Origin of the sequence: Amycolatopsis melonis, assembly GCF_040064235.1 — a bacterium.
GTDB lineage: Bacteria > Actinomycetota > Actinomycetes > Mycobacteriales > Pseudonocardiaceae > Amycolatopsis > Amycolatopsis melonis.
In genome coordinates, this window is record NZ_JBDZYD010000012.1 from 133,161 (window position 1) to 188,784 (window position 55,624).

Annotated in this window: 52 protein-coding genes and 2 pseudogenes (1 of these 54 running past the window's edge); 31 read left to right on the plus strand and 23 right to left on the minus strand. The window is 72.9% G+C overall.

Annotation, left to right across the window (positions count from 1 at the left end; translation table 11 throughout):
* Window positions 1-116: 116 nt before the first annotated feature.
* Window positions 117-1,139 (plus strand): WD40/YVTN/BNR-like repeat-containing protein, encoded by a 1,023-nt coding sequence (locus ABJI51_RS30375; RefSeq protein WP_348954471.1) that lies wholly within the window; start codon window positions 117-119, stop codon window positions 1,137-1,139.
* Here ABJI51_RS30375 and ABJI51_RS30380 read toward each other — a convergent pair.
* Together ABJI51_RS30380 and ABJI51_RS30385 are read right to left on the minus strand one after the other, a co-directional pair.
* A complete protein-coding gene (locus ABJI51_RS30380; protein ID WP_348954472.1) occupies window positions 1,136-1,834 on the minus strand; it encodes an SDR family oxidoreductase in 699 nt (232 codons plus the stop codon). The genes ABJI51_RS30375 and ABJI51_RS30380 overlap by 4 nt on opposite strands.
* Before the next feature lie 216 nt (window positions 1,835-2,050).
* Window positions 2,051-2,964, minus strand: a pseudogene (locus ABJI51_RS30385) (NADP-dependent oxidoreductase).
* A gap of 108 nt (window positions 2,965-3,072) precedes the next feature.
* Here ABJI51_RS30385 and ABJI51_RS30390 point away from each other — a divergent pair.
* From ABJI51_RS30390 to ABJI51_RS30420, 7 genes are all read left to right on the plus strand, one after another.
* Window positions 3,073-3,504, plus strand: coding sequence for a winged helix-turn-helix transcriptional regulator (locus ABJI51_RS30390; protein WP_348954473.1), 432 nt, complete (start codon window positions 3,073-3,075; stop codon window positions 3,502-3,504).
* A gap of 10 nt (window positions 3,505-3,514) precedes the next feature.
* On the plus strand, window positions 3,515-4,498 hold the full coding sequence (locus tag ABJI51_RS30395; protein WP_348954474.1) for a helix-turn-helix transcriptional regulator: 984 nt from the start codon (window positions 3,515-3,517) through the stop codon (window positions 4,496-4,498).
* Complete coding sequence (locus tag ABJI51_RS30400; RefSeq protein ID WP_348954475.1) at window positions 4,495-5,475, plus strand: helix-turn-helix transcriptional regulator; 981 nt, start codon at window positions 4,495-4,497, stop codon at window positions 5,473-5,475. The genes ABJI51_RS30395 and ABJI51_RS30400 overlap by 4 nt, the downstream gene beginning before the upstream one ends.
* A 10-nt stretch (window positions 5,476-5,485) precedes the next feature.
* Window positions 5,486-5,698: a bacteriophage holin gene (locus ABJI51_RS30405; RefSeq protein ID WP_348954476.1), complete on the plus strand. Its 213-nt coding sequence runs from the start codon at window positions 5,486-5,488 to the stop codon at window positions 5,696-5,698.
* A 31-nt stretch (window positions 5,699-5,729) separates the two neighbouring features.
* Window positions 5,730-6,041, plus strand: a complete 312-nt coding sequence (tatA, locus tag ABJI51_RS30410; RefSeq protein WP_348954477.1) for a Sec-independent protein translocase subunit TatA — start codon at window positions 5,730-5,732, stop codon at window positions 6,039-6,041.
* A gap of 79 nt (window positions 6,042-6,120) precedes the next feature.
* Complete coding sequence (gene tatC / locus ABJI51_RS30415; protein WP_348954478.1) at window positions 6,121-7,092, plus strand: twin-arginine translocase subunit TatC; 972 nt, start codon at window positions 6,121-6,123, stop codon at window positions 7,090-7,092.
* Entirely contained in the window at window positions 7,092-7,973 is an 882-nt protein-coding gene (locus ABJI51_RS30420; RefSeq protein WP_348954479.1) for a diacylglycerol/lipid kinase family protein, read from the plus strand. The genes tatC and ABJI51_RS30420 overlap by 1 nt, the downstream gene beginning before the upstream one ends.
* Here ABJI51_RS30420 and ABJI51_RS30425 read toward each other — a convergent pair.
* Window positions 7,970-8,413, minus strand: a complete 444-nt coding sequence (locus ABJI51_RS30425; RefSeq protein WP_348954480.1) for a hypothetical protein — start codon at window positions 8,411-8,413, stop codon at window positions 7,970-7,972. The genes ABJI51_RS30420 and ABJI51_RS30425 overlap by 4 nt on opposite strands.
* A gap of 321 nt (window positions 8,414-8,734) precedes the next feature.
* Between ABJI51_RS30425 and ABJI51_RS30430 the strand changes: the two genes are divergently transcribed.
* The 4 genes from ABJI51_RS30430 (at window position 8,735) to ABJI51_RS30445 (ending at window position 14,963) form a co-directional block, all read left to right on the plus strand.
* Window positions 8,735-11,503 carry a DEAD/DEAH box helicase gene (locus ABJI51_RS30430; RefSeq protein WP_348954481.1) on the plus strand — a complete coding sequence of 923 codons (2,769 nt, stop codon included), beginning with the start codon at window positions 8,735-8,737 and terminating at the stop codon, window positions 11,501-11,503.
* A 151-nt stretch (window positions 11,504-11,654) separates the two neighbouring features.
* The gene (locus ABJI51_RS30435; protein ID WP_348954482.1) at window positions 11,655-12,419 is read left to right on the plus strand and encodes a DUF4333 domain-containing protein; all 765 of its coding nucleotides are present in this window, start codon (window positions 11,655-11,657) and stop codon (window positions 12,417-12,419) included.
* 68 nt (window positions 12,420-12,487) lie between these two features.
* Complete coding sequence (locus ABJI51_RS30440) at window positions 12,488-13,690, plus strand: GNAT family N-acetyltransferase (protein WP_348954483.1); 1,203 nt, start codon at window positions 12,488-12,490, stop codon at window positions 13,688-13,690.
* Window positions 13,691-13,745: 55 nt separating this feature from the next.
* A complete protein-coding gene (locus ABJI51_RS30445) occupies window positions 13,746-14,963 on the plus strand; it encodes a GNAT family N-acetyltransferase (RefSeq protein WP_348954484.1) in 1,218 nt (405 codons plus the stop codon).
* Here the strand turns inward: ABJI51_RS30445 and ABJI51_RS30450 are convergent.
* Window positions 14,960-15,907 (minus strand): 5'-3' exonuclease, encoded by a 948-nt coding sequence (locus ABJI51_RS30450; protein ID WP_348954485.1) that lies wholly within the window; start codon window positions 15,905-15,907, stop codon window positions 14,960-14,962. The genes ABJI51_RS30445 and ABJI51_RS30450 overlap by 4 nt on opposite strands.
* Window positions 15,908-16,163: 256 nt before the next feature.
* On the opposite strand from ABJI51_RS30450, the gene ABJI51_RS30455 reads away from it, so the two are divergent.
* Genes ABJI51_RS30455 through ABJI51_RS30470 form a run of 4 tightly spaced genes read left to right on the plus strand, consistent with a single transcriptional unit; the run spans window position 16,164 to window position 18,314 of the window.
* Complete coding sequence (locus ABJI51_RS30455; protein ID WP_348954486.1) at window positions 16,164-17,306, plus strand: M24 family metallopeptidase; 1,143 nt, start codon at window positions 16,164-16,166, stop codon at window positions 17,304-17,306.
* A complete protein-coding gene (locus ABJI51_RS30460) occupies window positions 17,303-17,758 on the plus strand; it encodes an Lrp/AsnC family transcriptional regulator (RefSeq protein WP_072478851.1) in 456 nt (151 codons plus the stop codon). The genes ABJI51_RS30455 and ABJI51_RS30460 overlap by 4 nt, the downstream gene beginning before the upstream one ends.
* Window positions 17,759-17,803: 45 nt before the next feature.
* A complete protein-coding gene (locus ABJI51_RS30465) occupies window positions 17,804-18,028 on the plus strand; it encodes a hypothetical protein (RefSeq protein ID WP_348954487.1) in 225 nt (74 codons plus the stop codon).
* A complete protein-coding gene (locus ABJI51_RS30470; protein ID WP_020638237.1) occupies window positions 18,015-18,314 on the plus strand; it encodes a hypothetical protein in 300 nt (99 codons plus the stop codon). The genes ABJI51_RS30465 and ABJI51_RS30470 overlap by 14 nt, the downstream gene beginning before the upstream one ends.
* Here the strand turns inward: ABJI51_RS30470 and ABJI51_RS30475 are convergent.
* Window positions 18,211-19,416 carry an MFS transporter gene (locus ABJI51_RS30475; protein WP_348954488.1) on the minus strand — a complete coding sequence of 402 codons (1,206 nt, stop codon included), beginning with the start codon at window positions 19,414-19,416 and terminating at the stop codon, window positions 18,211-18,213. The two genes, ABJI51_RS30470 and ABJI51_RS30475, sit on opposite strands and share 104 nt — an antisense overlap.
* A gap of 48 nt (window positions 19,417-19,464) precedes the next feature.
* On the opposite strand from ABJI51_RS30475, the gene ABJI51_RS30480 reads away from it, so the two are divergent.
* Window positions 19,465-19,932 carry a winged helix-turn-helix transcriptional regulator gene (locus ABJI51_RS30480; protein ID WP_348954489.1) on the plus strand — a complete coding sequence of 156 codons (468 nt, stop codon included), beginning with the start codon at window positions 19,465-19,467 and terminating at the stop codon, window positions 19,930-19,932.
* 105 nt (window positions 19,933-20,037) lie between these two features.
* Here ABJI51_RS30480 and ABJI51_RS30485 read toward each other — a convergent pair whose 3' ends face one another.
* Together ABJI51_RS30485 and ABJI51_RS30490 are read right to left on the minus strand one after the other, a co-directional pair.
* Window positions 20,038-21,117 carry a GDSL-type esterase/lipase family protein gene (locus ABJI51_RS30485; protein ID WP_348954490.1) on the minus strand — a complete coding sequence of 360 codons (1,080 nt, stop codon included), beginning with the start codon at window positions 21,115-21,117 and terminating at the stop codon, window positions 20,038-20,040.
* Between the two features lie 48 nt (window positions 21,118-21,165).
* Entirely contained in the window at window positions 21,166-21,795 is a 630-nt protein-coding gene (locus tag ABJI51_RS30490) for a TetR/AcrR family transcriptional regulator (protein ID WP_348954491.1), read from the minus strand.
* A 62-nt stretch (window positions 21,796-21,857) separates the two neighbouring features.
* Between ABJI51_RS30490 and ABJI51_RS30495 the strand changes: the two genes are divergently transcribed.
* Together ABJI51_RS30495 and ABJI51_RS30500 are read left to right on the plus strand one after the other, a co-directional pair.
* Window positions 21,858-22,481, plus strand: coding sequence for an FMN-dependent NADH-azoreductase (locus tag ABJI51_RS30495; RefSeq protein ID WP_348954492.1), 624 nt, complete (start codon window positions 21,858-21,860; stop codon window positions 22,479-22,481).
* A gap of 13 nt (window positions 22,482-22,494) precedes the next feature.
* Window positions 22,495-22,830 carry a rhodanese-like domain-containing protein gene (locus tag ABJI51_RS30500; RefSeq protein ID WP_348954493.1) on the plus strand — a complete coding sequence of 112 codons (336 nt, stop codon included), beginning with the start codon at window positions 22,495-22,497 and terminating at the stop codon, window positions 22,828-22,830.
* On the opposite strand, the gene ABJI51_RS30505 is transcribed toward ABJI51_RS30500, so the two are convergent.
* The gene (locus ABJI51_RS30505; protein WP_348954494.1) at window positions 22,818-23,720 is read right to left on the minus strand and encodes a LysR family transcriptional regulator; all 903 of its coding nucleotides are present in this window, start codon (window positions 23,718-23,720) and stop codon (window positions 22,818-22,820) included. The genes ABJI51_RS30500 and ABJI51_RS30505 overlap by 13 nt on opposite strands.
* Before the next feature lie 97 nt (window positions 23,721-23,817).
* Between ABJI51_RS30505 and ABJI51_RS30510 the strand changes: the two genes are divergently transcribed.
* The gene (locus tag ABJI51_RS30510) at window positions 23,818-24,657 is read left to right on the plus strand and encodes an oxidoreductase (protein WP_348954495.1); all 840 of its coding nucleotides are present in this window, start codon (window positions 23,818-23,820) and stop codon (window positions 24,655-24,657) included.
* Window positions 24,658-24,808: 151 nt separating this feature from the next.
* On the opposite strand, the gene ABJI51_RS30515 is transcribed toward ABJI51_RS30510, so the two are convergent.
* The 4 genes from ABJI51_RS30515 to ABJI51_RS30530 form a co-directional block, all read right to left on the minus strand.
* Window positions 24,809-25,150, minus strand: coding sequence for a VOC family protein (locus tag ABJI51_RS30515; protein ID WP_348954496.1), 342 nt, complete (start codon window positions 25,148-25,150; stop codon window positions 24,809-24,811).
* An 85-nt stretch (window positions 25,151-25,235) separates the two neighbouring features.
* Window positions 25,236-25,904: an ABC transporter ATP-binding protein gene (locus ABJI51_RS30520; RefSeq protein ID WP_348954497.1), complete on the minus strand. Its 669-nt coding sequence runs from the start codon at window positions 25,902-25,904 to the stop codon at window positions 25,236-25,238.
* Window positions 25,901-26,590: an ABC transporter ATP-binding protein gene (locus tag ABJI51_RS30525; protein ID WP_348954498.1), complete on the minus strand. Its 690-nt coding sequence runs from the start codon at window positions 26,588-26,590 to the stop codon at window positions 25,901-25,903. Before ABJI51_RS30525 ends, ABJI51_RS30520 begins: the two co-directional genes overlap by 4 nt.
* Window positions 26,583-29,165 carry an FtsX-like permease family protein gene (locus tag ABJI51_RS30530; protein WP_348954663.1) on the minus strand — a complete coding sequence of 861 codons (2,583 nt, stop codon included), beginning with the start codon at window positions 29,163-29,165 and terminating at the stop codon, window positions 26,583-26,585. The genes ABJI51_RS30525 and ABJI51_RS30530 overlap by 8 nt, the downstream gene beginning before the upstream one ends.
* A gap of 274 nt (window positions 29,166-29,439) precedes the next feature.
* Between ABJI51_RS30530 and ABJI51_RS30535 the strand changes: the two genes are divergently transcribed.
* Window positions 29,440-31,173 carry a glycosyl hydrolase family 18 protein gene (locus tag ABJI51_RS30535; RefSeq protein ID WP_348954499.1) on the plus strand — a complete coding sequence of 578 codons (1,734 nt, stop codon included), beginning with the start codon at window positions 29,440-29,442 and terminating at the stop codon, window positions 31,171-31,173.
* A gap of 101 nt (window positions 31,174-31,274) precedes the next feature.
* Entirely contained in the window at window positions 31,275-31,808 is a 534-nt protein-coding gene (locus ABJI51_RS30540) for a carboxymuconolactone decarboxylase family protein (RefSeq protein ID WP_348954500.1), read from the plus strand.
* Between the two features lie 14 nt (window positions 31,809-31,822).
* Here ABJI51_RS30540 and ABJI51_RS30545 read toward each other — a convergent pair whose 3' ends face one another.
* The 5 genes from ABJI51_RS30545 to ABJI51_RS30565 all read right to left on the minus strand — a co-directional run bounded on the left by ABJI51_RS30545 (window position 31,823) and on the right by ABJI51_RS30565 (window position 36,456).
* Complete coding sequence (locus tag ABJI51_RS30545) at window positions 31,823-32,737, minus strand: quinone oxidoreductase family protein (RefSeq protein WP_348954501.1); 915 nt, start codon at window positions 32,735-32,737, stop codon at window positions 31,823-31,825.
* A gap of 26 nt (window positions 32,738-32,763) precedes the next feature.
* Complete coding sequence (locus ABJI51_RS30550) at window positions 32,764-33,624, minus strand: dioxygenase family protein (RefSeq protein WP_348954502.1); 861 nt, start codon at window positions 33,622-33,624, stop codon at window positions 32,764-32,766.
* An 11-nt stretch (window positions 33,625-33,635) separates the two neighbouring features.
* Window positions 33,636-34,427 (minus strand): citryl-CoA lyase, encoded by a 792-nt coding sequence (locus ABJI51_RS30555; RefSeq protein ID WP_348954503.1) that lies wholly within the window; start codon window positions 34,425-34,427, stop codon window positions 33,636-33,638.
* Window positions 34,420-35,577, minus strand: coding sequence for a CaiB/BaiF CoA transferase family protein (locus tag ABJI51_RS30560; protein ID WP_348954504.1), 1,158 nt, complete (start codon window positions 35,575-35,577; stop codon window positions 34,420-34,422). The genes ABJI51_RS30555 and ABJI51_RS30560 overlap by 8 nt, the downstream gene beginning before the upstream one ends.
* A gap of 69 nt (window positions 35,578-35,646) precedes the next feature.
* Complete coding sequence (locus ABJI51_RS30565) at window positions 35,647-36,456, minus strand: IclR family transcriptional regulator domain-containing protein (RefSeq protein ID WP_348954505.1); 810 nt, start codon at window positions 36,454-36,456, stop codon at window positions 35,647-35,649.
* A gap of 179 nt (window positions 36,457-36,635) precedes the next feature.
* On the opposite strand from ABJI51_RS30565, the gene ABJI51_RS30570 reads away from it, so the two are divergent.
* Window positions 36,636-38,069: an amidohydrolase family protein gene (locus tag ABJI51_RS30570; RefSeq protein ID WP_348954506.1), complete on the plus strand. Its 1,434-nt coding sequence runs from the start codon at window positions 36,636-36,638 to the stop codon at window positions 38,067-38,069.
* Between the two features lie 3 nt (window positions 38,070-38,072).
* Here ABJI51_RS30570 and ABJI51_RS30575 read toward each other — a convergent pair whose 3' ends face one another.
* Window positions 38,073-39,887: a glycoside hydrolase family 15 protein gene (locus tag ABJI51_RS30575; protein WP_348954507.1), complete on the minus strand. Its 1,815-nt coding sequence runs from the start codon at window positions 39,885-39,887 to the stop codon at window positions 38,073-38,075.
* A gap of 137 nt (window positions 39,888-40,024) precedes the next feature.
* On the opposite strand from ABJI51_RS30575, the gene ABJI51_RS30580 reads away from it, so the two are divergent.
* Window positions 40,025-41,434 (plus strand): MFS transporter, encoded by a 1,410-nt coding sequence (locus ABJI51_RS30580; protein ID WP_348954508.1) that lies wholly within the window; start codon window positions 40,025-40,027, stop codon window positions 41,432-41,434.
* Window positions 41,435-41,455: 21 nt separating this feature from the next.
* On the opposite strand, the pseudogene ABJI51_RS30585 reads toward ABJI51_RS30580, so the two are convergent.
* The 3 genes and pseudogenes from ABJI51_RS30585 to ABJI51_RS30595 all read right to left on the minus strand — a co-directional run.
* A pseudogene (locus ABJI51_RS30585) lies at window positions 41,456-41,743 on the minus strand (potassium channel family protein); the annotation flags it as partial.
* Between the two features lie 167 nt (window positions 41,744-41,910).
* On the minus strand, window positions 41,911-42,315 hold the full coding sequence (locus tag ABJI51_RS30590) for an SHOCT domain-containing protein (RefSeq protein ID WP_348954509.1): 405 nt from the start codon (window positions 42,313-42,315) through the stop codon (window positions 41,911-41,913).
* Between the two features lie 91 nt (window positions 42,316-42,406).
* Window positions 42,407-45,070, minus strand: a complete 2,664-nt coding sequence (locus ABJI51_RS30595; RefSeq protein WP_348954510.1) for a LuxR C-terminal-related transcriptional regulator — start codon at window positions 45,068-45,070, stop codon at window positions 42,407-42,409.
* 76 nt (window positions 45,071-45,146) lie between these two features.
* On the opposite strand from ABJI51_RS30595, the gene ABJI51_RS30600 reads away from it, so the two are divergent.
* The 4 genes from ABJI51_RS30600 (at window position 45,147) to ABJI51_RS30615 (ending at window position 49,488) form a co-directional block, all read left to right on the plus strand.
* Window positions 45,147-45,488 (plus strand): hypothetical protein, encoded by a 342-nt coding sequence (locus ABJI51_RS30600; RefSeq protein WP_348954511.1) that lies wholly within the window; start codon window positions 45,147-45,149, stop codon window positions 45,486-45,488.
* Entirely contained in the window at window positions 45,485-45,715 is a 231-nt protein-coding gene (locus ABJI51_RS30605) for a hypothetical protein (RefSeq protein WP_348954512.1), read from the plus strand. Before ABJI51_RS30600 ends, ABJI51_RS30605 begins: the two co-directional genes overlap by 4 nt.
* Window positions 45,716-46,368: 653 nt before the next feature.
* The gene (locus tag ABJI51_RS30610; protein WP_348954513.1) at window positions 46,369-46,830 is read left to right on the plus strand and encodes a DUF7144 family membrane protein; all 462 of its coding nucleotides are present in this window, start codon (window positions 46,369-46,371) and stop codon (window positions 46,828-46,830) included.
* Between the two features lie 99 nt (window positions 46,831-46,929).
* Complete coding sequence (locus ABJI51_RS30615; RefSeq protein ID WP_431605674.1) at window positions 46,930-49,488, plus strand: winged helix-turn-helix domain-containing protein; 2,559 nt, start codon at window positions 46,930-46,932, stop codon at window positions 49,486-49,488.
* Between the two features lie 3 nt (window positions 49,489-49,491).
* On the opposite strand, the gene ABJI51_RS30620 is transcribed toward ABJI51_RS30615, so the two are convergent.
* Window positions 49,492-50,706: an AI-2E family transporter gene (locus tag ABJI51_RS30620; RefSeq protein ID WP_348954515.1), complete on the minus strand. Its 1,215-nt coding sequence runs from the start codon at window positions 50,704-50,706 to the stop codon at window positions 49,492-49,494.
* 105 nt (window positions 50,707-50,811) lie between these two features.
* Here ABJI51_RS30620 and ABJI51_RS30625 point away from each other — a divergent pair, with 105 nt between their 5' ends.
* Window positions 50,812-51,297, plus strand: coding sequence for a hypothetical protein (locus ABJI51_RS30625; RefSeq protein WP_348954516.1), 486 nt, complete (start codon window positions 50,812-50,814; stop codon window positions 51,295-51,297).
* A gap of 171 nt (window positions 51,298-51,468) precedes the next feature.
* On the opposite strand, the gene ABJI51_RS30630 is transcribed toward ABJI51_RS30625, so the two are convergent.
* A complete protein-coding gene (locus ABJI51_RS30630; RefSeq protein WP_348954517.1) occupies window positions 51,469-53,427 on the minus strand; it encodes a hypothetical protein in 1,959 nt (652 codons plus the stop codon).
* A gap of 209 nt (window positions 53,428-53,636) precedes the next feature.
* On the opposite strand from ABJI51_RS30630, the gene ABJI51_RS30635 reads away from it, so the two are divergent.
* Window positions 53,637-54,797, plus strand: a complete 1,161-nt coding sequence (locus ABJI51_RS30635) for an ROK family protein (RefSeq protein WP_348954518.1) — start codon at window positions 53,637-53,639, stop codon at window positions 54,795-54,797.
* A 155-nt stretch (window positions 54,798-54,952) separates the two neighbouring features.
* Window positions 54,953-55,624, plus strand: partial view of a carbohydrate ABC transporter permease gene (locus ABJI51_RS30640; RefSeq protein ID WP_348954519.1) — the 5' portion only. 306 nt of this gene lie beyond the right edge of the window; only the first 672 of its 978 coding nucleotides appear in the window; it begins with the start codon at window positions 54,953-54,955; its stop codon lies beyond the right edge, outside the window.

Sequence of the window (55,624 nt, forward strand, 5' to 3'; positions counted from 1 at the left end):
GCCCCCGGGGCGGGGGCCGGGGGTGCGGGATTATATGGACACCCTCCTGTACCCCCCCCCCCCCCCCGGGCCGGGATGCGACGAAAGTCGGGCGGGGACTGCGGCAGGATCGGCTCATGCGTGTGGTGCTGCTCGTGCTCGCCCTGGTGTTGTCGGTTGCGGCGCCCGCGTCGGCGGGGGAGCGGCTGCCGACGTGGGAGCTGAAGCCCACCGGCGTCACCGCCCAGTTCCGCGGCCTGTCCGCGGTCAGCGCGCGCGTGGCGTGGGTCAGCGGCACGCAGGGCACCGTCCTGCGCACGGTCGACGGCGGGCCCACCTGGGCCTCGGTCGGGCCGCCGGGGACCGAGACGCTGCAGTTCCGCGACGTCGAGGCGTTCGACGCCGACCACGCCGTGATCCTCTCGATCGGGCCGGGCACCGACTCCCGCGTCTACCGGACCGACGACGGCGGCGCGCACTGGCGCCAGACGTTCCAGAACACCGACGCCGCCGCGTTCTACGACTGCCTTGCCTTCTTCGACCCGTGGCGCGGCCTGGCGATGAGCGACCCGGTCGACGGCCGGTTCCGCGTGCAGGCCACCTTCGACGGCGGCCGCAGCTGGCAGCCGGTGCCCGACAGCGGGTTCCCGCCCGCCCTGCCCGGCGAGGCCGGGTTCGCGGCCAGCGGGCAGTGCCTCACGACGTCGGGGCCGTTCGACGCGTGGATCGCCACCGGCGGCGGCGCGACGGCCCGCGTCCTGCACTCCGGCGACGGCGGCCGCCACTGGACGGCGTCGGACACGCTGTTGCCCAGCAGCCCGTCGGCGGGGGTGTTCGCGCTGGCGTTCCGGACCCCGTTCCAGGGCGTGGCGATCGGCGGCGACTTCGCGAACCCGGACGCGCCCGGCCCGGCGGTGGCGCTGACCCGCGACGGCGGCCGCACCTGGACGACGCCGGGGCAGTACCCGGCGGGCTACCGCTCGGGCCTGGCCTGGCACGGCGGAACGGTACTGGCGGTGGGGCCGGGCGGCAGCGACCTCAGCCGGGACGGCGGCCGCCTCTGGACCCGCTTCGACACGGGCAGCTTCGACAGCGTCGACTGCGCCCCGCCGGCGTGCTGGGCCAGCGGCCCGGGCGGCCGCGTCGCCCGGCTGCGCTAGAGGACCTGCCCGGTCGGGCGGATCATGATCTCGTTGACATCCACCGACGGCGGCTGCTGCAGGGCGTAGAGCACGGCGCGGGCGACGTCGTCCGGGGCGAGCTTGGGCTTCTGCCGCTGGGCGTCGGTGAGGATGTCGGTGTCGGTGATCCCGGGGTTGACCAGCGTGACACGCACTCCGGTGCCGACGGCCTCCTCCCGGATGCCGGCGGCCATCCCGGTCACGGCCCACTTCGTGGCGGAGTAGAGGCTCCCGTTGCGGACGTAGCGCCCGGCGACCGAGCCGGTGATGATCAGGTGCCCGGCGGTGTCTTTGAGGGCGGGCAGCGCGGCCCGTGCGGTGTAGGCGGCCCCGAGGACGTTGGTGCGGACCATGTCGGCCCACTGGGCGGGATCGTCGCCGTCGGCGCCGAAGAAGGCGGTCCCGACGCCGATCCCGGCGTTGGCGAAGGCGGCATCCAGGCGCCCGAACCGCTCGACGGTGGCCGCGACGGCGCCGGAGATGGCAGGCCAGTCCCCGACATCGGCACCGAGGGCAAGGGCCCGGTCTTCGCCTAGCTCGGCGGCCAGGGGCTGGGCGGCTTCGGCCGTCCGCGAGACGAGGGCGACCTTGAACCCGGAGGCGGCGGCCAGCCGCGCGGTCGCGGCGCCGAGGCCACGGGAGGCACCGGTGATGAGGAGAACGCGATCATCCATGCGCTCCAGGCTAGGGCGACGCCGACGGCGGCGGGGCGGGCTTGGCTGGGCGGAGCGCCCCAAGGTGGCCTTGGGTGCGTTGAACGCAGCCAAGGTGGCCTTCGGTGCATGAGGCGTGGCCGAGACGAGGCTGGGTCGAGCGCCCCAAGGTGGCCTTCGGTGCGTTGAACGCAACCAAGGCCACCTTCGGGCGCCCCAGCCGCCCGCATGGCCACTTCAGGGCGTCAGCACCACACGGCCCCGCAGTCCTCCCGCCGCCAGCCGTTCGTGCGCTGCCGCCGCCTCCGTCAGCGGCAGCACCTCCGCCACGCGCAGCGGGAGCGTCCCGTTCTCCACCAGCCCGGCCAGCTCCGCCAGCCGCGGGCCGTCCGCGCGGATCCACTCCGTACCCGGATCCCGCGCAGCGGAATCGGCGCCGCCCCCGCCGCGAACGCCACGAACTCGCCACCACCCCGGACCGCGTCGAGAGCGTCCAGTCCCAGCAACGCCGTGTCCAGTGCCGCGTCCACGCCGCCCGGGACCACCTCGCGGACCCGGTCGCCCAATGCGGGCCCGCGCGGGACGAACTCGTCCGCGCCGAACTCCCGGACCGCCGCCTCGTCGGCCTCCGACGCCACCGCCACCACCCGCAGCTTCCGGGCATGGGCCAGCGCCACCGCGTACCCGCCGACCGCGCCCGCCGCGCCGGTCACCAGCACTGTCCCGGTCGTCTCCACCAGGTCGAGTGCCTGGGCCGCGGTCAGCGCGTTGAGCGGCAGCGTCGCAGCCGAAACCAGGGGGACACCCGCCGGTGCCGGTGTCACCGCGGAGGCGTCCAGCACGATCTGGTCGGCGTACGCCCCGAGCGGCGTGGCGATCCGGTCGCGCAGGCCGATCACCGCCGTGCCCGCCTCGAAACCCTCGCCCGCCTCGACCGTGCCCGCGACGTCCCAGCCCAGGCCCAGTACCTCGCGGGGCGGGATCACCCCCGCTTCGGTCAGGATCCCGGCGCGGGTCGCGACGTCGACCGGGTTGACCGCGGCCGCCGCCACCCGGATCCGGACCTGGCCCGGCCCCGGCTCCGGCACGGGCACCTCCCGCAGCTCCATGACCTCCGGGCCACCGAACCGGCGGACCACCATCGCACGCATTGCACCCTCCTCGGCGCCACGGAAACCCTTCCCCGCGAACGTAAGGGGAGCTACTCTCCATCGGGAAGTACGCACCTGCAGGTGCCTACCGCACGAGGAGGTGAGCCGGTGCCCACGCGCACGGCCGAACAGCGGCGGCAAGCCGAAAAGGCCGCCTACGACGCCTATCTCGCCGCGTGCCCGACCCGGAAGCTGCTCGACGAGATCGCCGGGAAGTGGGTCAGCCTGATCCTGGTCGCGCTCGGTGACGGCCCGCAGCGCTACAGCGACCTTTCGCGGCGCATCGCCGGGGTCAGCCAGAAGATGCTCACCCAGACCCTGCGGGTACTGGAACGCGACGGACTGGTCCGCCGCGAGGTGACCCCGTCGGTGCCCGTCCGCGTCGACTATTCCCTTACGCCACTGGGGGAATCGCTGCGCGCACTGGTCGCCGGGTTCAAGGAGTGGGCCGAGGCCAACTTCGACGCCGTCGACGCCGCCCGCGCCGATTACGACGCGCGCACCCCGGACCTCACGATCGGGCCGGACGGCGCGGGCTAGGCTCTACCGGGTGTCCACCGCACGCGCCGAACGGCTGGTCAATCTGGTGCTGGCCCTCCTGTCCACCCGGCAGTACCTCACTGCCGAGCGGATCCGCGGCATCGTGCCCGGCTACGCCGACGCGGCCAGCGACGAAGCGTTCTTCCGGACCTTCGAGCGGGACAAGACCGAGCTGCGCGAGCTGGGCATCCCGCTGGAAACCGGCCGCAACTCCGCCTTCGACGCCATCGAGGGCTACCGCATCGCCCGCCGCGACTACGAACTCGGCGAGATCGACCTCGCCCCCGACGAAGCCGCCGCCGTCGCGCTGGCCGCCCGGCTGTGGGACTCCCCGGAGCTGACCGGGCAGGCCCACGGCGCGCTCGTGAAGCTGCGTGCCGCCGGCCTGGAGGTCGACGACCAGGCACCCACGGTCGTGGAGCCGCGCGTACGCGCCGAGCCGGCGTTCGGGCCGCTGCTGGCCGCGGTCCAGAACGGCCAGGCCGTGCGCTTCGAATACCGCCGCAGCGGCTCGCCGGAACGCCGGATGCGGACGCTCGAGCCGTGGGGCGTGGTGTCGTGGCGGGCCCGCTGGTACGTCGTCGGGCACGACCGCGACCGCGGCGCCACCCGCTGCTTCCGGCTCTCCCGCGTCACCGGCCAGGTCCGCACCGTCGGCAAGCCCGGCGAGGTGCGCCGCCCCGAGGGCGTCAACCTGCTCAAGCTCGTCACGGCCACCGGCGACAGCGAGCCGGCCCCGGTCACCCAGGCCCGCGTCTGGGTCGCCGACGGCCGTGCGGCGGGCGTGCGCCGCCGCGGCACCGTGGTCGGCCGGTACACCGTCGACGGCGAAGAAGGCGACCTCGTCGAGATCGGCCTGCTCTACCCGGAGTCGGCCGCCGACTGGATCGCCGCGCACGGCCCGGACGTCCTGGTGCTCGAACCCGACGTGCTCGCCAAGAGCGTCCAGGACCGGCTCGAAGCCGTCGTCGCACGGCAGGGGAGTGCCCGGTGAGCGCCTCGACCGACCGGATGCCGCGGCTGCTGGCGCTGGTGCCCTACCTGCTCGCGCGCCCGGGCATCCGCGTCGACGAGGCGGCGCAGGACTTCGACGTCACGCCCAAGCAGCTGCGCAAGGACCTCGAGCTGCTGTGGATGTGCGGGCTGCCCGGTTACGGGCCCGGCGACCTGATCGACCTGTCCTTCGAGGGCGACACGATCGTCGTCACCCACGACGCGGGGATGAGCCGCCCGCTGCGGCTCACCGGCGGCGAGGCGACCGCCCTGCTGGTGGCGCTGCGCGCACTGGCCGAGACGCCGGGCGTGGTCGACGCGGACGCCGTCCGCCGCTCGATCGCCAAGATCGAGGCCGCCGCCGGGCAGGCCCAGCCGGCAGGCGTGGTCGTCGGCGGGGGAGTGCGCGAGGGCAAGAAGACCGCACGGACCCGCGAAGAGGTCGCCCGTGCCCTGCAGGCCGGGCGGGCACTGCGCCTCCGCTACTACACCGCGTCGAAGGACCAGATCACCGAGCGCACGGTCGACCCGATGCGGCTGCTGATCGTCCAGGCGGTCGGCTACCTCGAAGCCTGGTGCCGCCGCGCCGAGGGCGTCCGGCTGTTCCGCCTCGACCGGATCGACGAGCTGACCGTGCTCGACGAGCCGTCGCGGCCACCCGCGCACGCCCACCCGACCGACATTTCCGACGGTGTCTTCCGGGAACGTCCCGATCAGCGGGAAGCGGTGCTCGTCCTCGACCCGGACGCACGCTGGGTAGCCGAGTACTACCCCTGCGAGGAGCTCGACGAGCTCGACGGCGGCCGCCTGCGGATCCGGATGCGCTACGCCGACCAGTCGTGGATGGTGCGCCTGGTGCTGGGGCTGGGCGGGGAAGCGCTGGTGGAGAGCCCGGCCGACCTCGCGTCCGACGTCGGTCGCCGGGCCGCCGACGCCGTGGCCCGAGCCCGTCACCTTCCGTCAACCTGCCACCACTAGGCTGGGGCGCGTGCCGTACCTGCCCACCATCGTGCTCGCCGCGATCGGCCTGCTGCTGCTCGCCGTCCTGCTGGTCCGGACCGTGAAGGTCTTGCGTGCCTTCCGGCAGACCGCAAGCATGGTGGCTACGAACACCCAAGACCGGACGGGGATGATCCGTGCCCGTTCCGCCGCGCTGCGCGTCGCCTTCGCGGAGCGCCGCCGGAAGCCCGAAAACCAGTAACATCCCTACCAGACGCAGATAGGAGGCCACCATGCTGAACGGATTGCAGCCGTGGCATTTGATCATCCTGGTGCTCGTCGTCGTGCTGCTGTTCGGGGCCAAGAGGCTTCCCGACGCGGCCCGGTCCATCGGCAAGTCCATGAAGATCTTCAAGGCCGAGACCAAGGACCTCACCGGCGACAAGCCCGCGGCGCACGAAGACGCCGAGCCCGCCGAGACCAAGCAGATCCCGGCCAAGCCCGCCACGACGTCGACCGACCAGCAGGTCGCCGAACTGCAGCGTCAGCTCGACGAGCTGAAGAAGCAGCAGGCCGCCGACCAGCCGCAGAAGAACGCGAGCTGATCGGCCGGCGACCCACCCCGGTCCCCTGGTCCGCCGGAGCGGTGCGCTCCGGCGGACTCCGACGAGAACGGAACAACCCGTGGCGGAACCCGCCTCCGGAAACGGTGAAAGCCGCCGGTCGAAGCGGCGCAAGCGCAGCCGTCGCGCCAACCCCGACGGCACGATGACGCTCATCGAGCACATCTACGAGTTCCGCCGCCGTCTCGGCTTCGCGCTGCTCGCCGTCGTCATCGGCGGCATCTTCGGGTTCATCTGGTTCAGCACGAAGCTGGGGCCGATCCCGTCGCTCGGCGAGATCATGAAGGCCCCGTACTGTGCCATCCCGGCCGAGCGGCGGCTCAACGGCGCGATGGGCTGCCAGCTGATCCAGACCCAGCCGTTCGAAGCGTTCATGATCGAGCTGAAGGTCGGCGTCGCCGCGGGTGCGGTGCTGCTGTCCCCGGCGTGGCTCTACCAGTTCTGGGCGTTCATCGCCCCCGGTCTGTACTCGAAGGAACGCAAGTACGCGCTGACCTTCGTCGGGTTCGCCTCGGTGCTCTTCGCCATCGGTGCTGTGCTCGCCTACATGCTGTTCCCGCACGCACTACAGCTGCTCATGGGCTTCGGCCAGGGCGAGTTCATCACCGCGCTGTCCGCGGACAAGTACATCTCGTTCATGCTGTCGTTGCTGGTCATCTTCGGGATCAGCTTCGAGCTGCCACTGCTGGTGGTCATGCTCAACCGCGTCGGCGTCGTCAAGTACGTCCAGCTGAAGAAGTGGCGCCGCGGCATCGTGTTCGCGCTCTTCGTCTTCGCCGCCTTCGCCACCCCCGGCTCCGACCCGTTCTCGATGCTCGGCCTGGCCGGCGCGCTCACGGTGCTGTTCGAGATCGCCGTCCAGATGGCGCGCTTCCACGACCGCAAGCTCGACAAGGTCCGCGAGGACGAGGGCTGGGACAAGCTCGCCGACGACGAAGCCGCGCCGTTCAACTACACGCCGAGCACCATCGACGACGAGCCGTCCACCCCGACCGCGTCCGGCGGCCGGTCGAGCACCGACGACGTCACGTAGTGGGCCTGCACGCCGCGCTCGCCGTCCACCCGGCGTCGGGCCACGGCGCGGCCGCCCGGATCGCCGGCACCGTCGCCGAGCGGCTGCGCACGGCGGTCGACCGGCTCGACGTGCTGGTCGCGAACTCCGTCGAGGAGTCCCGCGCCCTGATGCGCAGCTCGCACGCCGCGGGCCTCGACGTCCTGATCGTGCTCGGCGGCGACGGCGCCGCCCACCAGGGCGTCCAGTTCTGCGCGAACCACGGCGTCGCGCTCGGGCTCGTCCCGGCGGGCACGGGCAACGACTTCGCCCGCGCCCTCGGCGTCCCGGGCGAGCCGCTCCCGGCGGTCGACGCGCTGGTGGCGTCCCTGCGATCGGGTGCCCGGCGGCGGCTGGACCTCGGCCGGGTGGGGGACACCTGGTTCGCGACGGTGCTGTGCGCGGGCTTCGACGCGAGCGTCAACGAACGCGCCAACCGGATGCGCTGGCCGTCCGGGCCACGCCGCTACGACCTGGCGATCCTCGCGGAACTGGCGGCGTTCCGGTCCCGCCCGGTGGTCGTCGACACGGGAACCGGCCGTCTCGAACTCGACGCGACCCTGGTGGCGATCGGCAACACCCGCTTCTACGGCGGCGGCGTCCCGATCTGCCCGACCGCCGACCCCGAGGACGGCGTCTTCGACGTGACGATCATCGGCCACGCCACCCGCCGCGGCCTCATCCGCATGCTGCCCGGCCTGCGCACCGGCAAGCACCTGACCCACCCGGCGGTCCGCACCTTCCGCGCCAGCTCGGTCACGGTGACGGGCAACTCCTGGCCCGCGTACGCCGACGGCGAGCCGCAGGGGAGTGTCCCGGTCACGGCCACCTGCGTCCCGGGCGCACTGACGGTCCTGGCCTAGCGGTCGTAACCCCCGGCCCGCGCCACCAGCTGCCGGAAGTGCTCCGGCGTCAGCAGCCGCCCGCCGTCGGCGAAGTACACGCCGCCGCAGCGGTGACAGAACCAGCCCTGCTCCCACACCTGCTGCGCCGCCGGCACCCCACGCTGCTGCCGCCGATACGCCCGCAACCGCCGCACGTACAGCCACGCCAGCACGCCGACCGCGCCGTACACGCACACCGCCGGCAGCGAGAACACCGCGATCCCCAGCACCTTCGACCCCGCGCCACCCGGCGGCGGATCACCGGACACCCAGAACGGCAACACCAGGAAACAACTCCCGACGAGAGCCAGCCCGATCACCGCCGCCAGCAGCCCGCCACCGCGCCGCGGGGGAGGGAAGGGGTCCAGCGCCCGCGCCACCGCCGACACTGAAACCCCGCTGACCTGCGCATTCGCCACCACCACACCGTCACCGGACGGCACCGCCACCGCCGGGCCGTGCCCACGGAAGAACGAATGACCCCCGTGATACACCGCCGGCACCCGCTGCACCTGATCCAGCAACCCGCACCCGGGACACGGCTCCGTCATGCCCGCTCCGACGCCCGCCACACCCCACCGGTTCCCGCCACTGCAAAGTGTATAACGACCTATACGGCGGGCCGATTTTCATAATCAACGCCGTGGTCGCGACCCGCAAAAAGACAGCAGAGAGCGAGGACAGCGCGCCATCGGTCACGCGGCGTGCAAACTGTCGGGGGTATGTGGAACCCTGACGAGGTGGCCAATAGCCCTTCTTCGTCCCCGGCCGAGGCCTATGCGGCCTCCGCGTACCGCGGCAAGTACCCCCAGCTGACCCGCTTCGCCGGCGAGGCGTCCTTCGAGTTCGACGATTTCCAGATCCGCGGGTGCGAAGCCCTCGAGGACGGCCACGGCGTGCTCGTGTGCGCGCCCACCGGGGCGGGCAAGACGGTCGTCGGCGAGTTCGCCGTGCACCTCGCGCTGGCCGAGGGTCGCAAGTGCTTCTACACGACGCCGATCAAGGCGTTGTCGAACCAGAAGTTCGGCGACCTGGTGGCCCGGTACGGCGCCGACGCGGTGGGCCTGCTGACCGGGGACACGTCGATCAACGGGAACGCCCAGGTGGTCGTGATGACGACCGAGGTGCTGCGGAACATGCTCTATGCGGGTTCCTCGACGATCACCGATCTCGGGTACGTGGTGATGGACGAGGTGCACTACCTCGCCGACCGGTTCCGGGGCGCGGTGTGGGAGGAGGTGATCCTGCACCTGCCCGAGCACGTCCGGGTGGTGGGGTTGTCGGCCACGGTGAGCAACGCCGAGGAGTTCGGCGAGTGGCTGGTCGAGGTGCGCGGGGACACGACGGTCGTGGTCGACGAGCACCGGCCGGTGCCGTTGTGGCAGCACATGCTGGTGGGGAACCGGCTGCTGGACCTGTTCGCGGGTGAGGACACCCATCTGCCGGGTGCGGAGCTGCGGATCAACCCGACGTTGCTGCGCCGCACCGAGGAGGTGGGCAGGCTGCATGCGCCGGCGGGGTTCCGGGGGCCGCGGGGGCGGCGGAGTGCGCCGCCGCGGATGCCGCGGTACCGGCCGCCGTCGCGGGTGGACGTGGTGGAGCAGCTGGACCGGGCGGGGTTGCTGCCGGCGATCGTGTTCATCTTTTCGCGGGCGGGGTGTGATGCCGCGGTCGGTCAGTGTGTGCGGGCGGGGTTGCGGCTGAACGGGCCGGGTGAGGTCGAGGAGATCCGCCGGGTGATCGAGGAGCGGACCGCGGATCTGCCCGAGGGTGATCTGGGTGTGCTGGGTTACTGGGAGTGGCGGGAGGCGCTGGAGCGGGGGATCGCGGGGCATCACGCGGGGTTGCTGCCGGCGTTCAAGGAGACCGTGGAGGAGTTGTTCGTCCGGGGTCTGGTGAAGGTCGTGTTCGCGACGGAGACGCTGGCGCTGGGGATCAACATGCCGGCGCGGACGGTCGTGCTGGAACGGCTGGTGAAGTACAACGGCGAGGCGCATGTCGATCTGACGCCGGGGGAGTACACGCAGCTGACCGGGCGGGCGGGGCGGCGCGGGATCGACGTCGAGGGTCATGCGGTGGTGGCGTGGCAGCCGGGGGTGGATCCGAAGCAGGTGGCGGGGCTGGCGTCGACGCGGACGTATCCGCTGCGGTCGTCGTTCCGGCCGGGGTACAACATGGCGGTCAACCTGGTGGCGCAGGTGGGGGCGGCGGAGGCGCGTGAGCTGCTGGAGCAGTCGTTCGCGCAGTTCCAGGCGGACCGGTCGGTGGTGGGGACGGCGCGGCGGATCGAGCGGAACAAGGAGGCCCTGAAGGGGTATGCGGCCGCGGTGACCGGGGACTTCGACGAGATGCTGGAGTACGTCGAGCTGCGGGCGAAGATTTCGGCGCGGGAGAAGGCGTTGTCGCGGCAGAACACGGCGGCGCGGCGGGCGGGGACGGCGGAGTCGCTGGAGAAGCTGCGCAAGGGTGACGTGATCGCGGTGCCGGCGGGGCGGCGGGCGGGGCTGGCGGTGGTGGTGGATCCGGGGCTGGATCCGATCCGGGAGCCGCGGCCGGTGGTGGTGACCGAGGATCGGTGGTCGGGGCCGTTGTCGGTGGCGGATTTTCCGGCGCCGGCGGAGGTGCTGGGGCGGATCAAGCTGCCGCGGCACATCGAGCTGCGGTCGCCGAAGACGCGGCGGGACATTGCGTCGAGTTTGCGGAATGCGGGGATTTCGCTGCCGGGGCGGCAGAAGCGGCGGTCGGGGGCGAACGAGGACGGGGAGCTGGCGGCGTTGCGGCGGGCGTTGCGGGCGCATCCGTGTCACGGGCTGGCCGAGCGTGAGGCGAATCTGCGGTGGGTGGAGCGGTATCAGCGGCTGGCGGCGGAGACGCAGCAGCTGGAGCGGAAGGTGGCGGCGACGACGCATTCGCTGGCGCGGGCGTTCGACCGGATTCTGGCGTTGCTGGGTGAGCGGGGTTATCTGGGCCGGGGTGAGGGTGCGGAGCGGATCACCGAGCACGGGAAGCGGCTGACGCGGTTGTACAGCGAGTCGGATCTGCTGGCGGCGGAGTGCATCCGGCACGGGGTGTGGCGGAAGCTGGGTCCGGCGGAGCTGGCGGCGGTGGTGTCGACGTTGGTGTTCGAGGCTCGGCGGGACACGGCGGGTGAGCCGCGGTTGCCGGGTGGGGCGGTGCCGGAGGCGTGGCAGGAGACGGCGCGGTTGTGGGTGGAGCTGACCGAGGACGAGCGGCGGCATCGGCTGGATCGGACGCGGGAGCCGGATGCGGGGTTTGCGTGGCCGGTGTACCGGTGGGCGCGGGGTGAGTCGCTGGAGAAGGTGCTGACGGCGGCGGAGGCGAACGGGCAGGAGTTGTCGGCGGGTGATTTCGTGCGGTGGTCGCGGCAGGTGATCGATCTGCTGGACCAGATCCGGGATGTGCTGGGCAAGGGTGATCCGGTGGGTGCGGCGGCGGCGGAGGCGGTGAAGGCGCTGCGTCGTGGTGTGGTGGCTGCGGGGGCGGCGTGAACTTCGTGTCAGCCCTGCTCCGGACGGCCGAAGGGGTGAGCGTGGACACGTGTGCTCGGGTGCGACCTGTGGTTGGATCGCGGGCGACACCGTGCGTGCGCGGCGGTTCCGGGGTGGACGTCGAGATGAGCGAAGCAGGCGGAGGCAGACGATGAGCACGCCGTATGGCGGCAACGACCCACAGCAGCCCCAGTACGGGCAGCAGCCGGGCGGCGCGTACCCGCCGAGCGGTCCGCACGAGCAGCCGCAGTGGGGTCAGCAGCCGCCTTCGTATGACCCGAACCAGCAGCAGTGGGGTCAGCCGCAGCAACCGCAGCAGCCTCAGCAGTGGGGGCAGCAGCCGGGTGGGTACAGCCCGGCGCAGCAGCCGCAGTGGGGTCAGCAGCCGCCGCCGTATGGGCAGCAGCCGGGTGGCGGGTATCCGCAGAGCGGGCCGCAGGCGCAGCCGCAGTACGGGCAGCAGCCGGGTGGGGCGTATCCGCAGAGTGGGCCGCAGCAGCAGCAGCAGTACGGTCAGCAGCAGCCGGGTCAGTACGACTACGGGCAGCAGCAGTTCCCGGGGCAGGGGGCGCCGGAGGGTGAGAAGCCTTCGGGGTCGAAGAAGGGCCTGCTGATCGGGGTCGTGGCGCTGGTGGTGGTGCTGGCGGTCGTGGGCATCCTCGGGTTCGTGGCGCCGGGGTTCTTCAAGACGCAGGTGTTCAACAACACGCAGATGCAGACCGATGTGCAGAAGCTGCTGACAGACACGTACAAGATCGACGGTGTGACGGCGGTGACGTGCCCGGCGGACCAGAAGGTCGAGGACGGGGCGAAGTTCGAGTGCACGGCGACGATCGCGGGCAAGCCGCAGAAGGTGCCGATCACGGTGAAGGGTGACGGCGGGAACTACGAGGTGTCTCCGCCGGTTTCGCAGTAGTCGTGGCGGGAGTCCGGTCGCCGGTTTTTCGGTGGCCGGACTTCGTCGTGTGCGGGAATGATCCGGGGATGAGCGATTTCGAGATCCGGACGCTGGACGCGGATGAGTTGCGGGCGGCGAGCGACCTGTTCCGGGACACGGTGCACTTCCGTCCGGCTGATGACACCGAGTGGGAGCGGTTGTCGCGGGCGTATCAGGCGGGTGGCTCGATCGGGGCGTTCGGGCCGGAGCTGATCGGAACGGCGCGGTTCTTCGATGCGGAGCTGACGGTGCCGGGTGGGGCGCGGGTGCCGATGGCGGGGGTGACGTCGGTGGGGGTCCGGGCGGATCGGACGCGCCAGGGTGTGCTGCGGGCGTTGATGACGGTGCAGCTGGAGCAGCTGGCGGCGCGGGGTGTGGTGTGTGCGAACCTGCTGGCTTCGGAGGCGGGGATCTACGGGCGGTTCGGGTACGGCCTGGCGACGCGGAGCCGGACCTACGGTGTGGATCGGCATCGGGCGGCGGTGCGGGCGGAGGTGCCCTCGGGTGGTGAGGTGGAGCTGCTCGATCTGGACCGGGCGTTCGAGGTGTGTCCTGTGGTGTACGAGCGGCTGGAGCACCGGGCGGGGATGATGACCCGGCCGGAGGTGCTGTGGCGGTTCTACGAGAGTCAGGCGCGGCGGCACACGCAGCCGACGAAGGCGCTGGTGCATCACGGTTCCGAGGGGCCGGACGGGTTTGCTCTCTACCGTGTCGAGGGTTCGGCGGGGCATCCGTGGACGAAGACGCTGGAGGTTTCGCATCTGTTCACGGGGTCGCCGTCGGCGTTCGCGGGGTTGTGGCGGTTCCTGCTGGGGATCGATCTGGTGGATCGGATCGTGGCCGAGGAGCGGCCGCTGGACGAGCCGATCGAGCTGATCCTGGCGGATCATCGCCGGGGGAACGTGGACCGGGTCGAGGACGAGCACTGGGTGCGGCTGGTCGACGTCCCGAGGGCGCTGGCGGCGCGGGAGTACGGGCATGCCGCGCCGGTCGTGGTGGAGGTGGTCGATCCGCTGTTGCCGGGCAACAGTGGCGGTTACCGGATCACGCCGGAGGGTGCGGAGCGGACGGACGAGGCGGCGGGGCTGCGGCTGGACGTCGCGACGCTCGGGATGGTGTACCTCGGTACGTGGCGGCCGTCGGCGCTGGCGGAGGCGGGGCGGGTCGAGGTGCGTGATCCGGCGGCGGTGGTGGCGGCGGATGTGCTGTTCGGGACGCGGGTGGCGTCCTGGAGCGGGACGTACTTCTGACGCGCTGCCGGAAAACGGGATGCCGTGGCCGGCAGGGGGCGGCAGGATCGGCGGTATGACCGTTTTCGACGTCCGTTTGATCACCGAGGAAGAGCGTCGTGCGACGTTCGACGTGCTGAACCGTTCGCTGCACGGCAAGCGCGTTGCCGACGACCTGTGGTCCCGGATGGGGGTGTCCTGGCCTGCCGCGCACAAGTTCGGGGCGTTCGAGGGGGACGCGGCGATCGGGATCGCCAGTTCGTTCGACACCGAGGTCGCCGTGCCGGGCGGGCGGGTGCTGCCGGTGGCGGCGGTCGATGGGGTCGGGGTGCGGGCCGACCGCACGCGGCGCGGGGTGCTGACGGCGTTGATGGCGGCGCAGCTGGCGGAGGTGGCGGAGCGGGGGTTGCCGCTGGCGATGCTGCATGCGAGTGAGCCGACGATCTACGGCCGGTTCGGCTACGGCTCGGCGGCGCTGGGCAAGACGGTGCGGGTGTCGCGGCCGGCGGCGCGGCTGCACGAGCGGGTCCCGGTCGCGGGTGAGGTGCGGTTGCTGGGCCCGGAGGAGGCGGTGAAGGAGATTCCGGCGGTGTACCGGCGGATCGGGCTGCACCGGCCGGGGATGATGGCGCGGCCGGAGGCGTGGTGGCCGGCGGGGCACGAGCGGCATCTCGTGCCGGAGGAGCGGTACACGGTGGCGGTCCACAGTGGACCGGACGGGGTCGACGGCTTCGTCACGTACGAGACGATCGGCCGCCGTTCCCTGGATTCGCCGGACGAGGGTGCGGTGCTGAACGTGTACGACCTGCATGCGGCCGGGCCCGCGGCGCTGGCGGGGTTGTGGCGGTTCCTGCTGTCGGTCGACCTGGTTTCGGCGGTGCACGCGCGGCACCGTCCGGTGGACGAGCCGCTCGCGGTGATGCTGACCGACCACCGGCACGCGAGCACGCTGTCGGTGGAGGACGACCTGTGGCTGCGGCTGGTGGACGTCGAGGCGGCGCTGGCGGCCCGCGGTTACCGTGCGGCGGAGCCGGTGGTGGTGGCGGTGGCCGACCGGCAGCTGGCGTCGAACTCGGGGCAGTACGAGGTCGGCCCGGACGGTGCCCGGCGCACGTCGGCCGAGCCGGACCTGGTGCTGGAGGTCGACACGCTGGGGATGCTGTACCTCGGGCAGTGGAGTGCGACGGCGCTGGCGCAGGCGGGGCGGATCGAGGTCCGCGACCCGGCTGCGCTGACGCGGGCGGACGAGCTGTTCACCACGGTGACCGCGCCGTGGAACGGCACGCACTTCTAGCCGCCGGGCAGGGCCTTGAGCAGGCGTTCGACGGAGTTGCCGAGGTTCCAGCGTTCGGCCAGTTCGGCGACGCGCTGCGGGTCGGCGGGGGTGGCGGGGACGGTGTCGGGGCGGGACTGCTCGACCGGGGCGTCGACCGCGACGCGGACGACGGTGGGGGCGACGGCGAGGTAGCCGGCCGCTTCCTTGAGCCGTAGCCGGGTTTTGAGGGGGAGGCGGGCGTCGCCGGTTTCGGCGGCGGCGAGGAGGCCTTCGAGTGAGCCGAACTGGGTGATGAGCTTGGCGGCGGTCTTCTCGCCGATGCCGGCGACGCCGGGCAGCCCGTCGGACGGGTCGCCGCGCAGGGCGGCCATGTCGGCGTAGGCGGGGCCGGCGGTCTCGCGCGGGAGGCTGTAGCGTTCGGCGATCTCGGCCGGGCCGAGGACTTCGGCTTTAGCCCAGCCCTTGCCGACGTAGATGACCGACGTGAGTGTCGGTGCGGCGCGGACGAGCTGGAACAGGTCCCGGTCGCCGGTGATGACCTCGACGGGGTCGGCCTGCTCGCGGGTGGCCAGTGCGCCGATGACGTCGTCGGCTTCGTAGCCGCCGGCTTCGGCGGTGGCGAAGCCGAACGCTTCGAGCAGGTCGAGGATGATCGGGACCTGCGGGGTGAGGGTGTCGGGCACCTCTTCGACGTCGGGGCTGCCGCTGCCGGTCTCCTCGGCGACGCGGTGGGCCTTGTAGCTGGGCAGCAGGTCGGTGCGGAACTTCGGGCGCCAGTCGGCGTCGAGGCAGCAGACCAGCCGCGCCGGACGCCGGTCGGTGAGGATCCGCGCGATCGTGTCGGCGAACCCGCGCACGGCGTTGACCTGTGTCCCGTCCGCGGCGCGCATCGAGTCGGGCAGGGCGAAGAAGGAGCGGAAGTACAGGCTCGCGGAGTCGAGCAGGGCAAGGGATCCGGTCACCCGCACAGCCTGCCACGCCCGCCCGTTCCCGGACGGTGCGCCACGCGCCGGAGGGCAAGGGAGGACAACACGCGCCGGACGCGGCCAGGACGTCATGAACGAGTCGTTCACCTCGTCTGACGTCATGAACGAGTCGTTCATGTCGTGGGGGCAGGCTCGCCGGGGCCGGTCTACAGGGCTGCCGGCGTCACCCGGCCCGGCATGTCGCGGGCCCGGGCGGCTGCTGCGCTCCCGGTGCCCTACTAGGCTCGCGGTCATGTCGCGTCGTTCCCTCCACACGCCTGCCCCCGATGCCGCCGCGCTGCGTGCCCGCCTCGACCGTGCCCGTGCTGCCGCGGCTGCCGCGCACACCGATGCCCTGCTGATTGCGCCCGGTTCCGATCTGCGGTACCTGCTCGGGCAGGCCGGTGGCTCGTTCGAGCGGCTGACCACGCTCGTCGTTCCGGCCGAGGGGACGCCCGCGCTGGTCGTGCCGAAGCTGGAGGCGCCCGGGTACGCCGACGTCCCGACCGACGACCTCGGGGTGGAGCTGCTGACCTGGGTGGACGGGGACGATCCGTACAAGCTGGTCGCCGACCGGCTGGGCAAGCCCGGCCGGGTCGCGGTCAGTGACTTCACTCCGGCGCTGCACGTGCTGGCGTTGCGGGCCGCGCTGGGGGAGGCCGAGCAGACGCTGGCCGGGCCGGTGGTGCGGGAGCTGCGGATGCGCAAGGACGCCGCGGAGATCGCGTCGCTGCGGGAGGCCGGGGCGGCGATCGACCGGGTGCACGCGCGGGTCCACGAGTGGCTGCGGCCGGGCCGGACGGAGGCCGAGGTCGGTGCCGACATCGCCGCGGCGATCGTCGAGGAGGGGCACGTGCAGGCCGACTTCGTGATCGTCGGCTCGGGCCCCAACGGGGCGAGCCCGCACCACGACGTCTCCGACCGGGTCATCGAGAAGGGTGACGTCGTGGTCGTGGACATCGGAGGTCCGCTGCCCGCGGGGTACAACTCCGATTCCACCCGGACGTACGCGGTCGGTGAGCCGCGGGACGCCGATGTGGCCGAGACCTACGCGGTGCTGCAGCGGGCGCAGGCGGCCGCGGTGGCCGCGGTGCGGCCGGGGGTGACGGCCGAGCAGGTCGACGCGGCCGCGCGGGAGGTCATCGCGGCGGCCGGGTTCGGGGAGTTCTTCATCCACCGGACCGGGCACGGCATCGGGCTGGACGTGCACGAGGAGCCGTACATCATTGCCGGGAACGCGCTGCCGCTGGAGCCGGGGATGGCCTTCAGTGTCGAGCCGGGGATCTACCAGCCGGGCCGGTGGGGTGCCCGGATCGAGGACATCGTGATCGTCACCGAGGACGGCGTGGAGCCGGTCAACAACCAGCCGCACGAGCTCGTCGTGCTGGACGCATGACGGCCGGCGGCCTGGAGCCGCTGGACCAGGCGATCGTCCAGGAGCTCGCGGCGGACGGGCGGCGCAGTTTCACCGATCTCGCCGAGCGGGTCGGGTTGTCGGTGTCGGCGGTGCACCAGCGGGTGCGGCGCCTGGAGCAGCGCGGGGTGATCCTCGGGTACACCGCGCGGCTCGACGGCGAGCAGATCGGGCTGCCGTTGACGGCGCTGATCTCGCTGACGCCGAACGACCCGGCCGCGCCGGACGACTATCCGCAGCGGATCCAGCACATCAAGGAGATCGAGTCGTGCTACTCGGTGGCCGGCGACGAGTCCTACATCCTGCTGGTGCGGGTGGCGTCGCCGCTGGCGCTGGAGGACCTGCTGCGGCGGATCCGGGAGGCGGCGAAGGTGTCGACCCGCACGACGGTGGTGCTCTCTACGCCGTTCGAGGGACGTTCGCCGACGTTCTGACCGCGATCGCCGGTCCGGGACCGGGGCGCTGGTACGGTAAAAGGTATGGCAACACGTAAGGTGACTCTTTCGCTGGACAGCGGCGCACTGGAATTCGCCGAACGCGCCGCGAAAGCCCACGGAATCTCGGTCTCGTCCTGGCTGTCGAAGGCAGCCCGGCGCGAGGCGGTCCGCACCGGCTACACCCCGCAGAAGCCGGAACCGGGCGCCGCGGAATCGGACGAGGCCGAACGCGCCGCGGCGGAGAAGGATCTGCGTGCGCAGGGGTGAAGTCTGGACGTACCACCCCCCGACCGAACCGGCCCGGCAGCGCACGGTCGTGCTGCTGTCCTCGGACGGGGTGAACGAGTCCGAGCGGCCGTGGCTGCTCGGCACCGAACTGCTCGACCGCGACCCGATGGACATCCTCGGCGTGGCGATCGACGCCCGGTACTGGGTGTCGACGCTGAACCTCACCCGGCTGTACCGCCCGTGGTTCGACGAGCGGGTCGCCGAGATCGACCAGGACGTCCAGGAACGGATCGACATCGCCCTGCGGGCCGCCCTCGACCTGTGAGGTCCAGAGCCCAGACGGCGAACGCGCAGGCGGCGAATCCCGCGCCGAGCAGGCTCGAACCCGCCCAGCCCGCGACGGCGTACACCGTGGTCGTGGCGGTGGCGCCGAGGGCGGAGCCGAGCGAGTAGAAGATCATGTAGCCGCCGATGACGCTGCTGGTGCGGTCCGGGTGGGCGGTGGCCAGCAGGTGCTGGTTGCTGACGTGCACGGCCTGCACGGCGAAGTCGAGCACGACCACGCCGAGGATCACCGGCCACAGTGACCACGACGCCTGCCCGATAGCCGCCCACGAGACGGCCAGCAGCACGAGCGCGCCGCCGGTGACCCGGCTTGCCAGGCCCGCGTCGGCCCAGCGTCCCGCGCGGGCGGCGCCGAGCGCGCCGACCAGCCCGGCAAGCCCGAACAGGCCGATCTGCGCCGTGCTCAGGTCGGCGAGCGGGAGGGCCAGGCCGCTCCAGAGCGTGCCGAACGAGGCGAACAGGAAGAACGCGATCAGCCCGCGCGTGCGGAACAGGCGTTCGCGCAGCAGCGCACCCGGCGCCTGGCGGACAGAGCCGATGCGCGGGTCAGGCGGCAGGGTCTTCCAGACCGCGCCGGCCAGGACCACCAGCAGCGCGGCGAGCACGGCGTACACGCTGCGCCAGCCCCAGGCCGTGGCCAGGACGCCGGAGGCGACGCGGGCGCCGAGGATGCCGACGACGACGCCGGAGGTCACCGCGCCGAGGGTGCGGCCACGCTCCTGCGGGGCGGCCGTGGCCGTGGCGTAGGCGACGGTCGTCTGGACCACGACCGCGAACAGTCCCGCGATCGCCAGTCCCGCCAGCGCCATCCAGGGCCGTGTCGCTGCCGCCGTCAGTGCCGCGCCGGTCGCGGTCAGCAGCAGGTGGGCCGCGATGAGCTTGCGCCGGTCCAGCCGGTCGCCCAGGGGGACCAGTGCCGCGAGACCGGCCAGATAGCCGAGCTGCCCGGCCGCGACGATCCACCCCAGCTGTGCCTCCGGCAGGCCCAGGTCCGCGCCGATCCGCGCGAGCACCGGCTGCGCGGCGTAGATGCTCGCGACGGCGACCGCGCACACCGCCGCCAGGAGCGTCCTCTGCCTCATCCCACCCCAATCGGTAGCATTTTGCAACTGATTCGACCGTACGGCAGAATGGTTTCAAAGAGCAACTCTTCCGGAGGTGCGGTGCCCGAGATCTGGACCGACCCGCAGTGCCCGGTGGCGCGCACCCTCGACCTGGTCGGCGACCGCTGGAGCCTGCTGATCGTCCGCGACGCGATGGACGGCGCGCGGGCGTTCACCGACTTCCAGCAGCGCACCGGGATCGCTCGCAACATCCTCACCGACCGGCTGCGCCGCCTGGTCGACCGCGGCGTCCTCGACCGGCAGACCGGCCCGTCGGGCAAACGGCAGCTCTACACCCTCACCCCGGCCGGGCGTGACCTGTTCACCGTCATCGTCGCCCTGCGGCAGTGGGGCGAACGCAACGCCTTCGCCGACGGCGAACCGCACTCGGTGCTCGTCGACGAACACGGCGTCCCGCTGCCACCCCTGCAACCGACCGGATCCGGCGGCGCACCCGCGGACGTGGACACCACGTCGGTGCGCAAAGCCGGCTGAGGCGCGTACCTGGGCGGTCGGCCTGCGTACCTGGAGGGTCGGTTCGTGAGCCGACCCTCCAGGTACGCGAGCCGACTGTCTGGGTACGCCGGCCGACCCTCCAGGTCAGCGGGCCACGACCTCCGGGGCCGCGTGGAGCTTGCCGTCCGCGCCCGCCAGGCAGGAGGCGTTGCCGTCGCGGGCGGCGATGAACTCCGACAGGCAGTTGGCGATCGCCAGATGGCCTGCCGCGTTGGGGTGGAACGACTCCTGCAGCGCGTGCCCGGCCCGCTCGGCCTGGCCCAGGTCGGACAGCTGCAGCGTTAGCCGGGTGAACCACTCCGTCGCCGGGTTCGCACCGCCGCTGCACGCCTCGTGCTTGACGCCGGCCTTCGCCAGATCCAGGAACCGCGCACCGGTCTGCTGGGCGGCCGCCTTCAGGCCCGCCGACAGCACACCGATGCCGGTCTGGGAAATCCAGCGCAGGTCCTCGGTGCGGAACGGGCAGCCGTTGAGGTTGCGCAGGTCCTCCGGCAGGTCCGGGCCGATCGGCGCGGCGTAGGACTGCAGGATCAGCTGGTAGTCCGCCGGCACGTACCCCGCGTCCGCCAGCACCTTCTTCACGTCGGAGACGGCGGCGGCCACCTTCGGCACCATTGCGTCCACTTTGGACTGCCAGGTCTGCTTCAGTACCGTGCTGCACGGCGGGCCGCCGGCGTTGAACCACGCCTTGAAGCAGTCGTTGACCTGGTTGGAGAACTTCGGCTCGTCGTTCGCGCCGACCGCGATCACCACCGCCGCGACGCGGTGGTCCTTCACCAGCGCGGCCAGCTGCCGGGCCTGCGACGGCTCGGTCCACTGCTTGACGTCGCCGAGCCCGACCTGCTCGGCGGGCGCGCCGGAACAGCCGAGGTTGACGCGCGCGGAGATGCCCGGGACGGCGATCTTCTCCACGAACGCGTTGGGGGAGCGGTGACACCAGTTGCCGCCCTGCCCGTTGGTGGCCGGGATGTACTGCCCGGCACCCTCCCCGGAGACCGTGCTGTCGCCCATCGCGACGACGGTGAGCGGGCCGGTGCCCGGCGGTCCCTGCCGCGGCTGCGGCTGTCCCGGTCTGCTTTCCGAGCCGAAGAAGACGAAGAACCCGGCCAGCAGGGCCACGCACGCGAGGACCAGTGCCCCCCAGTACCACCGAAGACGTCGCATCGCCGTCGATTCTACGGACGCCCCGCCGCGATCACCGTGCGTTGGTGATCACTCCGGCAGCCACGTCCGCACCAGCCGGACGAGTGACTCCGCCAGCGCGGCCGGGGCCAGTTCGCGGTCGCGCAGCCAGTGCCGGACCTGCTCGGCCGCCAGCGCCGCGAGCAGGACGTCCGCGGCGATCTCGGCGTCCGCCACGCCGCCGGCGGCGAACAGGTGACGGCAGTGCTGCCGCCACAGCGCGTGCGCGCCGGTGCGGAAGCGTGCCCCGGTCGTGGCGGTCTCCGACAGCAGGACCAGGTCCAGCTGCCGGGCCAGCAGGTCCAGGTAGCCCTCGACGAACGCGCCGAGCCGCTCCGCGGGTGCCGCGCCGGGACCCAGGGGCGGCGGGCCGGTGAGGATCCGCTCCTGCAGCTCGCGTTCGCGCTCGTCGAGCAGGGCCATGGCGAGCCCGGCCTTGTCGCCGAAGCGGCGGTAGAGCGTGCCCTTGCCGACCCCGGCCGCGCCCGCGATGTCGTCCATGGTCACCGCGTCGACCCCGCGCTCGGCGAAGAGCGCTTCCGCCGCGGCGAGCACCCGCAGCCGGTTGCGGGCGGCGTCGACTCGTTCGCGCACGGGGGCACCGAGGAGCGGCAGCTCAGTTGACGAAGCGGACTCCGGTCCGCTACGGTTCGAAGACATAAGCGGACTCTAGTCCGAATCTTCGTCCGGCGGAAGCCGACACTCCAACGAGGAGCACCTCCATGCCCGACCTGCTGCACATTTCCGCCTCCCCACGCGGCGCGGACTCCGAATCGCTGCGCCTGGCAGCTACTTTCCTGGACACCTACCGCAGCCTCCACCCGGACGCCGAGATCGACGAATGGGACCTCTGGGACGGCACCCTGCCCGAGTTCGGCCCGGCCGCCGCGCGCGCCAAGATGACCGTCATCGGCGGCGGCACCCCGCAGGGCGACGAAGCCGCGGCCTGGACCGCGGCCAAGGCGGCCTTCGCCCGCTTCGACGCCGCCGACCGCGTCCTCTTCAGCGTCCCGATGTGGAACTCCGGCGTGCCGTACGTGCTCAAGCAGTTCGTCGACGTCGTCTCCCAGCCCGGCCTGGTCTTCGGCCTCGACCCGGTGACCGGCTACGAAGGCCTCCTGCGTGGCAAGCGCGCCGCGGTCGTCTACACCAGCGCGGTGTGGGCCCCCGGCGTCGGCCCGGAGTTCGGCCGCGACTTCCAGTCGTCGTTCTTCACCGGCTGGCTGAACTGGGCCGGCATCGACGACGTCACCGAGATCCGCTACCACCCCACCCTCACCGGTGACGCCGCCGAGGCCGGCCGCATCGCCGCCGAAGCCGCCCGCGACGCCGCGAAGACCTTCTGAGAAAGGAAAACCCATGACCGAGACCATCGACCGCGAGACCCTGCAGGCCGGGCTCGCCGCCGGGGAGATCACCCTCGTCGACGCGCTGCCGGAGTCCTACTACACCGCGCGTCACCTGCCGGGCGCGCTCAACCTCGTCGCCGACGACGTCGCCGCGAAGGCCCCGCAACTGCTGCCGGACAAGGCCGCCCGGATCGTCACCTACTGCTCGAACCCCGCCTGCGCCAACAGCGGCCAGGTCGCCGCGCAGCTGGAACGGCTCGGCTACACCGACGTCCGCAAGTACGCCGCCGGCATCGAGGACTGGGTCGAGGCCGGGCTGCCCACCGAAAGCGGTCAGCCCGCCTGAGTCAGATCCGTGGCCGCCGCCAGCTCGACGGCCACGGCGGTGATCGTGCCCAGCGCCGGATTGTCGTTGCCCGGCAACCACACCAGCTCGGTCCGGGCGACGTCCCCGGCCAGCGGCACGAACGCCACCCCCGAGCGGCGCAGGCTGTGCGACGAGCGGGTCAGCCGGGTCACCCCGACCCCGGCCGCGACCAGGCCCAGCAGCCCCTGCACGGTCGCGGCCCGCTGCACCACCCGCGGCGTGAACCCCGCGGCGGCGAAGTCCTCGTCGTAGCTGCGGTGCCACGGCTCCCAGCTGCTGCGCGGGGTCAGCACCCACGGCTCGTCCGCCAGCTCGGCCAGCGTCAGCGACGCCCGCCCGGCCAGCGGGTGCTCGGCAGGCAGGACCGCGCACACCTCCTCGGTCAGCAACGTCCGCGACGCCAGCCCCGCCACCAGCGGCGGCCGGGTGAACGCCAGGTCGAACCGGCCCTCGCGCAGGCCGTCGACCAGCTCGGCGATCGACGCCTCCGCCGTCGTCACCACCAGGCCGGGAAACCGCTCGCGGACCGCGCGGACCACCGGCGGCAGCAGGTAGTTCGCCGTCGTGGCGAGAAACACCAGCCGCACCCGGCCGATCTCGCCGCGCACCGCCCGGCCGAGGGTGGCGACGGCCTCGTCGGCGCGGGCTAGCACCGCCCGCGCCTCCGGCAGGAACAGCTCGCCGACGGCGGTCAGGCGCGCCCCGCGGGCGCCGCGGTCGAACAGCCGCGCGCCCAGGGTGCGTTCCAGCACGGTGATCTGCTGCGACAGCGACTGCTGCGCGATGTGCAGCCCGGCCGCGGCGCGGGTGAAGCTGGTTTCGTCGGCGACGGCGACGAAGTAGCGCAGCTGCCGCAGCTCGGGAGTCACAGGCTCAGACTGTAGCCCCGGCAGGACATCGGTGTTGGCGCCGTTGCGGTGATCTTGGCCAGGATGAAGGGAGGAACCACTGGGAGGAACGCTCAAGATGACGAACACCGACGGCCGCGTCTGGCTGATCACCGGCTGCTCCGCCGGCTTCGGCCGGGAGATCGCGCTGGCCGCCCTCGCCGCGGGCGACCGCGTGCTGGCCACCGCCCGCCGCCCGGAAACCCTGGCCGAGCTGCAGGACCGCGGCGGCGACCGGGTCCGGACCGCGGCACTGGACGTCACCGACCCCGGCCAGATCGACGCGGCGGTCAAGACCGCGCTCGAGGAGTTCGGCCGCATCGACGTCGTGGTCAACAACGCAGGCAACGGCTCGGTCGGCGCGGTCGAAGAACTCACCATGACCGAGCTGCGCGAGCTGATGGACGTGATGTTCTTCGGCGCGGTCGAGGTGACCAAGGCCGTGCTGCCGCACCTGCGCGCGCAGGGCAGCGGCACGGTCGTGCAGATCAGCTCGATGGGCGGCCAGCTGTCGATGCCCGGCTTCGGCGCCTACTGCGCGGCGAAGTTCGCACTGGAAGGCATCTCCGAGGCACTCGCCGCGGAGGTCGCCCCGTTCGGGGTGAAGGTCCTGATCGTCGAGCCGGGCGCATTCCGCACCGAGTTCGGCGGCGGCCGCATGCACCGCTCCCGCACGATCGACGCCTACGCCGTATCGACCGCGGGAACCCGCGAAGCGGTGGAGAACATGGACGGCACCCAGCCGGGCGACCCGGCCAAAGCCGCGGCGGCCATCGTCCGCGCGGTGGACAGCGACGACGCTCCGCTGCGCCTGGCCTTGGGCGCGGACGCCGTCGACGCGATCCGCGCCCACCACCAGGCCCTCGCCGCGGACCTCGCCGCCTGGGAAGAAACCAGCCGCGCCACCGCGCTCGACTGACCCGCCGGTTCCGTCCGGACCGAAGCGCCCCAAGGTGGCCTTCGGTGCGTTCAACGCACCCAATGTGGCCTTCGGTGCGTTCAACGCACCCAATGTGGCCTTCGGTGCATTCGACGCACCCAAGGCCACCTTGGGGCGCTGGGGCTCCCGGTCAGGACTGCGGGTCCTGGAGCAGGCCGAGGACGTTGCCGTCGGTGTCGGTGAACGTTGCCACCAGGCGGCCGTTGCCCACGTCCTTCGGCTCGTCCTTGACCTTTGCGCCCGCCGCCGTCACCTCCGCCAGCTTGGCCTCGATGTCGGTCACGTGCCAGTACGCCACCGGTCCCGTCATGCCCTGCTGGGCGCCGCCCGGGACCAGGCCGATGTGCTGGCCCTCCACGTCGTAGCCGACGTAGTAGGGCGCGTCGGCCTGGGGGTCGGTGCCCAGCAGTGCCGTGTAGACGGCCTTGGCCGCGGTCAGGTCGGTGACGGGGTGCAGGACGGTCTTGATCATCGCGATCCTCCGGGAAGTCGTGGTCTGCGGTACGGGATCACGCTATTCGCGGGCCGCTGACCAGCGCTTCTCGATTCCTGATCGCTTAGTCCAGCAGTGCGGTCAGCACGCCGTCCAGGAGGCGGACCCGGCGGTCGGCGATGCGGTGGACCTCCTCGTCGTGGGTTGCCACGATCACCGCCGCGCCCTCGGATGCGCAGCGGCGCAGCAACCGCAGGACCCGCGGCGTGCTTCCGGCGTCCAGGTGTGCCGTCGGCTCGTCGGTCAGCAGCACCCGCGGCCGCCCGGCCACCGCGCGGGCCAGCGCCACCCGCTGCTGCTGGCCGAACGACACCTCCAGCGGGTAGCGGTCGCCCAGGTCGCCGATGCCCAGCTCGTCCAGCAGTTCGGTGACCCGCGCGGCGATCGCCGACGGCGACGGGCGGGGTACGTCCGAACGCAGCCGCAGCGGCAGGGCCACGTTCTCCGCGATCGTCAGCTCGTTGGCCAGTCCCAGCGCCTGCGGCAGCACCGCGCACGTGTGCCACGGCGGCGCGCCGCTGATCGGGACGCCGTCGAGCAGCACGCAGCCGGAGTCGGGGGAGTCGAACCCGCACAGCAGCGCCAGCAGCGCGCTCTTGCCCGACCCCGAGCGGCCCGAGACCGTCACCAGCTCGCCCGCGCCGACGCGCAGCTCCAGCCCGCGCAGCACCTCGATGTCCCCGCTGGGGTGGGCGAAGCTGCGGCGCAGCCCGACCGCTTCCACCAGTGTCATGCCCGCTCCCGTTCTTCCACGCCTTCGAGCACGCCCTTGTGCAGCCGCGCCACCCGCGCGCCGAGGTCGATGAGGCGTTCGTCGTGCGAGGCGACCAGCACCGCGAAGTCCTGGTCCACCAGATACTGCAACGTGTCCAGCACCAGGTCGGCCGATGCCTCGTCCAGCTGCGACGTCGGCTCGTCGGCCAGGATCACCGTCGACTGTGCCGCCAGCACGCACCCGAACGCCAGCCGCTGCTGCTGCCCGCCCGACAACGCCGAGATCTTCCAGCCCCCGGTGCCGTGCAGGCCCAGCTGGGCCAGGATGTCGTCGGGACGGCACTGCGTCCCGGCCGCCTCCGCGGCGGCACGCAGGTTCTCCGCCACCGACAGATATCCCAGCAGGTTGTCGGCCGGGTTCTGGAACACCAGCCCCAGATGATGCCGCCGCAGCGCCCGCCGCTCCCGGTGCCGGAGCTTGCGCACGTCCGCGCCCTGGAATGTCAGCGTGCCGCGCGCGGGCTGCTCGAACAGCCCCAGCACCCGCAGCAGCGTCGACTTGCCCGAGCCCGACGGTCCGGCCAGCACGGTCATGCCCCGGGCGGGCACGTCGATGCTGACGTCGTCGACACCGGTCACCACCCCGGCCGGGGTCTGGTAGTCCACGCCGATGCCGCGCAGCTGGAAGATGGGTTTCTCAGGCACGGATCAGCTCCGCGGTCCGGGCGGTGCGCACCGAGCGCACCGCGATCCAGCCGGCCAGCGCGACCACCGCCACGCCGACCACGACGACGGTCAGCACGAACGGCAGCGGGTCGGGCAGCTCCGAGCGCGGCGCGAGGAACGTCGCCGGGTCGAACCGCGGCACCGACAGGCCCGCCACCGACACCCCGCACACCACCCCGACCACGATCGCCAGCCCGCTCAGCGCCCCCAGCTCCAGCAGATGGCTGGCCAGCAACGTCCGCGGCCGCATGCCCATCCGCAGCACCAGCGCCCCGGCCAGCGCGTTCTGCCGCCGCCGCACCTCAACCGCCACCAGCAGCGCCAGGATCGCCACCACCCCGAGCACCGCGCCCAGCAGCGCCACGAACGAGAACGTCCACGACACCACGAAGAACGGCAGACCGTCCAAAGCGGACTCCCGGCTGATCCGGTTCGGGATGAACACCCCCGCCGCGCGCAACGCCGCGGTCGCCTCCGCCAGCGGCGCCGTGGTCAGCACGCTCCACTTCGGAATGCCGTCCAGCTGCGCGGGAGTCAGCACCGAGCGGGACACCACGTAGCCGGGGGAGGTGCCGATCATCGGGAACACCGGCAGGTCGGCGGCCACGACCGCGTCCGGCAGCCCCTCCGGCAGCCGCGCGGACTGCTTGGCCGTGTGCCCGATCCGGATCACCGGTGTCCCGCGCGGATCGGGTTGCGAGATCGTCCGCAGCAGCCCGTCGAGGTCGTCGGCGGGCACGCGGTCCACGGCGGCGCCGCGGGTGAACGTCGCCGGGTCGACCACCAGCACCACGCTGCCCGTGCCGGTCAGCTCCCCGACGACGGTGCTGGAGCCTGCCAGCGACGCCGGCATCGCGACCTGGCCCATCCCGATCGGGCTGTCGGTGTCCAGGCGGGCGTTGCTGCCGACGAAGATCGCCGACTTCGTCTCCAGCGCTTCCTCCTGGCCGTCGGCGATGCCGATGCCGGTGGCCAGCGTGCCGATGGCCAGTGTGCCGATCACCAGCACCCCGGTGACCGGGGCACGGGCACCGGCCAGCCGCCGGATCGCCAGCTGCAGCGCCGGGCGCGACCACCACCGCGCCCGGTGCGAGGCGTGCAGGGCCAGCCACGCCAGCCGCGCGGTCAGCAGCCCCACGGTCAGCACCACGAACACCGGATAGGTCAACGCGAGCGGATCCACCTGCGGTAAAGGATTTCCCAGCCGGGAGGCGCTGCCGTAGCGCGCCAGGCGGGTCCAGCCCAGCCACGCCATGCCCGCGGTCGCCAGCTCCCACGGGAAGTACGCCAGCACCCGCACCCGCCCGGCCCGGCGGCGCACCCGGCCCAGCTCGAACTCCCGGTGCGCCCGCACCGCGACGATCAGCGCCAGCAACGTCAGCGACACCGCCAGCGTCCCGGCCGCGACCACCACGGCTCGCAGCTCCGCCGCCGGATCGGGCGCGCCCGGCGGGCCGTAGACCCCCAGCAGCAGCCGCGCCGCGGCCGCACCCGCGGCCCCGCCTGCCAGGATCGGCAGGCCCAGCTCGGCCACGGCCAGCCCGCCGAGGGCACCCGGGCCGCTGCCGCGCGCGGACAGCAGCCGCAGCTGCGCGTGCCGGCGCTGGTACCACTGCAGAGCCACCGTGCCCAGCCCGGCACAGCCGACCAGGACGCTGATCAGCGCCAGCGGCAGGATCGAGACGAACACGTTGTCCCTGGCCTGCCGGGCGATCTGCACCGACCGCTCGAACGTCGGCACGTCCGCGGCCACCAGATCCCCGAGCCCCTGCGCGGTCAGGTCGGCGCGGACGTCGTCGACGAGGTCACGCGAGCGCTGCAGCAGGTCCTCGGCCGCGCTGAGGGTGGCAGGCGCCGGTTCGTAGAAGGAGATGTGGAAGTACTGCATCGTCGGCAGGCCGATCGCCTTGACCGCGTCGTCGAAGGTCTTCTGGTCGGTGGCGAACACGACCGAGTCGATCGGGTCGTTGACCAGCCGGTCGATCACCGCGCCGGACTGCTGCGAGCACCACCACCGCGGCGGCGGGTCGAGCAGGTCGCGGTAGATGCCGGTCACCGGCGGCAGGACCACGCCGTGAAGGCTCGGCCTCGCCCCGAGCCCGATGTGCTCGGCGTCGGCCACGACGTTGCCCAGCCACAGGCCCGGCGCGCGGGTGCCCTGTTGCAGCGTCAGCTGGTCCAGGCCGGCCTGGTCGCGGTAGGCGAGGCGGATTTTGTAGTGCGGGTCGCCGTTGAACTGGGTGCCGGGCAGCACGTGGGTGAACTGGCCGACGACCGGCGCGCCGAAGCCGTGTGCGGGGGCGTGCCGCCGGACCGCGGCGGTGAAGGCCGGGATTGCCGAGACCGGGATGTTGCCCTTGCCGAACACCGGGCCGTAGCTGTCGGGGCAGGTGATCCCGGTCTGGTAGGCCACCGCCGCGCCGCCCGCCGCGGACGCCTGCAGGACCGCCGCCGTGCCGAGGAAACAGGCCAGCAGCGACGTCACCGCGGCGACGATCAACGTCAGCGGGCTGGAGAGGGCGGCTTTCGGGGCTGCTCGCCACGGTTTGGTCACTCTGGGTTGTCCCATCTTCCCCCACATCACCCGCATGGACGCGCACGCTACCGCCCACCCCAGGAAAAGGCACGATTTTTGTTCCGATTGTTGCTCACACCCCGTGCCTGCCGGGCGAGCAACGGCGGCGGCCGTCCGGCCGGTTTAATGGTCTGGACCTTGACGCCGCAATTGGTCTGGTCCAATCCTGAAAGCGTTCTCGCCGTGCACCGCCGCGGCACGGCTCCCCGCCGGCACTGGAGCGCAGATGCGTCGACGCAGACCGTTCGCCCGAATGTCCGTTTTCCTGGCCTTGACCGCCCTGTTCGCCGGGATACAGCCCACCGGCCCGGCAGCCGCCGCACCGGCCGTCACGCCACTGCCCGTCACGACACTGCCCGCCCACGTCTTCGCCCCGTACTTCGAAGCCTGGACCGGCGAAAGCCCCGCCGCGCTGGCCCAGCAGTCCGGCGCCAAGCACCTGACCATGGCATTCCTGCAGGCCGCGACGAAAGGCTCCTGCACCGTCTACTGGAACGGTGACACCGGGATGCCGGTCTCGGCCGCGACCTTCGGCGCCGACATCACCACCATCCGCTCCCGCGGCGGCGACGTCATCCCCTCCTTCGGCGGCTACACCGCCGACAACACCGGCACCGAAATCGCCGACAGCTGCACCAGCGTCGACTCGATCGCCGCGGCCTACGAATCGGTGCTCACCACCTACGACGTCCCGCGGCTCGACATGGACATCGAAGACAACTCCCTGACCAACACCGCCGGCATCGACCGCCGCAACAAGGCCATCAAGAAGGTCCAGGACTGGGCCGCGGCCACCGGACGGCCACTGCAGATCTCCTACACCCTGCCCACGACCACCCGCGGGCTCGCCGACAGCGGCCTGAACGTCCTGCGCAACGCCGTCGCCAACGGCACCCGCGTCGACGTCGTCAACTTGATGACGTTCGACTACTACGACAACGCCGCCCACCAGATGGCCACCGACACCCAGACCGCCGCCACCGGCCTGGTCGGCCAGCTCGCCACGCTCTACCCCGGCAAGACGCAGGCGCAGCTGTGGGCCATGGTCGGCGTCACCGAGATGATCGGCGTCGACGACTTCGGCCCGGCCGAAACCTTCACCACCGCCGACGCCGCCACCGTCTACGACTGGGCCGTCGCCAAGGGCATCAGCACCCTGTCGTTCTGGGCCCTGCAACGCGACAACGGCAGCTGCCCCGGCGGCGCCGCCGCGGACAACTGCTCGGGCATCGCCCAGGACACCTGGTTCTTCAGCCACGCCTTCGCCCCCTTCACCGGCGGCACCTCCGTGCCCGGCAACGACTTCTCCCTCGCCGTCAACCCGGCCTCGGCCGCGGTCGACCCGGGCGGCTCGGCGACCGCGACCGTCGGCACCACCGTCACCTCCGGCGCCGCCCAGCAGGTCACGCTCTCGGTCACCGGCGCCCCCGCCGGCGTCACGGCGACACTCAGCCCGGGCACGGTCACCACCGGCGGCAGCGCCACCCTGTCCGTCGCCACCACCACGGCGGCAGTGCCCGGCAGCTACCCGCTGACCATCACCGGCACCGGCACCTCCGGCAGCCACACCACCACCTTCACCCTCACCGTCAAGGGCACCCCGCCCGCGGGCGGCATCGTCAACGGCGGATTCGAGACCGGCACGCTGAGCCCGTGGAACGCCCCCGGCGACGCGATCGTCGCCACCCCGGCCCACTCCGGCACCCACGCACTGCAGGTCGTGCCCACGTCCTCGGCCACCGGCGAAGCCGCGCAGAACGTCACCCTCGCGCCGAACCACGCCTACACGCTCAAGGCGTGGGTGCAGGGCAGCTACGCCTACCTCGGCGTCCGCGGCGGCGCGTCCGCCAGCACCTGGACCTCCAGCAGCGGCTGGACCCAGCTGTCGGTGCCGTTCACGACCGGCGCGTCCGGCGCGGTGACGGTCTACGTCCACGGCTGGTACGGCCAAAGTGCCGTCTACGCCGACGACTTCACCCTCGGCTGACCCGTTCGGCGGCGGCCCGGTTGGGCAAGGCAGAGGTTGGCCGGGCCGCCGCCTGCCGAAAGACTTCACGGGGAGATCGTTCGCCGCGCGAGGAGGACCCGATGCCCCACATCCCGCTCGACCCGCAGCTGCCGGGCATCTCCGCCCTGTTCGCCTACCGGCCCGAGACCGCTGCCCCGCTCGGGCAGCTGGGGGAGGTCCTGCTGCGCGGCCCCAGCACGCTCACCGTCGGGGAGCGTGAGCTGATCGCGACCATGGTGTCCCAGGGCAACGAGTGCCGCTTCTGCACCGGAAGCCACGCCGCGGTGGCGGCCCTGACCCTCGACGGCGGCCGCCCGGTCGTCGACGCCACCCGCGACGGCATCGACAACGCCCCCGTGTCGGCGAAGCTCAAGGCACTCCTGCGGATCGCCCTCGCCGTACGGGAGAGCGGCCGCGCGGTCACCGAGGAACTGGTCGCGGCGGCCCGCGCGGAGGGAGCGACCGACACGGAACTGCACGACACGGTGCTGATCGCGGCGGCCTTCTGCATGTTCAACCGCTACGTCGACGGCCTGGCCACGGTCGCCCCGGACGACGACGCCGTGTTCGACCTGATCGGCAAGCGGCTGGCCGAAAACGGCTACGCCCGCTGACTCTTTGGGCTGGCTCAGGGGACCAGGACCGTGCGGCCGGGGCGGTGCCACGCCTCGGCCGCGTCGCGCAGGGGGACACGGTGGTACTCGACCGTCAGGGCTCCGGCAATCGCGTGCCGCACCACCGTCAGGAGTGCCTCACGGCGGCGGTCGGCGTCGAGTTCGTTGTTCGTGTAGCCGTGGATGTGCAGTGACCTGCTGCGCAGCAGCGCCGAGGACACCGGGCACTCCTCGCCCGCCGCGCTGCCGAGGTTCACCAGGCGGCCGCCCGGGCGCAGCGTCGCCAACGCCGCCGCGGCCGGCGCGCCCCACACCGGGTCGATCACCAGGTCCACCGGCGTGCCGCCGAGGCTGCGGGCCAACGACTCCGCGTGCACCACGCGGTCCGCGCCGAGACGCCGGGCGCGCGCCAACGCCGCGTCGGACCGCGCGGACGCGATGACCTGCCCCGCTCCCGCCACCCGCGCCAGCTGCACCGCCGACTGGCCGACCACCCCGCCCGCGCCCAGCACCAGCACCGTCTCGCCCGGGACCAGCTTTCCCTTGCCCGTCAGGCACATCCACGCCGCGACCGCCGACAGCCCGAGCGCCGCGACCAGCGCGTGGTCGGCTCCCGGCGGCAGGACCACCACGTCCGACGACCCCACGACCGCCTGCTCGGCCATGCTCCCGTCACCCGGCCGCATCCCCGCGGTCGTGGCGAACCAGACCGGCGTGCCCGCCGGCTGCGTCGGCGCCGGGCGCGTCAGCACACCCACGCCCTGCACCCCCGGCACATACGGCGTCGCTGGAAGCCCGAAGTAGGACGTGCCCGACGCGCACAGCCGGTCCAGCGGGGTGATCGGCGCCGCGGTGACACTCACCGCGACCTCGCCCGGTCCCGCCTCGGGCGCCGTCCGGTCCGCCACGACCGGCGGACGGCCGGGCACCCGGATCTCCGCGGCCCGCACCCGCGTCAGGCCGGCTGCAGGACGAAGTCGTAGCGCGCCTCCAGCCACGGCTGCGCCGACTCGCCGCCGTCCGGCGTCGGGCCGGGGTCGCGTGGCTCGAACGCCACCACCAGCTCCCGCTTCGTGCCGAACACCACGTCGCTGTCGAGGTACTCCGCACCCTCCTGGAACAGGTGCGTGATCAGCGGCTCGAAGCCTGCCGCGTTGATCAGGAAGTGCACGTGGGCCGGGCGGAAGTGGCTGATGCCGGTGTCGCGGATCAACGCGCCGACCGGGCCGTCCATCGGGATCGAATACCCCTTCGGCGCGATCGTCCTCAGGCAGTAGGACCCGTCGGCGCGGCTGGTGTACTTCGCCCGCAGCCGCGCCTCGTCGACGTCCGGCAGCTGCGACTCGTAGGCGCCTTCCGCGTCGGCCTGCCAGACGTCGAGCACCGCGCCGGCGACGGGGGAGCCGTCGAGATCGCGGACCACGCCGTCGATGTAGAGCGGCGTGCCGGGCAGGCCATCGGACATGTCGCCGCCGAACTCCTTCTCCGGCGAGCCCTCGATGTGGAACGGGCCCAGGACGGTGGCCGGGGTCGCCTTCGCGTCGAACGCGTGGTTCATCTGCACCACCAGCATGCTCAGGCCGAGCACGTCCGAGGCGAGGATGAACTCCTCCCGCTTGGCGGTGCTGATCTGCCCGGTCTCGGTCAGCCACCGCATCGCGGCCATCCACTCCGGCTCGGTCAGCCGCACTTCGCGGGCGAAGGCGTGCAGGTGACGCACGAGCGCGGCCAGCACCTGCCCGGTCCGCGGGTCGTGCGCGGTCGCCCACCGCTGCGCGGCGAGCTCGGTGATGGTGTCCTCGGTGACCAGGTGCATCGGCGTTCCTCTCAGGATTCCGGATCCGGCGGCACCGACCGGGTGAACAGGTCGACCGACAGGAAGATGTCGTTCGCGACGGGATGCCGCAACTCCTCGGCGAGCTGCCCGATCAGCCCGGCCGTGCGGGCCAGCAGCGCGAACCCGCGCAACAGCTCGAGCGGCAGCCCCAGATCGGCCAGCGCCGCACCGCACACCCCCGCGCCGTTGAGCGGCAGCGTCCTGCCCAGCACCCGCGGATGCACCCGGCCGATCGCGGCGAACAGCTCCAGATGCGGCCCGCGCAGGCCCTCCTCGCCGGCGATCGCGAACAGCCGCGGGGTGCGCGGGTCGCCGTCCTTGTGCACGTGGTGCCCGAGCCCGGGCACGAACTTCCCCGCCGCGCGCCGGGCCCGCACCGTCTCGAGCGCCAGCGCGTCCCAGCCGTCCTCGTCCACCGGCAGCTCGGTCGCGGTCAGCACGTCGTGCAGGAACCGGCCGCAGTCCTCGGTGACGCCGAGAAAACGCGACCCGCCACCCAGCAGGCCCGCGGCCAGCGCGCCCTGCACCGAGTCGGGCGCCGACAGGTGGGTCAGCCGGGCGACGATCGCGGTCGGGGTGAAGCCGTGGTCGGCCAGCGCGGCCAGCACCGCTTCGAACACCCGCGTCTCGCCCCGGCTCGGCCGTCGTTGCGTGGCCAGCCAGAACGCCAGCTCACCGAACCCGACCGTGCCCATCACGTCCTCGGCCAGATCGTGCCCGAGCAGCGTGATCTTGTCCTTTGTGGACGCACCGAGCGCTGTTTCGTAGACCAGGTCAGGCATCGCGCTCCTTCGTCAGCCACGCGCGCAGCTGCGCCCCGTGCTCGTCCAGTTCCGGCGGCGGCAGCCGGTAGGAGGCGGGCGTCGCGGAGAACCGGATGGGATGCCGCGTGGTCGGGACGGCACGGTCGCCGTCGCCGACCTCGACGATCGGGTCCAGCCCGAACCGCTCGGCCAGCGCGAACCCGCCGTCGATCGTGTTGATCGGTCCACACGGGACACCGGCCTTCGTCAGCGCGTCGAACCACTCCTGCGCCCCGCGCGTGGCCAGCCGCGCCACCAGCAGCGGCCGCAGCTCCGCGCGGTTGCCCGTGCGGTCGGCGTTGCGGGCGAACCGCGGATCGTCCGCAACGCCGGGGATGCCGAGGACCTCGCACAGCCGCCGGAACTGCCCGTCGTTGGCCGCGGCAACGATCAGGTCCGCGTCCGCGGTCGGCAGCGGCTCGTAGGGGAAGACGCTCGGGTGGGCGTTGCCCATCCGGTAGGGCACCACCCCGCCGGCGGCGTAGGCCGAGCTGTGGTTGACCAGCCCGGTCAGCGCCGAGGACAGCAGGTTCACCTCGACGTGCTGGCCCTCGCCGGTCGCGTCCCGGTGCCGCAGCGCGGCCAGGATGCCGATCACCGCGTGGTTGCCCGCCATCACGTCGAACACCGAGATCCCGGCCCGGTACGGCGGGCCGTCCGGATCGCCGGTCAGGCTCATCAGCCCCGACACCGCCTGCACCATCAGGTCGTAGCCGGGCACGTGCGCGCCCGCGCCGGTGCCGAACCCGCTGATCGAGGCGTAGACCGCGCCGGGATTGACCTGCCGGACCGAGGCGTAGTCCAGCCCGTACTTCGCCAGCCCGCCCGGCTTGAAGTTCTCGATCACCACGTCCGCCCGCGCGGCCAGCTCGCGCGCGAGGCCGGCATCGGCGTTGTCACGCAGGTCCAGCGCGATCGACCGCTTCCCGCGGTTGACGCCGAGGTAGTAGGTCGAGACGTCCCCGCGCACCGGCGGCATCCAGGTGCGGGTCTCGTCGCCGTGCGGGCCCTCGACCTTGACGACCTCGGCCCCGAGGTCGGCCAGCAGCATCGTCGCGTACGGCCCGGCGAGCACCCTGGAGAAGTCCGCGACCAGCAGCCCGGACAGCGGACCCGCGGGTGCCTCCACGCCGTTCCTCACCTTCTGTCCGCATGGCGGACGTGTGTCCGCCAGTGTGGGGCAGGGGATCGGCCGGGGTCAAGACACCGCCGGGACCGTCACGTGCGGCACCGCGTCCAGCCGGGCGAAGTCGGCGCTGATCTCGCCCGCCGCCTGCAGCAGCAGTGGCAGGTGGTGCTCCAGCAGGTACTCGACCGAGGTCTCCGCCGCGTGGCAGTTGACGTTCACCCCGGCGATCACCCGGCCCGACCCGTCGCGCAGCGGCGCCGCCACCGAACGGATGCCCAGCGCCAGCTGCTCGTCGGTGAGGGCCCAGCCGCGGGCGCGGACCTCGCGCAGCTCCGCGTCGCGCTCGGCGCGGCCGGGCTGCCAGCGCGGGGTCAGCCCCGAGCGCGACGGCTGGGCCAGCACCGCCTCCAGCTCGTCGGGGGACAGGGCCGCCAGCTGCACCTTGCCCAGCGACGTCGGCAGCGCCGGGAACCGCGTGCCGATCTGCACGCTCAGCCCCACGATCTTCGGCACCGCCACCCGCGCCACGTAGACGATGTCCGAGCCGTCGAGCTGGGCGATCGAGCACGACTCGTTCGTACGGGCGACCAGGCGCTGCAGGTGCGGCCGGGCCACGTCCCACAACCCCGTCGAGCGCACGTACGCGACGCCGAGGTCGAGCACCCGCGGGGTCAGCGAGTAGTCGCGCCCGTCAGTACGGACGTAACCCAGCTCCGCCAGCGTCAGCAGGATGCGCCGGGCGGTCGGCCGGGCCAGGCCGGCCGCGGTGGCGACCTCGGCCAGCGTCATCGACGGCTGCCCCGGCCGGAAGGCCGTGATCACCTCGAGCCCGCGCGCCAGCGCCTCGATGAAATCGGGACCGGTTCCCTCGCGTGGCATCGCGACCTCCCTCTGCTGTGCTGCCGACCCTGCTGTGCGGCTGACCCTGCTGTGCTGCTGACCGCAGCGTAGCGGCGGGGATTGACACCGGCTCGGCATCGGACGAAAGTGGCGGCACCCATCCCGGCGTCCGGCAGGCGGACAATCGTACGCAGCAGTCTGCGTGGAGACGAGGAGCGATGCCACAGCCCTCCGGCGGCCCGGTCGTCCTGCGCGGCGGCACGGTACTGACCCTCGACGACACCCGCCGCGTCCTCGACGGCGAAGACGTCCTCGTCGAAGGCGACCGGATCACCGCCGTCGGGCCCGCGCTGGACGTCCCGCCCGGCACCACGGAGATCGACGCCACCAGCGGCATCGTCCTGCCCGGCATGATCGACACCCACCGCCACCTGTGGCAGACCGCCATGCGCGGCTACGGCGCCGACTGGACCCTCACCCAGTACTTCGTCTGGTACTACCTCGAATGGGGCAAGGTGTTCCGCCCCGAGGACATCTACGCGGGCAACCTGCTCGGCGCCCTCGAAGCACTCGAAGCCGGCGTCACCACCACCGTCGACTGGTCCCACGGCCTGCAGACCACCCAGCACGCCGACGCCGCCGTCGACGCGCTGCAGTCCGTCCCCGGCCGGTTCGTCCTCGCCTACGGCAACATCCAGGACTCGCCGGCGAACTGGACCGCCACCCCCGAGTTCCGCGACTTCGTCTCCCGCCGCATCACCGGCGACGACCTGCTGGGCTTCCAGCTCGCCTTCGACGTCACCGGCGACCCCGCGTTCCCGGAGAAACCCGCCTTCGAAGTCGCCCGCGAGCTGGGCGTGCCGGTGACCACCCACGCCGGCGTGTGGGGCGCGACCGGCGACGACGGCATCCGGCTCATGCACGACCACGGATTCATGACCCCCGAGACCATCTACGTCCACGGCGCGTCGCTGTCGGCCGACTCCTACCACCGCATCGCCGCCACCGGCGGATCGGTGTCGGTCTCGACCGAAAGCGAACAGAGCGCCGGCCAGGGCTACCCGCCGACCTGGGCACTGCGCAGGCACGGCATCCCGGTGTCACTGTCGATGGACACCTCGGTCTGGTGGAGCGGCGACCTGTTCTCGGCCATGCGCGCGACTCTCGGCGCGGACCGTTCCCGCGAGCACCTGGAAGCCCACGCCAAGGGCGAAACGGTGACGCACGCGGCCCTGCGCGCCGAGCAGGTCGTCGAGTGGGCCACCCGCGGCGGCGCCGCCGCATTGGGCCGCCCCGACCTGGGCAGTCTCGAGGTCGGCAAGAAAGCCGACGTGGTGTTGCTGAAGAACGACCACTCGCCGGTGTCGTTCCCGCTGCTCAACCCCTACGGCCACGTGGCGTTCCAGGCCCAGCGCGCCGACGTCCACACGGTCCTGGTCAACGGCCGCATCGTCAAACGCGACGGCCGCCTGGTGGACGTCGACCTGGCCGCCGTCCGCCGGCGCGTCGAGGAAACGGTCGACCACCTGCGGGCCCAGCTCGGCGAAGAAGCGTGGCGGCAGGGAATGAACCCGGACATCCCCGAGACGAAGATCCTCGACAACCCCTACACCTACACCGACTACCAGAGCGGCACCACCCACGGCGGCTGAGCTTCACCCCAGCGCGGCATCGAGGGTGACCGCGGCATCGACGAGCGCCAGGTGCGTGAACGCCTGCGGGAAGTTGCCGAGCTGCTCACCCGACGGCGAGATCTCTTCGGCGTAGAGGCCGACGTGGTTGGCGTAGGTGAGCATCTTCTCGAACGCCGTGCGTGCCTGCTCCGGACGGCCCGCGCGGGCCAGCGCGTCGACGTAGGCGAAGCTGCACAACGAGAACGTGCCTTCCGAACCCGCCAGCCCGTCCGGGGACGCCGCCGGATCGTAGCGGTGGACCAGGCTGTCGGTCACCAGGTCCGCGCCGATGGCGTCCAATGTGGACAGCCACAGCGGGTCCCGCGGCGGCAGGAAACCCGTGCGCGGCATCCGCAGCAGCGACGCGTCCAGCTCGTCGCCGGTGTAGTGCTGGACGAACGCCTGCCGGGTGCGGTGCCAGCCACGGTTGAGGACCTGGTCGTAGATGCTGTCCCGCTGCCACGTCCAGTCCTCCACCGGCGCCGGGCGGCCGTGGGCGCCCGCCAGCCGGATGCCGCGGTCGAACGCCACCCAGCTCATCAGCCTGCCGTAGGTGAAGCAGCGGCGGCCGCCGCGGGTCTCCCAGATGCCCTCCTCCGGCTGGTCCCAGTGCTCGCCCAGCCAGTCGAGCACCGCCCGGATCGCGGTCCAGCCGCGGTGGGGGATCCCGAACCCCGCCTGGTCGGCGGTGCACACGCTGTCCAGCGCCTCGCCGTAGATGTCCAGCTGCAGCTGCCCGGCCGCGTCGTTGCCGATCCGCACCGGGCGCGAACCGCGGTAGCCCGCCCAGTGCGCCAGGCTCTCCTCGCCCAGATCCGCCGAACCGTCCACGCGGTACAGCACGGCCAGCGGCCCGGACGGCCCGTCGGCACCCTCGCGGATCCGGTCACCCAGCCAGCCGCCGAACCGCGCCGCCTCCTCGGTGAACCCCAGCGCCAGCAGCGCCGACACCGAGAACGACGCGTCCCGCACCCACGTGTAGCGGTAGTCCCAGTTCCGCTCGCCGCCGATCTCCTCCGGCAGGCCCAACGTCGGCGCGGCGACCAGCCCGCCGGTCGGCTCGTAGGTCAGCAGCTTGAGCGTGATCGCCGAGCGCGCCACGATCTCCCGCCACCGCCCGCGGTAGGCGGACCGGGCCAGCCACGCCCGCCACCAGTCCACAGTGGAATCGAACAGCGCAGTGAACTCGGCGAGCCGGATCTCCCGCGGCGGTTCCGCCGCGCCGGTCTCCAGCACCAGGCCGCGGACCTGACCCTCCTCCAGCACCAGCCGCAGGTGCACGTCACCGCCCTCGACCCGCGCTTCGGCCAGGTGCTCGTCACCGGGTTCCCGGACCGCGTGCACCACCAGCGACATCTCCGGTGCGACGAACACCGCGCCGTGCCCGGCGAGGATCGCCTGGTGCGGCCGCCTGCCGTAGTCGAACCGGGGCGCGATCACCACGTCGAACGCGATCCGGCCACGCACACAGCGCACCAGCCGGGCGATCCGGTGCCCGGCCGCGGCACGGCCCTCCCGCGGCGGCATGAAGTCGACCACCTCGCCGATCCCGTCCGCGCCGTGGAACCGGGTGATCAGCACCGCGGTGTCCGGGTGGTACATCTGGCTCGACGTGTGCGGCCCCGCGGGCCGGATGCGGAACCGGCCGCCGCGTTCGTCGTCCAGCAGCGCCCCGAACACCGACGGCGAATCGAAACGCGGGCAGCAGAACCAGTCGATCGACCCGTCGGTGGTCACCAGCGCGGCGGTCTGCAGGTCACCGATCAGCCCGTGGTCGGCGATCGCGGTTTCGGTCACGGCTCCTCCTCGGCCACGCGGGATGCGGACGCGCCCACCGTCTCCGGTGCCGCCGCCCGCTGCCTCATCCGGACGGGGTGAGGTGCCGGGCCCGCCCCGGCGGCACCGTGTGCGCCACCCGACCGGAAGGCGCGCCGATGACCGTGTTCGCCCTGGCCCTCGCCCAGTTCGTCGCCAGCTACGCCGCGACGACCATGACCGTCGCCGTGAGCGCGATCGCCGCGGACCTCGGCACCACCGTGCTCGGCGTCCAGACGGCGATCACGCTGTTCACCCTGACCATGGCGTCGCTGATGGTGCCCGGCAGCAAGCTGACCGACGTACTGGGCCGCAAACGCTGCTTCACCGCCGGCCTCCTCGTCTACGGCGCGGGCGCGCTGCTGGCCTCGGCAGCTCTGGGGCCCGGTCTGCTGATCGCCGGGTACTCGCTGCTGGAGGGCATCGGCTCGGCCCTGATGATCCCGCCGATCTACATCCTCGTCACCGTCACCAGCAAGGACGGCACCACCCGCGCCCGCCGGTTCGGCATCGTCAGCGGCGCGGGCGCACTCGGCGCCGCCGCCGGGCCGCTCCTGGGCGGCCTGCTCACCACGTGGTCCGGCTGGCGGGCCTCGTTCGGGCTGCAGGTGCTCCTCGTCGCCCTGATCCTGGTACTGGCGCAGCGGATCGCCGAACCGGCAGGACCGCCCCGCCGCCGGGAGTTCGACGTCGCCGGCGCGATCCTCTCCGCGGCCGGGCTGTTCTTCGTCGTCTTCGGGGTCCTGCAGGCGGGCACCTACGGCTGGTTCGTCTCCCGCGCGGACTTCACCCTCGGCGGGGTCGTGCTGCTCCCGGCCGGCGGCCTCTCGCCGCTGTGGGTGTCCGCCGGGATCGGCGCCGGCATCCTGACGGTGTTCTTCACCCACGTCCGCGCGCGGGAACGCACCGGCCGGGAACCGCTCGTGCCCTCCTCGCTCTTCCACGACCGCGTCACCAACCTCGGGCTGCTCACCCAGCACGTGCAGTGGCTCGTCCTGCAAGGCTCGTTCTTCGTGATCGCGGTGTTCTTCCAGCAGGTCCGCGGGTACAGCGCCGTCGAAACCGGGCTGCTGCTCACCCCGGCGACGATCGGCATCCTCGGCGCGTCGGCGGCCGCCGGGAGGATGGCCCGGCGGCATTCACCGCGCCGGCTGATCCGCGGCGGGTTCGTCCTCACCGGCACCGGGCTGGCACTGATCCTCCTGCTCGTCCGCGCCGGCTCCGGCGTGGCGAGCGCCGTCCCCGGGCTGTTCCTGCTCGGCGCCGGGATCGGGATCATGCTGACGGCGTCGGTGAACCTGGTGCAGTCGCGCAGCACGAATGCGGCCCAGGGCGACATCTCGGGCGTCTCGCGCAGCGTGTCCAACCTCGGCTCGTCGGTGGGCACCGCGCTGGCGGGCTCCGTGCTCGCCGGGACGCCACGTCCCGGCGGGACTTCCTTCGCCCTCGCACTGGCCACGCTCGCCGTGGCCGCGGCGGCCGGGCTGGTCGCCGCCCTGCTGCTGCCACGGCAGGCCCGCACGCACTGAACTGTGCCGCACCGCGGCGGCGATCACCCGCAACACGACCCCGAGCACCACCAGGTCCCCGAGCATCTGCACGGTCACCAGCACCCGCGCCGCTTCCGACACCGGGACGACGTCCCCGAACCCTACCGTCGCGAACACCGTGACCGTGAAGTACAGCGCGTCGGTGCGGGTCAGCGCCACGTCGAACGAACCGGGCCTGCCGTGGCCGAGCACGTAGTACCCGTCGGCGAACAACAGCAGGAACAACGGCACGATCAACGCCAGTGCCTGCAGGCCCTGCCTGCCGGGGAACGGCGACCGCAGGATCATCCGCACCTCACCCACGACCAGCACGGCCACCACCGCGAGCCCGGCCGCGAACGCCGCCACGGTCCAGGCGTGCAGGCCCTGGTCCACCGGGAGCAGGTAGTACACACACAGCAACGCCGTGACCGTCAGCAGCGGCCGCAGGACGGCCAGGTGGAGGAACCGGCCGCTCAAGGCGCGAGCGCCTTCCGCTTGAGGACGCGGAACTCCGCCTCGTCGATGATCCCTTCGTCCAGCAGCCGCCGCGCCTCGGCGATCTGCGCCGCGCTCGTCCGGTCCGCCGCGGACACCTTCCGGACGTAGTCGGTGAACTGCTGCTGCGCGGCCAGCTCGCGCGCCCGCCGCCGCTCGGCCATGTTCCGGCCGCCGGTGATCAGGTAGAGCAGGATCCCGAGGAACGGCAGCACGATCACCAGCAGCGTCCAGCCCGCCTTGGCCCAGCCGGACACGTCCGTCCGGCGGTACAGGTCGCCGAGGACGACGAACAGCAGCCAGAACCACGCGACCCAGCAGAAGAACACCAGCATCGTCCACATCAGATTCAGGAACGGGTATTCCGCGCTCGCCAAGGCCATCTCGACTCCTCACGCCGGGATCAGGGTCGCCCCACCCGACCGGATCCGGGACGTGCCCGCCTCACCCGCGGCGGGTGGGGCGAGCACGGGGTCAGCCCGGGAAGTCGGTGGCCTCGGTGTCGAGCAGGCCACGCCGGAGCGCGGTCGCCACCGCGTCCCGCCTGCTGCGGACATCGAGCTTCGCGTAGATCCCGCGGACGTGGGTCTTGACGGTGTTGGGCGACACGGTCAGGTCCTGGGCGATTTCGTCGATCGAGCGCTGGGTCGGCAGCAGCCGCAGCACACTGCGTTCGCGGTCGGTCAGCGGCGCCGGCATCGGCGGGGTCCGCAGCCGCCGCCGCAACGCGACCACTTCGCCGGCGAACCGCTCACCGGCACCCAGGCTCCCCAGCCGTGCCGTGAGGAAACCGGCGACTTCGGGCGGGGCGAAGACGAAGGGGAACCGGACGTCGCCGGGCTCGGCCGCGCCCAGCGCGTGGTCGAGCAGCCGCACCGCGCGCTCCTGCGCCCCGGCCGCCAGCGCGGCCTGCACCCCGACCAGTGACGCCTCGATCCCCGTCCACGGCAGCACCATCGGCGCTTCCTCCGCCACCAGTGAGCGCAACACGGAACTGGCCGCACCCTGCCTGCCCAGCCGCAGCTGCGTCCGGGCCCGCAGCAGCCGGTATTCCCCGTAACGCGCCAGCACCGGCTGCGCCCAGCGGACGGTCTCCCTGGCCTGCCCGGCCGCCCCGAGCCGCAGGGCGGCGCGGTGTTCCAGCACGGCGCACAGGGCCGCGTGCTCGGCCGGGCAGGCCCGCCCGGTGCCCAGGTGCGTCCGCGCCCGGCGCATCCGCCGCAGTCCCGCGTGCCAGGCACCGAGCTCGAATTCCGCCGCACCGCGCAGCGTTTCGGCGATCAGGCGCAGGTTGCGGGCGGCCCGGGCCGGCGCGTCGCCGAGCAGCCGGCCGATCCGCTTCGCGTGGCCGACGCACTCCGCCACCTCGCCCCGCAACAGGCTGCCGTAGGCAAGCAGGGCACTCACCTGCGCGCCTTCCAGCGAGCGCCAGGCGTCGTCGCCGTCGTGACGCGTGGCGACCTGCCGGGCCAGTGACTCCATCACCCGGTAGTTGCCGTCGTAGCAGGCCAGTCCACTCAGGACGGTGAGGCACTGGGAGACCAGGAAGTGCTGGTTGCGTGTCTCGGCGGCGCGCAGGACCTCCACCAGCGCCTCGCGTGCCGGGCCGCGGTCGTGCCGGGCGACGACGACCATGGCGTGGTGCAGTGCCGCCAGTCCTTCGAGCCCGGTGCCCGCGGCCAGGTCCGCGTCGACCTGCCCGGCCGCGCGCACCGCTTGGACCGGGTTGCGGTCGAGCTGGGCGAGCCGGGCACAGGTCAGCTGCCGCAGCACGGTCAGCTCCGCCGCGGGCCGGTCCGGCCACGCGGTCTCCGCACGGGCCAGCTGCAGCCCCGCCGCCGACGTCTCACCCTCCTCCAGGTACAGCGCGGCGGACACCAGCGCAGCCAGCGGGCCGGTGGGGACACGCCGGTCGTCGAGCATCGTCAGTGCCAGCCGCAGCGCGGAATGCTCACCGGCCAGGAACAACGTCACCGCGTGCCGCCGCACCAGCTCCGCGACACGCGCGACGTGACCCGACCGGACGCTGTGCAGCAGCGCCGCGGCCGGCCGGTCGTGCTCGGCGAACCACCGCGCCGCCGCGGCGTGCCGGGTCCTGGCCACGTCGGGGGCCCGGCGCTGCAGCTCCGCCCGCAGGTAGGTGCGCAGCAACGGCGGCATCCGGTGGTGCGGCGGCGACCCGGCAGTGCAGATCACCTGGACGGCAGGCTCGCCGAGCTCGCGCAGGACCGCCTCGGCCTCCGGCAGGTCGGCGAGCGCGGCGGCGAGCCCGGCCGGGACGTCGTCGCAGATGCTGATCGCCCGCAGCAGCTCCCGCTGCGTGGCGGTGAGCGGGGCGAGCACCTCGTCGGTGAGGTAGTCCAGCACCGCGCGGTCGCGGCCGGCGAAGAAGTCGTGCAGGCCACCGTGCCGGGCCGCCGACGCCGCGGCCAGCCGCAGCCCGGCGGGCCAGCCAGCGGTCCGCGCGATCACGAGGCCGGCCTGCCCGGCCGGGATCGCCGCGCCGGTCGTCTCGAGGAACCTCCTGGCCTCCTCGCCGGAGAACCGCAGCTGGGCCGGGCCCAGCTCGACGAGCCGGCCGGCGAGCCGGGCGCGTCCCAGTGGCAGCGCGGGCTCCCGGCGGCCCGCCGCCACCAGCCGCAGTCCCGCCGGCTGGTGGCGGACCAGCGTCTGCAGGCCGTGCCACGTGCCGGGCGCGGTGATCTCCTGGACGCCGTCGAGCACGAGCAGCACGGGCGCGGGCAGCCCGTCGAGTGCGTCGGCGACCCGGTCCAGGAAAGCGAGGTCCGTGCCGGGGTCGGGCGGCACCGGCAGGTGCCGCAGCGGGTTCCCGGCCGGGACCCGGGGACAGCCGCCGAGTGCTTCGAGCACCGCGGACCAGAACAGGCGTTCGTCGTTGTCGCCGGCGTCGGCCGACACCCAGGCCACCGCGTCCCGGCGGCCGCCCGCCCACTCGGCGAGCAGGACCGTCTTGCCGAACCCGGCCGGTGCCCCGGCGAACACCATCGCCGCATCTTCCAGCCCGTCGAGAACGGCGTGCAACCGTGGCCGCGGAACGAGGTCACCGGGTGGCGCGGGGATGCTGACCTTCGCCCGCGGCACCCGTCTCTGCCGCGGCAAACCATGATTATCCGGCATTCGTCCTCCTTGTCGGCTCCCCGCTCACCCGCGGCGGGTGAGCAAAACATCCGCCGGGCGCAGAATCGTGTGTCCCGTGAAAGATCGGGAACATTCCGGAAAAAGCCGTCCGGCCGGCACCTGGGCAGGTTTCGTCGCGGCGCAGTTCTTCTGGGCCGGTCCCGGCGAACTGGTGGCGCTCGGCGTGCTGCGGACCGGCCGGATCGGCATCGAGGCACTGCTGCCGGCACTGGCACTCCTCCTCACCGCGGGCACCTCGGTGACGTCCGTGCGGCTCGGCCTGCGCGCCGCAATCGACTTGGTCGCCCGCGCGCTCTTCCTGCCGTCGCACGGCTGGTCGGCGGCCGTGATGCTGCTCGACCTGGTGGTGGTCGCCGCGGCGTGGTTCGCCGCGGGCCTTCGCCGGGAGTCCCGGTGACCGGGGCGAACTACGTCTTCCGGGGCAGCGGCAGTGTTCCCGAACGGGCAGGCGAACTCCTCGGCGATTGCCGGGGAATGCTCGTCGTTCCCGTTCCGCCGGACACCATCGTCTTCGGCACGGTGACCGACCAGCACACCATTCCGCGGATCGTGCGGACCCTCGAAGCGCTGGGTATGCGCGTCGACTCCGTGCACTGCGTCCGGGAACTCCCCGACATTCCGTGAATACCCCGGATCGCCACGCGCAGGGCAGCACCCGGCGTGGACGGCGATGCGGTCGACGTGCGGCATGAGCGGATCGTCGGCCGCGGCGCCGCCGGGGTCGTCGCCCGGCGCGGGTGAAGCGCGGGTCATCCGCCACGGGTGACGACGCCCCGTGCCCGGCCCGGGAAGGTGACTCGCGGAAGGTGCGGCCGCCGGCAGCGGAGATCTCCCCGGCGGCACGGGCGCGCCGGCACCTCCCACCGGACCGCGGCGGCGCTCGGGGGCGCCGCCGCGGTCCCTCCGCCGCTGGTGCCCGCCGACCGCGCCGGGCGACGGTCGCCGACTGCGTGGCCGCGCCGGCGCTGCTTGCCTGCGTGGGGCCGTCCGGCGGTTCCTGATCTCACCTGGCGGGCGAGGCCGGGCTCCGGCGCCACTGGGTGGCTCGCATCTTCCGGGCATCGCCCAGGCCGCGTCCAGCGGTTCCTGATCTCACCTGACGAGGCCGGGCCGCCGTCCCTCCGCCACTGGCCCGGTGTGGGTGGCTCGCACCTTCCCGGCGTCGCCCAGGCCACGTCCGGCCGTCCTGATCTCACCTGGCGCGGGCGAGGCCGGGCGGGTGACCGACCCACCATGATCGCCCGGGTCCGCAAACCCCACCCAGGGAGAGAGGGACCATGAGCGAACACACGCAGCACCACCCGGGTGCACCCGGCACCGGGACCCCGCCGCCGCGCGACCGTGCCGTCGCCCGCTCACGGCGGGTCGGCTGGATCTGGTTCGCGGGGACGATCACCGTCCTGGCCGGGCTGTTCACCGCCGTGGAAGGGCTGGTCGCGCTGTTCGACAAGAACTACTACGTCGTCGGCCCGTCCGGGCTGCTCGTCTTCAGCCTCACCGGCTGGGGCTGGGCCCACCTGATCATCGGCGTCCTCGTCGTGCTGACCGGTCTCGCGCTCTTCACCGGCGCCATGTGGGCGCGGGTCGTCACCGTCGCGCTCGCCGGCTTCAACGCGCTGACCCAGCTGGCGTTCCTGTCCGCGTACCCGGTCTGGGGCGTGGTCGTCATCGCCCTCGACGTCCTGGTGATCTGGGCCGTCGTCGTGCACGGCGACGAAGCCACCTACGAGATCTGGTGACCCCGCCCGGGATCAGTACAGTCGTGGCCTTCCGACCGCCGAGAGGTTCCCTTGCCCCCTCGTCCGACGTCGCGGTCCTGGCGGATACCCGGTGCCAAGGTGACGGTGCCGCGGGTACCGAGGATCTTCGTCCCCCGTCCCCGGCTCGCCGCGCTGTTCGACCGCGCCACCGCCCGGTCGGTGACCGTGGTCCGGGCCCCTGCCGGGGCCGGCAAGACCACGGCACTGGCCGGCTGGGCCGCCGGCCGCCGGGACGTCGCCTGGGTGTCCCTCGACCGGGACGACAACGAAGAACTCCGTCTGCAGGCGGCAATCCTGGCCGCTCTGCGCCGGTGTCCCGCGGTACCGGCGGACAGCCCGCTGCACCGGCTCTGCCCCGCGGCACCGGCGTTCCCGGCCGGCCTCGGCGACGCGCTCGGGGAACCGGTGCGGCTGGTGCTGGACGACCTCCAGGAGATCTCCGGCCCTGAGGCCAGGGAGACGCTCGCCGCCCTGATCCGCCACCAGCCGTCGGGCCTGCGCCTGGTGTTCGCCACCCGCGTCGAGCCGAGACTGCGGCTCGCGCGCCTCCACGTCGAGGGCTCGCTGTCTCGGGTGGGGGCGGCGGAATTGCGCTTCAGCGCCCGCGAAACGGCGAACCTGCTGCACGCCACCGGCGTGGTGGTGAGCGACGACCGGGTCCGGGAGCTCACCGAGCGCACCGCGGGCTGGGCCGCGGCACTGGGCTGGGCCGCGGTGTCGGTGCGCGACGCCGAAGACGTCGCCGACGAACGCGCCGTCACACGGTTCCTAGCCGACGAAGTGCTGTCCCGGCTCCCCGAGGACACTGTGGACCTGCTGCGGTGCGTGAGCGTCTGCGACGCGGTGAGCGCGGCGCTGGCGATCCGGCTGTCGGGCCGCCCGGACGCCGGGGTGACGCTGGACGAGCTGGAACGCGACACCGGGCTGCTCGGCCGGACCCCGGCCGAGACCTACCGGCTGCCACCGCTGCTGCGCGGGTTCCTCCGCGCTGAACTCACCCGGCAGTCCCCGGCCCGGGTGCGGCGCCTGCACGGCATCGCCGCGCGCTGGTACGCCGCCGAGGGACGGTTCGGGGACGCCCTGTCCCACGCCGTGGCCGCCCGCGACCAGCAGCACGTCCTGTCCCTCGCCCGCGCCCACGCCGTGCACCAGGTGCTGGCCGGAAACAGCGAACCCGTCCGGGCCGCCCTGACCTACCTGGGCACCGAGACGATCGCCACCTGCCCCCGGCTGCGGCTGGCGTCGGCGGTGGACCACGTGCAGCGGGGGCAGCTGGCCGAGGGAGCGGCCGACCTCGGCGCCACCGGCGGCGACGATGGGCTGGGCCTGGTCGCCGAGCCCGGGCGGCTCGCTGAGCCCGGGCAGCTGGCCGAGGCCGCCGCCGACCTCGGTCCCACCCGCGGCGGCGATGGGCTGCACCTGCTCGCCGTCCGGCACCTCGCGCTGCTGACCGGACGGCAGCCGCCGGTCTCCGTGGCGCCGCCCGGGCGGTCTCCGGAAGCCGACGCCTGGGAGAAACTGGACCTGGCCTGGCGGTCGCTGCACCGGGGTGCGCGGCGGCACGCCGTCACGCGGGCCGAAGAGGCGCTGCGCCTGGCCAACCGGGCGCGGCTCGACCATCTGGTGCTCCACAGCAGGCTCGCCCTTGCCGTCGCCGCCGCTCTCCACGGGGACCACGCCGCCCTGCGGCGGGCCTGTACCGGGGCACTGGCCGTCGCCCGGCGGCACGGCTGGCACCGGACCCCCGGCGTGGCCGACTGCCACCTGATGCTGGCCTACGACGACCTCATGCGGTGCGAGCCCGTGGCCGCCGCCCGGGAACTCGCCCAGGCGGCCCGGGCCGCCATCCCCGGCGGCGCACCCGCGCTCGGGCCGCTGCGCTGCTTCTTCGAAGGCGTCGTGCGATTTGACGACGGCGACCGGGCGGCGGGCTCGCAGGCCATGCGGGCGGCCCGGCACCGGCTCGCGGACGCCGAACTGCCCCGCGAGATCACCGGGGTGTGCGCGGTCGCCGAACACCAGGCCGCGCTGGCCGTCGGCGAGCACCTGCACGCGGCAGAAGTGCTCGCCTGGGCCCAGGAACGGCTGCCGGGTACCGCCGAACCGGCCCTGCTGCAGGCACAGGCCCACCTCTCCGCCGACGAGGCCGGCCCGGCCGAGACGGTCCTGCGCGCGGCCGCCGCGGCGCCAGCGCTGCTGCCGGCCACTCCCGTGGACACCTGCCTGGTGGAGACGGCCCTCGCGCTGCGCTCCCACCGGCGTACCAAGGCCCTGCACGCACTGGACCGCGCGCTGGCGCTGGCCCGGCCGCACGGGCTCGTGCGGCCGTTCGCCCTCGCCGAACCGCAGGTCGCGCACCTGCTCATCGACCACTCCGGCGGATTCGGCTCGCTGGACCGCTTCGCGCAGTCGGTGCGCGGCAGGCTCGTCCCGCACGCCCCGCCCAGCGAGCTGACCGACCGGGAACAGGTGGTGCTGCAGCGGTTGCCGTCCCAGCGGTCGCTGGACGAGATCGCCGCCGACCTCACCGTCTCGGTCAACACCGTCAAGACCCACGTGCGGGCCATCTACGGCAAGCTCGGCGTGAACAACCGGCGCTCGGCGGTCGTGGTCGCCCGCCAGCACGGGCTGACGTGACCGCTACCGGCGGGGCGCCGACAGCAGCGCGTCCGCCCACTGCGCCCGCGGGTCGACGTCCACCAGCAGCGCCTTCACCAGCAGGGTCGCCGGTACCGCCAGCACCGCGCCGAGCGGCCCGAACAGCCAGGTCCAGAACACCAGCGCGAGCACGGTGACCAAAGTGGACAGTCCGACCGAGCCTGCCACGAACCGCGGCTGGATCAGCGACTGCACCACGAAGTTGAGCACGGCGTAGACGGCGAGCACCACGAGCAGGGAGCGCCACCCGCCGTCGAGGAGGGCGATCAGCGCGGGCGGGGCCACGCCGATGACGAAACCGATGTTGGGCACGTAGTTGGTGACGAAGGCCAGCAGCCCCCACAGCACGGCGCCCGGGACGCCGAGCAGGGCGAGCGCGGCGGTGTCGAGCGCGGCCACCAGGCCGCCGAACACGGTCGTCACGCCCAGGTAGGTGCGGGACCCGGCGGCGAAGCGCCGCAGGGACGCGGTGATCCACGGCCGGTCGCGGGCGATCAGGTCCAGCCGTTGCCCCGTCCAGGCCGACTCGGTGCTCAGGAACAGCAGCAGGGCCAGCAGGAACGCGAGGTTGGTGACCAGGCTGCCGACACCGGCCAGCAGGGAACCGGCCAGGCCGATCAGCTTCCCGGCGTCCACCGACGACAGCAGCTCGCGGACCTGCTGCGGGCCGCCGTGCACGAGGTCGTTCAGCCGGCCGGTGTAGCGGGGGAGCAGCGCGGAAAGCTGCGCCAGCGACACCACGACCACGCCGAACACCGCGAACAGCGCGGTGTAGACAACGACGACCAGCGCGGTCACGGTCAGCCAGCGCGGCAAACCCCGGCCACGCAACCAGGTCCGCACCGGATCGAGGGTGATGACGACGACGAGGGCGAGAAACACCGGCCCGGCAAGCCAGGCAACCGCACGCAGCCCCGCCAGCACAACGACCGCGGCGGCGGCCCCCAGCAGCACGACGATCGCCCGGGGCAGCGGGCTGCCGCTGGCGGGCCCGCCGGGCGGTGGCCACAAAGCCGGTTGGGGTCGCGCAGCGGTGGACCGGATGGCGAGGCCGCGCAGTGGATGGCGCCTGGGGTGGCCGGTGCCCGTCGCTGCCCGGACGGGGAAGTCGGCGAGTCCACGCAGCGGATGCCGCCGGGCGTGGCCGGTGCCCCTCGCCGCCCGGGCGGGGAAGTCGGTGAGCGAAACTCGCACCATGCGGCACCCTCCCGTGGCAGGCGGAATCGGCCACCACACGGTGGCAGGCCGCGGCTGCCGGGAGGTCACCCGGAACGGGCGAACCCGCGGCGGTACCGTGCGAGCGTGCTCTTCATCCAGCCGTCCTACGGGACACCGGAAGCACGCCGGTACGGGCGGACGACCCTCGACCGGGCCGTCCCGTTTCGGGACGACCTGCTGGATCCCGACGACCTCGCCCGCCTGATCGCCCTTCACCCGGACGGGCGTGCCCGGTTCTGGGGCGCCACCGAGAAACACGACAAGCGGATGGCCACCGTCGGGACCGGCGACGTCGTCCTGCTCACCGGTGGCAAGCACGTCCGGGCCACCGCCGAGGTGGGACACAGCTTCCGCAACCCCGCCTTCGCCCGCCGGCTGTGGAATCCGGACCCTGGCAAGTGCGTGTGGAGCAACGTCTACAGCCTGCGCCGCTACCGGACGCTCGCCCTGCCGTACGAAGCGATCTGGGCGTTGCCCGGCTTCACCGCCGGGGACAACTTCATGGGCCTGCGGTTCCTCGACGAAGCCAGGTCGGCCGCGGTCCTGGACCTGCTGCGCTCAGCACACTGAAGGGCCGGGTCCGCGCACGGACCCGGATCTACGGATCGGTCTCCGCGTGCTGAAAGGCGCTTTGCCTGCATCTGCCGCGACGAAAGGCCCGTTCGGGAGACCTCGAAAGCGAACGAACACGCGTCGGGTGTGCCCGCCGGGCCGGAATCACTCGCTCAGGTAGTTTCCCGTTTATCCGCCGAAACGCAGGACCGGCTCCCCGCCCGCGTCGCCCGCGGGCTCGCCGACGAAAACCGCGAACCCCGGTGCCTCGATCACCACGCCATCCTCCGCGGCTCGCGTGCCGACGGTGAAGGGGACGTCGTCGTGCGGGCCGTAGCGGACGGCGAAGACCGCGAGCCCTGGCGGGGAATCCGGCAACGGGCCCGCGAGGACGTGGTTGGTGTCGGTCACCCGGCGCCAGCCCGAGTCGGGATTGCCGTAGCCACGCGGGTCGTCGGCCAGGGAGAACGCCAGCTGCTCCTGCGTGAGCCCGATCGTCTCCGCGCTGTTGAAGCCCGACGGCCCCGCCGGTGGATTCACCACCCGCAGCGCCGCGCCCGACGTGATCGCCAGCCGTCCCGCCAGGAGCGTGCCCGCGGTCGGCAGCACTGCCCCGGCGGCTCCCAGGTCGAACGACGCCCCGCCGGGCTCGGCCACCGTGACGATCTTGCGCTGACCCTCTTCGGTTTCCTCGGTGTAGGGCAGCCCGGCGAGGAACTCGGCGTCGGCGGCAGGCATGACGGCGAACAGCGTGATCCGCCGCCCGTCGGAGACGCTCAGCTGCTGGACGCTCAGCATGACCTGATCCCGCGTCACCACCGCCTTCGTCACCAGCTGGGCGAGGAAATCCCCGTGGCGCGCCTCGCCGATCCGGACCGGGCCCAGCGGACGCGTCAGCAGCGTCCGGTGCCCGTCGGGGTAACGCAGGAGCGGCCCGATCCCGTGCTGGCCCGCCACGACCGACTCGATCACCACCGCCCGCGCGGCGTCGATCAGGTACGGCGTGTGGTTCGCCGTCAGCGACACCGACGTCTCGCCGTGACGCAGCGAATACGGCGTCACGGCAGGGGAGTGGGCACGGTGCCACCGGCTGTCGTCCTGGTACAGCCACACGGTCGTGAACGCGAAATGCCCGCTCGGCGCGCCGCTCTCCGCCACCGGGTAGTACGAGACGCGGCGGTCGGCGAGGTAGCGGCCCAGGTCGACGCCGACGTGCTCGCTGAAGTACCGCAGGCCCAGCCGTCCTTCGGCACCGCAGTGCTGCTCGCTGTAGCGGGGACCGCCGAAGTCGAAGCCGCGCGCGGACAGGCGGCAGTCGAGATAGCGGGCGATCTCCGCGCCGTCGTCGAGGAACAGCCGGTCGCCGGTCACCCGGTGCGCCTGCGCCAGGAACGACAGCGAGATCGGCAGGTAGTTCTGGTCGTGCCCGGCGCCGTGCTCCAGGGGCAGCCGGAAGCCGCGGTCGGTCACCCGCGCCGGGCGGATCACGTCGGTGTACAGCCGCATGGCCGTCGTCGTGACGTGGGTGGCTTCGCGGGCACGCGACACCGCGGCGAGGTGACGGCCCAGCATCAGGCCCGCGACGACCGCGCCGATCGCCTGGTTGGCCGTCTGCTGCGGATTGACCATGCTCGCCTCGGTCAGCCACCGCCAGTACCCCAGCGCCAGCTCGGTCACCTCGGCGTACTGGCCGCCGGTCAGCAGGCCCTCGCCCAGCTCCAGGACGTTGACCGCGTGCAGCATCGCCCACACCGTGCTCGGCCAGTCGCCGAACGGGTGCTCGCCCTCGCCCGGCATGTACCGCGCATACGGCAGGCCGCTGTGGCGCACGCGCAGGAACGGCTCACCCGGGTTGTCGGTCCGGAACACCCGATGGCGCAGGAAGAAGTCGACGCCCCGGCGCACGGCGGGGACGAACTCCGGATCGACGGGGGACAGGCGCCGCCAGGCCAGGCAGAGCAGGGACACCACGCCCAGGCCCATGTCGCCGAGGTCGTCGTCGGCGGCCGGATCTTCGAAGTTGCCGTCCGGCTGCTGCGCGGCGAGTGCGGCGGCGACGGCCTCGGCGAGCACGGCGTCGAGGCGGGCGGGGTCGTCGGGCAGGTCGTGCGCGCTGGCGTGCTGGCTCGGCAGCAGGATGGGGTCCATCCGCTTCGCAGCCTCCCTGCCGCCCTGGGCCACCAGAGCCGGTCGAGTTGGTCAGGAAGCGCTTTCCGTCCGGAAAACGATGATGCGGCTGGGACCCGCACTTGGTTAAGTAGTAAACAAACGAACCCGCACGTTGTCAACGGGCCCGGGTCCCCGGCTCCCGTGCCCGGCGCGGATTCGACGGTTTCACCGCGAGAAAGCAGGTGCAGATGGCGAAAACGGGCATCGGTGACCGCGCGGGCGAGGTCTTCGCCGCGCTGGCCGCCGCCGGGCAGGCCACCCGGCCGCAGCTCGCGGTGGCCTGCGGGCTGTCGAAACCGACCGTGTCGCTGGTGATGGCCGAACTGGAGACCGCGGGACTCGCCGAACACAGCGGCACCTCCGCCGGCGCCACCGGGCGCACCGCGGCGGTCTACCGGCTGGGGCCGCGGGCCGGTTACGTCCTGGCCGTGGACCGGGGCTCGACGCAGGTCGCCCTGCGCGCGACCCGGCTGGACGGGGAACTGCTCGACGAGGACCACACCTCGCGGCCCGCGGACGCGGCCGCGATGGTCGAAGCGGTGCTGCGCCGCGGGAAAACCCGCGGTCCGCTGCGGGCCGTCGTCGTCGCGGTGTCCGATGTGGTCTCCCCGCCCGGCCGCGGCGACCCGGCCATCATGGCTCGCGTCCGCGACGCCGTGGCCTCGCTCGGGCTGCCGGACGGCGCGGCCGTGCACACCGAGAACAACGTCAACTGCGCTGCCCTCGCCGAGCTGGCCGAAGGCGCCGGTGCCGCCCACGACAGCTTCGTGTTCCTGCAGGTCGGCGTCGGAATCGGCGCGGGCATCGTGCTCGGCGGGCAGCTCGTGCGCGGCGCCAGCGGCGCGGCCGGGGAGGTCGCGCGGCTGGCGTACCCGTGGGCGGCCGACCGGACGCCGGTCCCGGAAGGACTCGAAGCGCAACTCGGCTCGCGCGCACTCCTGCAGCGGGCTCGCAGCCGGTGGCCGGGTCAGGCCGCAGCCGATCCGGCGCCCGGCTCGCGCGCACTGCTGCAACGCGCCCGCACCGATCCGGCACCGAGAACCGCGGCCGCGTTGTTCGCACTGGCCGAGAAGGGCCACCCGGTCGCCGCGGAACTCGTCGCCGAACACGCCGAAGCCGTGGGCAACCTGGCCGCGTCGATCTGCGCGGTCGTCGACCCCGGCCTGGTGGTCCTCGGCGGCGGAGTGGGCCGCAACCGGCTGCTCCTGCCCGGCGTCGTCGCCACCGTCGGCAGGCTGAGCTGGCCGACCGAGGTCGTCGTCAGCGAGCTGGGCGCCCGCGCGACCGTGCTCGGCGCCGCGCACCTGGCCCGCGAACGCGGGATCCGCGCGGTGGTGACCGAAGGGTGACCAGCCGCCGTTGACAGCGGCGGGGGCCCTGCCTAGAGTGCCGGAAAGCGCTTCCAGCTCCCTGGGACGGAACCACTGGAACCGCGTGCGTCGGAAGAGGTACGGCGGTGCCCTCGCGGGCCCGCCGGTCCACGCTGGAGTCCCGGGAGCAGAGCATGTCGCCGTCAGCCCACCCCGTCGTCCACGGTCGTGCCGAAGAAGCCGCCGCGCCTCCGGCGGCACCGGTGCCGAGCGGCCCGGCGGTGCGCCGTCGCCGGAAACGGCACAAGGACAACCGGGCGGCGTACGCCTTCCTGTCACCCTGGTTCCTCGGCATCTTCGGCTTCGTCCTGATCCCGATGGGCTACTCGCTCTACCTGTCGCTGACGAAGTTCGACCTGCTCAGCTCCCCGCAGTGGATCGGCTTCGAGAACTACCTCGCCATGTGGCACGACGAGAAGTTCCTCCACTCGGTGAAGGTCACGCTCACCTACGTCGTCTTCTCCGTGCCGCTCAAGCTCGCGGCCGCGCTGCTGGTCGCCGCCGCGCTCCACCGCGGCCTGCGCGCGCTCGGGTTCTACCGGTCGGTGTTCTACCTGCCCTCGCTGCTCGGCGCGAGCGTCGCGGTGTCGGTCATGTGGCGGCAGATCTTCTCCCAGCAGGGACTGCTCAACCAGGTCCTGAGCCTCTTCGGTGTCCGCGGCGCGGACTGGATCGGCGACCCGCGGTTCGCGCTGTGGACGCTCGTGCTGCTCTCGGGCTGGCAGTTCGGGACGCCGATGCTGATCTTCCTCGCCGGGCTCAAGCAGATCCCGAAGGAACTGTACGAAGCGGCCGAACTGGACGGT

What these genes read in the sequence shown, in the direction of transcription:
- ABJI51_RS30555 (WP_348954503.1), bottom strand. Translation starts at nt 34,427, where the DNA reads ATGCCTGACCTGGTCTACGAAACAGCGCTCGGTGCGTCCACAAAGGAC.
- ABJI51_RS30550 (WP_348954502.1), bottom strand. Translation starts at nt 33,624, where the DNA reads ATGCACCTGGTCACCGAGGACACCATCACCGAGCTCGCCGCGCAGCGG.
- ABJI51_RS30610 (WP_348954513.1), top strand. Translation starts at nt 46,369, where the DNA reads ATGAGCGAACACACGCAGCACCACCCGGGTGCACCCGGCACCGGGACC.
- ABJI51_RS30460 (WP_072478851.1), top strand. Translation starts at nt 17,303, where the DNA reads ATGACGGCCGGCGGCCTGGAGCCGCTGGACCAGGCGATCGTCCAGGAG.
- ABJI51_RS30495 (WP_348954492.1), top strand. Translation starts at nt 21,858, where the DNA reads ATGCCCGACCTGCTGCACATTTCCGCCTCCCCACGCGGCGCGGACTCC.
- ABJI51_RS30580 (WP_348954508.1), top strand. Translation starts at nt 40,025, where the DNA reads ATGACCGTGTTCGCCCTGGCCCTCGCCCAGTTCGTCGCCAGCTACGCC.
- ABJI51_RS30500 (WP_348954493.1), top strand. Translation starts at nt 22,495, where the DNA reads ATGACCGAGACCATCGACCGCGAGACCCTGCAGGCCGGGCTCGCCGCC.
- ABJI51_RS30440 (WP_348954483.1), top strand. Translation starts at nt 12,488, where the DNA reads ATGAGCGATTTCGAGATCCGGACGCTGGACGCGGATGAGTTGCGGGCG.
- ABJI51_RS30595 (WP_348954510.1), bottom strand. Translation starts at nt 45,070, where the DNA reads ATGCCGGATAATCATGGTTTGCCGCGGCAGAGACGGGTGCCGCGGGCG.
- ABJI51_RS30630 (WP_348954517.1), bottom strand. Translation starts at nt 53,427, where the DNA reads ATGGACCCCATCCTGCTGCCGAGCCAGCACGCCAGCGCGCACGACCTG.
- ABJI51_RS30485 (WP_348954490.1), bottom strand. Translation starts at nt 21,117, where the DNA reads ATGCGACGTCTTCGGTGGTACTGGGGGGCACTGGTCCTCGCGTGCGTG.
- ABJI51_RS30465 (WP_348954487.1), top strand. Translation starts at nt 17,804, where the DNA reads ATGGCAACACGTAAGGTGACTCTTTCGCTGGACAGCGGCGCACTGGAA.
- ABJI51_RS30510 (WP_348954495.1), top strand. Translation starts at nt 23,818, where the DNA reads ATGACGAACACCGACGGCCGCGTCTGGCTGATCACCGGCTGCTCCGCC.
- ABJI51_RS30380 (WP_348954472.1), bottom strand. Translation starts at nt 1,834, where the DNA reads ATGGATGATCGCGTTCTCCTCATCACCGGTGCCTCCCGTGGCCTCGGC.
- ABJI51_RS30620 (WP_348954515.1), bottom strand. Translation starts at nt 50,706, where the DNA reads ATGGTGCGAGTTTCGCTCACCGACTTCCCCGCCCGGGCGGCGAGGGGC.
- ABJI51_RS30515 (WP_348954496.1), bottom strand. Translation starts at nt 25,150, where the DNA reads ATGATCAAGACCGTCCTGCACCCCGTCACCGACCTGACCGCGGCCAAG.
- ABJI51_RS30570 (WP_348954506.1), top strand. Translation starts at nt 36,636, where the DNA reads ATGCCACAGCCCTCCGGCGGCCCGGTCGTCCTGCGCGGCGGCACGGTA.
- ABJI51_RS30445 (WP_348954484.1), top strand. Translation starts at nt 13,746, where the DNA reads ATGACCGTTTTCGACGTCCGTTTGATCACCGAGGAAGAGCGTCGTGCG.
- ABJI51_RS30635 (WP_348954518.1), top strand. Translation starts at nt 53,637, where the DNA reads ATGGCGAAAACGGGCATCGGTGACCGCGCGGGCGAGGTCTTCGCCGCG.
- ABJI51_RS30475 (WP_348954488.1), bottom strand. Translation starts at nt 19,416, where the DNA reads ATGAGGCAGAGGACGCTCCTGGCGGCGGTGTGCGCGGTCGCCGTCGCG.
- ABJI51_RS30535 (WP_348954499.1), top strand. Translation starts at nt 29,440, where the DNA reads ATGTCCGTTTTCCTGGCCTTGACCGCCCTGTTCGCCGGGATACAGCCC.
- ABJI51_RS30480 (WP_348954489.1), top strand. Translation starts at nt 19,465, where the DNA reads ATGGTTTCAAAGAGCAACTCTTCCGGAGGTGCGGTGCCCGAGATCTGG.
- ABJI51_RS30565 (WP_348954505.1), bottom strand. Translation starts at nt 36,456, where the DNA reads ATGCCACGCGAGGGAACCGGTCCCGATTTCATCGAGGCGCTGGCGCGC.
- ABJI51_RS30435 (WP_348954482.1), top strand. Translation starts at nt 11,655, where the DNA reads ATGAGCACGCCGTATGGCGGCAACGACCCACAGCAGCCCCAGTACGGG.
- ABJI51_RS30520 (WP_348954497.1), bottom strand. Translation starts at nt 25,904, where the DNA reads ATGACACTGGTGGAAGCGGTCGGGCTGCGCCGCAGCTTCGCCCACCCC.
- ABJI51_RS30375 (WP_348954471.1), top strand. Translation starts at nt 117, where the DNA reads ATGCGTGTGGTGCTGCTCGTGCTCGCCCTGGTGTTGTCGGTTGCGGCG.
- ABJI51_RS30590 (WP_348954509.1), bottom strand. Translation starts at nt 42,315, where the DNA reads ATGGCCTTGGCGAGCGCGGAATACCCGTTCCTGAATCTGATGTGGACG.
- tatA (WP_348954477.1), top strand. Translation starts at nt 5,730, where the DNA reads ATGCTGAACGGATTGCAGCCGTGGCATTTGATCATCCTGGTGCTCGTC.
- ABJI51_RS30490 (WP_348954491.1), bottom strand. Translation starts at nt 21,795, where the DNA reads ATGTCTTCGAACCGTAGCGGACCGGAGTCCGCTTCGTCAACTGAGCTG.
- ABJI51_RS30455 (WP_348954486.1), top strand. Translation starts at nt 16,164, where the DNA reads ATGTCGCGTCGTTCCCTCCACACGCCTGCCCCCGATGCCGCCGCGCTG.
- ABJI51_RS30540 (WP_348954500.1), top strand. Translation starts at nt 31,275, where the DNA reads ATGCCCCACATCCCGCTCGACCCGCAGCTGCCGGGCATCTCCGCCCTG.